The following is a 57,671-nucleotide window of genomic DNA, read 5'->3' as shown; positions in this document are numbered from 1 at the left end:
GGTATCGGATCAATGGGGAAATCCCACATCCGCGCTTGATATCGCCGACGCGATCCTGCATGCGGCGGCGATGCTGCATCGCAACAAGGATTTCGCCGCCTTCGGTACATATCACCTGGCCGGCACGGGCGACACCAACTGGAGCGGCTTTGCCCGTCATATCCTCGACACAAGCCTGAAGTTTGGTGGTTCCTGGGCGCGGGTACGGGATATCGAGACGATGGACTACCCAACCAAGGCGCGCCGCCCCGCCAACTCACAGCTATCGAGCGCGAAATTCGCCGATGTGTTCGCATGGAATGCGCCGGACTGGCGAGAGTCGGCGCAGGCGGTGGTGCGGCGACTGGTGATAGGCGAGACCCAACAGGCGCGAACCGCATGAACAAGCACCCTTCAGGGGAAAATCTGCAGGATGCGGTCCCTGCGCCCGAAAACGCCCAAAAGCGGCCCGCGAAGGCGCGGGCAGAGACGACGCCGGCTGACGCTAAGAAATCGACCGCTAGGCGCACCTGCATCATGGTGCTTGGCATGCACCGCTCGGGCACCAGCGCGCTGACAAGGGCGATCAGCCTGCTTGGCGCGGAACTGCCAAAGAATATGTTGGGCGCCAATCCGACGAATCCGGCAGGGCATTGGGAGCCGGTTAGGCTCATGGAGCTTCATGACCGGATGCTGGGCGAGGCTGGTAGCAGTTGGGACGATTGGCGGTCATTCGACCCGAATGACCTTGGTGCCGCACGCTTGCGCTTCTACAAAGCTGAAATCGCACGGCTGATTGACGAGGAATACGGCAGCGCTCCCCTGTTTGTGATGAAGGAGCCGCGCATCTCGCGGTTTGTGCCTCTGTATGCGGAGATTCTGGAAAGCATGCGGGTCGACGTTCGATACGTCTTGACTGAGCGCAATCCGCTTGCGGTGATCGCGTCGCTCGAAAAGCGAGGTAGCTTTACCTATGCGTTTAGCGCGCTTCTGTGGTTGCGTCATGAGTTGGAGGCTGAGTGCGCGACACGCGGCAAGCCGCGCGTCTTCTTGTCATACGAGAATATGATCGATGGTTGGCGGTCGGGAGTGGAAAGAATGACCGAGACGCTTCAAATAGAATGGCCCCGGCCGATCAACGATGCGCAGACGGCACTTTCAACGCATTTTTCTGCCGCGCATCAGCATCATGTGGCCAGCAGAGCACGGCTAGAAGCTGATCAGCGCATGACCAAATGGGTCAAGGATACCTATAGCGCCTTGATGGCACTGGAGAGAAATCCCAACGACGCTACCGCAACGGCGCAACTCGATGCAGTGAGAGATGCCTTCGATTGCGCCAGCCCGGTCTTCGGCGAGGCGTTTTTTCCTGAGATGCGCGTTCGCTCGGTCATGGATGCAGAAAAGCGCGCTCAACTTCAGCACCTTGTAGCGATACAGGCCCCAGAAATTGATAGACAAACCGCGGAACTCGAGCGTCTTCGACGGGAAATCGAGAACAGAGATGCCGACATCGCGAAGTTGCGGGACTCGCGCCTGACCGAAGCCGAGGCGCTGAACGCGGATTGGGATAGGAAGGAGAGGGCTACGAAGGCTCGTGAGGCGGAGTTGATCGCGGAAGCTGGTCGATCAACGCGGTTAGCCAGCGAAGCAGAAAGCCAAGCTCAATTGCTGAAGAAGGAATTAGAGGCACTCACCGCGGATCAAAGAAGGCTGATACTGGAGCGGGATCAGGCTCTGAGTGAAAAGCAGAGAGCACTGGAGGATCTGAACGTCGTCCATAGAAGTTATATGTGGCGGCTGACGTCGCTGTTCCGCACGAAGACGAAGGTGTGAGAGATTAGAATACATGCGCATTGCCAGCTTTACCATGTTTAAGAACGAAGAGGCCATTCTTGGGCCTTTTTGTGATCAACTTGACGAATTTTTCGACGTTTCTTTCTTCGTGGATCACGCATCTGTTGATGGTTCCGCTCTTTTTGTAGAAGACAGACTGAAAGGGGCTCAGGTATTCAAGTTAGTTGCGGATGGATATCCTCAAGCCGAGTTGGCAAATATATTTTCTAAGTTGGCGTTCGAAATATTTGAAGTTGATTTTCTATTTTTCTTGGATTGTGACGAATATCTCCCGTTTGCAAGTAGGAGTGAATTCGAGAAGGAGATCGTGAAAGGCAAAGGCTATTTGAATATGAATTGGAGGAATGTCGTTCCTATTAATCTGGACGGGGTTGACAGTTTTACAGAGGGTTTTGTTACGCTTCCGAAGCCATCAAAGTACACAAAGGTCGGGATCTCTAGAAAATTTTATCGCTCATATCCTGAGATGACCATCACGCAGGGGTATCATACAGTAATTGGTATTCCAAGCAACGTGCACCCCTACAACATATCCTCTATCGGGTTGCTTCATATGCCAATTCCGTTCCGAGAGAAATACCTAAATAAGATGGGGGCTTCTGCAAAAGTTGTCCGAGACAGCAAATTTCTTCACGAGAACCGTCTCGGTGTTCACTGGGTAGAGCATGATGATCTTATAAAGCGGCGGAACCTGACGGATGGCGATCTCAATAATATCGGGCTCCTATATCCAGAGATAGATCTTAAAGCGAAAACAAAACCGACTCGACTCGACTTCAATTTCCCGTACGTTCGAAGTCGATTTGACCCAGGAAAATTGATAGAGATTTCGTCGGAGATTGCGGATAGTAAGTCTGTGTCCGGCAGAAATAGAAGAGAGTTAACTTTGCTCGACAGATCTGGGAATGCAGTTCTGGTTTCGGACGGTGGTGTTATTTCTAAGATATCTGTAGAAAATCTAGGAAAGAACGTAATGGGACGTGAGAGTAAATCTGAACAAGCCGCGGTGAATCGAACCAAAGTTGATTCTTTCGACCCTGATGAGATTCAGGATAGATATATTGCCCCTCTTTTCTCCTTGCCGCGAAAACTACCGCTTACGGCGTGGGGAGGGCATATCCCTTTTCTGTTTGTGCTGTTTCGAAATTTGAAACCTGCATGTTATGTCGATCTCGGCGTTCATTTTGGCGCCAGCCTGATTGCTGCCGCAACGGCAGCCCAGAGTTATGATTTGAAAGCCGATTTATGGGGGGTGGATACTTGGGAAGGGGATGATCATGCTGGGCGCTACGAGGGCGATAAGATTCATGATGACCTCCAGGCGTTCTTAGATCGCAGTTTCTCTGGTGTGCATTTGATCCGGTCGACCTTTGACGAAGCAAGAGCTCAGTTTGAAGGGCGCCCTGTGGATTTGCTCCATATCGATGGATTGCACACATACGAGGCCGTAAAGCATGACTACGAACATTGGCTGCCCGTTTTGAGTGACAAGGGCGTGGTCATGTTTCATGACATCAGTGTTCGTGAACGTGACTTTGGCGTATGGCGGCTTTGGGACGAACTCAAGCAAAAGTTTCCGTCGCTGGAGTTTACGCATTCGCACGGCCTGGGTGTGCTCTTTGTCGGATCTAACAGCCTGAGCGATCCGTATCTCAGGTTGATGGTAGAGGATGCGCGCTTGTTCAGTGCGTATCGTGCGACTGTGTCTCAGATTGCTGAGTTACTGCCTCTTCGCTCTGCCTATCTTGCCACCGAAGTGCCGGTTGAGCAGGACGTCGCTAGCCCGGTTGGGCGAACGGGCGAAGGAGATGCCCAGGATGTCAGAAGGCAGTTGACCGACGCCCAGTGGGCGTTGCAGCACTACAAGAATCAGCTTCAAACAATCCGGCAGCACTATGAGGGTTCGACGAGCTGGAGGGTTTCCGCGCCGCTTCGGTATCTCAAGAGGCTGATGGGTAAATAGGTGTGCCGAAATGCGGATAGGATTTGTTGGGCCGTTTACCTATTTCGAGAATCATTTCCCCGAGAAATGGAGGACTAGGAGTAATATTCTTTGCCTGGATGTGGATGAATGGGACTATTCGTTTCTGACTAGGATGATTAATTTCAGACCTGATTTGACGGTATTTTATAGGCCGGAACTTTACCCGAAGAAATATTTGAAATCGATACCGGGAAAGAGGGTGGCATTTCTCAGTGAGCCGGTACAGTTAGTAGGGCATTCCGAGACTCTGGAAAGCTCACTTCGCAGTAGTGTTTATGAAAGAATGAGCTGGGATAGCTATCATCATAGTATATACTATGATGGGACCAAAAGATCGTCGATAGAGAGGCGAGGTTGGCCGATCAATGCTTATCGACCCTTGCCAATTGATACGTCTGCCTTCCGCTCAAGCGCCGGACGCCGGCCGATTGACGTAGCTTTCATTGGAAAGCCGACGCCTCATAGAGTGGCGGAAATGGATTTTCTGCGTTCGACGGATTTGAAATTTGCGTGGGTGGCCCATGGTTTGTCGGGGCGAGCTTTGGCTGCCCTGTTTAGAAGGTCGAAGGTTGTCCTTAATATTCACGCCGATGAGATGCCCTCGTTTGAGCCCAGAATTTATCTCGGGGCCGCGTGTGGCTGTGTGGTTCTGTCTGAGCCAATGGGGCAGCGGCCAGAGGTTATGAGGGAATCCATAATCGAATATTCGGGCTCGCTGGACTACGCGGGTGTCAAGAGCGCGTTGAGGTTATTCAATACAGGTGAGCCGCAGAGGGCCTCCGAGTTGGAGTCTTCTAAGCTGGGTGTGGATCGATTTTTACTGGATCTGGAAAGCGCGATTTTGGATCAGATATGACAACTATTTCGATAATTACGTGTACAAATAATGTAAAAAAGTATGACTCCATGAAGGAGAGTTTTTCTCTGATATCGGAGCGTGGGTACGATTTGGAATTCATTCCAATTTTTGACGCGAGGTCTATGACATCGGGATACAATCTCGGTATTGATCGATCCGGCGGTGAATGGTTGTTTTTCTGCCATGACGACATAAAGGTACTCAAGCTTTACGAACGTTTTTTCTCTGTGGCTTTCGAGGAATTCGACGTCTTTGGTGTATGTGGGACGCGGCGCTGCCAATCATCAAATTGGTATTACTCCGATCCGGGTGAACTGCTTGGAAGGGTTGTGATTCCCGGTGGCCGTTCTCAGCAAGCAGATAAGATGGAGGTTTTCTCTCGCGCTGAGGGCAATTGGAGAGCTCAGGCTCTAGATGGAGTATTTATTGCTTCAAAAGCCAGCATAGCAAGAGAGCTACGCTTCTCGGAAGAGATACAAGGATTTACATGCTACGATATAGACTATTCTTATAGATGTCACATACACGGATATAACGTTGGTGTCACTGATGGGATGCTATTAAAGCATGATAGTAAGGTGGAGAATTTTGATGAAAGAAAAATGCGAGACTGGCGGTCAAATCAGAAGATGATTTCAACAAAGTTTAACTTCTATCGTAAATTTGAAGACGGTGTTCGACACTTTACAGTGCCGTTTGTTGAAGGGTGCTGAGTATTTGACGATGGAAGAGAGTAGGCACGAATTGTTTTTTCTTTCCTCCGGTGACGATTCGCGACAGGATAAGATTGTAGGTGACGTTCGCGGCTACGTTCGAAATCTTGTTGGAAAGCGGTCCTCAGTTTTGGAAATTGGTCCGAGCTACATGCCGCTTTTCCCCAAGCGGGATGGCTTCAATGTGTCAATCGTTGACCATCTCGATCAATCGGGGCTCATCGAGAAGTATCAGGCTCTGAATGTCGACTCATCATTGATCGAACCTGTAGACTATGTCTGGCGCGGGGGGCCAATTTCGGCATTGTTGAATGAACGCCAATTCGATTTCATCTATGCTTCGCACGTCATCGAGCATACGACTGATCTCGTGCGTTTTATAGCCGACTGTGAGAAAATGCTTACCGAGCGTGGGCGTGTGGTCCTCGTCGTTCCAGACAAGAGATACTGTTTCGACATTTTTCAACCAGCTACAGACACTGCAAAAGTACTTGGAGATTACATACGCGGTTCGAAATCTCACGGCTTCGAGGCCTTATACCGAGAGGAATCTCAGGTGTCGGTTGAATATGATGGCAGAAACGTTCTGGCCTGGTGGCAAGGGCGCGTCTCGGCACTACATCTTATGCGCCGAGATCCGAGAGGGCGGATGAACAGCGCGTTAGCTGGGCACCGGAGTAAAGACTACGTCGACGCCCATGAGTACTTTTTTACACCGTCGGTTTTCCTGCTCATTTTGGAAGAGTTATACTTTCACGAATTGGTGAACGTCCGAGTCCGACTTTTAACTCGATCGCGGGGGTGTGAATTTTTGGCAATTCTCGACCGCCCCACTGTCTCGGAACGGCTCCCGACCGAGAGGTTCTGTGCGTTGAAGCGCGAGTTATCATTGAATTCTATCCGCGAGCAGGTTGAAGCATGGAGCAAGCTTTCACCTTTGGACGATCCACTGGACGTGAGTGGTCTGCTTTCAGATTGAATGAATTTGTTGGCCCTGTGATGAAGAGTTTCTGTTCGCCGCCACTTCTAGGTCGACAGTCCAGGGCTTGCTACGCGCCGACGAACGCGGGTCGGGAACTAGCCCGGTTTAGCTGATCTGTCGAGGCTCGACCTCAATATCAAAGATCGCTGGCTTTTAAGTCAGCGATTCTACCCGGCCGGCTCGAAGTGTGAGTTTCTTGGTGCAAACGCGGCGGATAAGCGCGTCATCATGGCTGGCCAGCACGATGATGCCGGCCTTTTCCGCCAGCTCGTCCATCCGTTGTTTGGCTTTTTCCTGGAATGACGCGTCGCCGGCGCCAATCCATTCATCCATCAGCAGGATTTCAGGTTCGAGCGCGGTCGCGATTGCGAATGCCAGACGTGCCGCCATGCCTTGACTGTACGCCTTGAACGGCAGGTCGATGAAGTCGCCCAGTTCGCTGAAATCGATTATTTCTTCCATCTTCTCTTCGATCTCGGCCATAGTCCAGCCGCTGATCAACCCCCTCAGCACGATGTTCCTGCGCCCGGTGGCCTCAGGGCGAAACCCTATGCTGATGTTGAACAGGGCATCGACCTTGCCCGTGATCGATACCCTTCCGCCCGATGGCTGGTAGATGCCGTACAGGACCTTGAGCAGGGTGGTCTTGCCAGCGCCATTCGGACCGACAAGACCCAACCGGTCGCCTGCCTTGAGTTCGAAGCTGACATCGTCGAGCGCCTGCACGACCTGTTTGGTGCCGGACTTTGCTATGTTTCCACCAAGATTGCTACGGCGTCGACCGGGCGCCGAAAGCGTCAACTTTTCAAACAGCCGATAGACGAGGCTGACATTGTTCAGTTCGATGGAGGTCATGAGGCTCAGATCAGGAAAACGATGCGCTTGCGATAACGGCCCAGCAGAAGCAGCGCAAGCACCCAGGTGCCGAGACAGATATACCCTGTCACCACCAGGGCATGGGTCGGGAATATACCCGCAGTGATCGGCTCGCGCACGCCCTCCAGGAAATAGGTGAACGGGTTCCAATGATAGGCATATTTTTGAATGCCTTCTTGCCCGCTATAGACCCAGAAGACCGGTGTCAGGAACATGCCCACCCGCATCAAGTTCCCCACAATGAACTCGCTATCGGGAAAGAAAGCGCCCAGGAATGCGAAGACCATGATAAATGCAGGGGTTGCCAAGACGATGAGCAACAGACCCAGCAATGATCGCAGCCAGTTCGTGTCGATGCCCTGACCGCTCAGCAGCAGGATAAGAACGCAACCCGCCAGCGAATAGCCAGCCCGGATGATGCTTTGCATCGTCAAGCGCATCACATAGACAAACAATGGCAGGGTCGTGCCTTGAATGAAGCTCGCTTCGCGCTGGAAGAGTGACACGCTCATGGTAATGATTTCGCTGAGATAGAACCATACCAGCATGCCGATGGCCACATAGGCTGGATAGCTTGGGTTGCTGGCGTCCTTGGTTACGAAAACAAACACGAATGTGCTGACGAAGGCAAAATAATTGACCAGCATCCAGAGTGGGCCGAGCGTCGTACGCCTATGCTGGTCGCCGATGTCCTCATGGGCAAGCGCAATCCAGACCCGGTACAACCTCACGGCCTTGGAGATATCGTCAAAAGCGCCGTTTAGTACTGCAATCATAGTTGGTAGTATCGCAATCCGTTGTTCCGACGCGTTATCCTTCGCTATTCGTAGCGAACCACCAAGCCCATCTCTAATAGACATTTCGACGGGCATATGGCAACGCATTGCGTCGTAACGAGGTCCAGCGCGGAGTCAACTGCGGCAAAACTGGGCACACATCGTGATGGGCTGCGGCTGTTTATGAGCAATTTCTAATTCTGACTCGCGACAATTTTCCGCGAACCGGGCTTCGTGTTCCTGTTGACCGCCGTTCTTCCCAAAAAAACATCTGGCTATGCCTCGCACCCCGCAGTATGCGATACAGCACGGCGGGGGCCGGAAATGCTACTTGGAATTGTGACGGCCACGGATGATTTCGTGTTCGCATTTTGCTGGTGGCCATGCCGAAAAGCCTGGAGTCTAGTCCCGTCCAATGAATTCCTATCTGGAAGCCGTCTTCGGATTGAGGCCGCAGGTGCGGCGCGCCGTCATCATGGTCCAGGACGTGGCCATGGTCCTGGTCGCCGTGGCGCTCAGCCTTGTCCTGTCGCGGTCGGATCTGTCGTTCGAGGCGCTCTCCAGGCAGGGCCTTGTCACCTGGGCCAGCATCGTGCTCATCAGCCATCTGCTGTTCCGGTATTGCGGCCTCTACACCACGGTCTGGCGCTTCGCCTCGACGCCTGATTTCTTCAACATCTTGAAGAGCTGCGCGATCCTGACATTTGTGCTCTACGCGGTTTCGATGGTCGTGCGTTCCTTCCAGCCGGTCGCGGGCCTCAACGAGCGCCAGTTCATCGTCTTCTTCCTCGTCTCCTTCACCATCATCTCGGCGCCCCGGCTGTTCTACCGCTTCCTGCGTGACGGCGCGAGCTGGGGTGTGCTGAACGGCAGGGATGACAGGGCGCGGGCCAAGCAGGCACTGTTCGTCGGGCGGCTCGGCGAGGCCGACCTGATCATCCGTTTCACGCGCACGGCGCAACCCGCCGACTATACCATCGCCGGCATCATGGCGACCGAGCGTGGCGCGCCGCTTGGCACGCGCATTCAGGGCGTTCCGGTGGTGGCGACCCGGCCGCGACTGGTCGATGTCCTGGAGGACTATGCGACCGGCACCAAGAGCCTCGACCTGCTGATCTTCGGCAGCGGCGCCGAGCATGAGATCGAAGAGTATTCCGAACTTGTTCGCGTCGCGCGTCACGGCGACATCGCGGTCGTGCAATTCTCGGGGCTTTCGCAGCTCGGCCAGGAGGGAAAGCTCGTTCTCGATGCCGTCGAGATGGAAACGATCCTGCGCCGCCCGACCGTGCCGTCAGACATCGAGCGTATCGGTGCCTTCGTCGGCGGCAAGCGCGTCCTGGTCACCGGAGGCGCCGGCTCCATCGGGCGAACGCTGGTCAAGCGGTCGGTGGAGCTTGGCGCCGAGGCTGTGCTGGTCGCCGACAATTCCGAATTCGGCATCTTCCAGTTGAGCCAGTATGTCAACGAGAAGGACCATGACCGCCTCAAGGTCCGCATCGTCGATGTCGCGGACCGCCGCCAGATGACGCGCGTCGTCACGGAATTCAAACCCGACATCATCTTCCATGCCGCGGCGCTGAAGCATGTTCCGCTGCTGGAGGAGAACTGGGAATCGGCCATCCAGACCAATGTCTTCGGCACGCTCGTTTGCGCCGAGGTCGCCGCCAGGTGCGGCGTGGCGCAGTTCGTCATGGTCTCGAGCGACAAGGCCGTCGATCCGACGTCGGTCCTCGGCATGACCAAACGCGCCGCCGAACAGATCGTCAGCGCCTTGCATGGCACGCCGGCCGGCGAGCCGGGCGGACGCCGCCCGGCCACCAAGTTCATCGCGGTCCGCTTCGGCAATGTCTTCGGCAGCAATGGCTCAGTGGCGACCATATTCCAGGCCCAGATCGAGGCCGGCGGGCCAGTCACCATAACGGACCGGCGCATGACGCGCTATTTCATGACTGTCGCCGAAGCGGTCGATCTCGTCATCATGTCGGCGGCCGATGCCGCGTCGCGGCCGGCCGACCAGGACTACGCGGTCTATATGCTCGACATGGGCAAGCCCGTGCCGATCCTCGAAGTGGCCGAAACGATGATCCGCATGTCGGGAAAAAGCCCCTATACGGACATTCCAATCCGCTTCACGGGCATCAGGCCGGGTGAGAAGCTCCACGAGACCCTTCACGGCGAAGACGAGGAGCTGGTCGAACTCAGCATTGAGAAGATTTTTGGCCTGAGCACCGATGTCGCGCAGTGGTCGGACGTCCAGGCAGCACTGGCGGCGCTGCAGCAATCGATGAAGAGTCAGGACAAGGCTGCCTCTCTCGCCATCCTGGCCGATCTCGACCGCGCAACCAAGACAAGAGCGAACGCGCGGCAGGATGCGGTCCCGAAGACGGTAGGGCAGGCGAGCTAGAGCAATTCCAGGAAAAGTGCGCAGCGGTTTTCCGTCCGGAACTGCGTGAAAACAAGAGACAGGCAATTCCAGGAAAAGTGTGCAGCGGTTTTCCGTCCGGAATTGCATGAAAGCAAGAGACAGGCAATTCCAGGAAAAGTGCGCAGCGGTTTTCCGTCCGGAATTGCGTGAAAGCAAGAGACAGGCAATTCCAGGAAAAGTGCGGTTCGTGGCTCGCAAAAACCTCGTGCGACAAGGCGTTTGACATCAGTGGGTAAGACGGATCTGCGCATTGCGGTGCTGATGGGTACGAAGGACGGCGCCGCCTTCATCGACGAGCAGATGCAATCGTTGCTCGCGCAATCCCATCCCCTGGTCGATCTCTGGATATCCGACGACGGCTCCGCCGATGGCACGACTGCAATCGTCGAAGCCTGGAAGCCCCGCTGGACGAAAGGCCGGATCACATTGGTGGAGGGACCGCGGCAAGGCTTTGCCGCCAACTTCCGGTCGATGATCCTCGATCCGCGCATCGAAGCGGATTGCTACGCCTTCAGCGACCAGGACGACGTCTGGGAGCCGGACAGGCTCGCAAGCGCCCTTGGCTGGATGCAGGCATTTGACGCTGACATTCCGCTGATGGCCTGCTCGCGAACCGCGACTATGACCGAAACCGGAAGCCTGGTCGGCCATTCGCCGCTGTTTGGCCGTCCGCCATCCTTCCGCAACGCGCTGGTGCAGAGCATTGCCGGCGGCAACACCATGCTGCTCAACCGCGCCGCGCGCGACCTGTTGGCCAGGGCCTGCGCGCGCACCGGCTTCGTCAGTCACGATTGGTGGACTTATCTGGTCGTTACCGGCGCCGGTGGAGTCGTCCGCTACGATCCGCGGCCATTGGTGCGTTACCGCCAGCATGCGGCAAACCTGGTCGGCGCCAATGCTTCGTGGCCGGCGCGGCTCTCGCGGCTCGGCCGCCTGTTCAAGGGCCAGTTCGCGGACTGGACCGATCTCAATCTTGCCGGTCTTGCCGTCAATCGCGATCTCCTGACCCTGGATGCGTTGGCATGCCTCGACCTGTTCGCCAACGGTCGGCAAGGTACCCTTTTCCAACGTTTGGGCGCCTTGCGCCAAAGCGGGGTTTACCGGCAGACCCTTGCCGGCACCCTTGGGCTCTATCTCGCCTTTGTGCTCGGTCGGATCTGAATATCGGGCAACCGCGCGGTGCGCTTGGTCAGGAGGCGGCCGCATGCTACGCCGGCCGATGGACGGGCTTCGCTCGCGATGCCGCGTGAAGTCCTGGCAGGGAGCCCGATCGGCCACTTCATGAACATAGCCAAGAAAATCTTCGATCGTGCCGGTGCGGCCGTGCTGCTGGTGGCAACCTCTCCCATCCTGTTGCTGTCCGTCCTTGCCGTGCGGGCATCGTCGCCAGGTCCGGTGATTTTTTCACAAACGCGGATTGGCCGTGAAGGCGCGCTTTTCCGCTGCCATAAATTGAGGACGATGTACCAGGGAACGCCGTCCTTACCTTCGCATGAGACCCCGGTGAGTGCCGTGACATCGGCTGGAAAGACCTTGCGGAAATTCAAGCTCGACGAACTGCCGCAACTCTGGAATGTCCTGCGCGGCGAAATGAGCCTGGTCGGGCCGCGTCCCTGCCTGCCGACCCAGACCGAACTGATCGAATGCCGCAGGCGTCTGGGGGTTTTACAGGCGCTGCCGGGGATGACGGGTCTCGCCCAGATCAGGGGTATCGACATGTCGGACCCGCAGCGTCTGGCCGAAACCGATGCCGTCTATCTCAGGACGGCGTCGTTCTGGCTCGACCTCCGGATTCTGGTTGGCACACTCTATCGCGGCTGAGCATCCGAAGGCGGAAGCCGGTCTTTGGGCCGCTCAAACGGGAGGTCGGGTCCCAGAGAGCCGCGCTATCTCGGTCAGCCGCTGCAGCGTGCCGGTTTCCGGTCGCCAGCCTTCTGAGGCAAGCAGGGAAGGGTCGCATATCTGTGTCGCGGTCAGACTCTCCCAGAACGTCCGCTTGCCAATCAGCATCGCAGCCGCCCGCATCGGCCCGGCCGGCATGGCCATCAGGCGCGCCGGCCTCCCGAGACCGCTGCGGAAGGCCGCGATGATGGCGGCGACCGAAACCGGCGGTACGTCGCTCGCGGTATAGATTGGGTGCAGCGGCTCGGGATGGCAAAGCAGGTGCCAGACCGCCTGTGCCGCCGATTGCGACGACAGCAGCGAGCGGCTGGCCGTCAGTGCGCCCGTCGGGATCGGCAGGGCCGTATCGGCAAGCCGCATCAGCGTCGCCAGGTTTCCTTTCATGCCGATCCCGTAGACCGGAGGCAGCCGCAATATGGCGGCGTCGGACCGGCCGTGGGAGGCATAGGCATCCAGAACGGCGATTTCCGCTTCACGTTTGGAGCGCCCGTAGGCGTCCTGCGGGGCAGGGACCGTGTCTTCGTCGACCTTGGCGCTGGCTCGTGCGCCGATCACGGCCCGGATCGAGGATAACAGGATGAACCGTCCGCTCGCCTGCGCGGCGGCGGCATGCGCCAGCTTCGCGCTCAATTGCACGTTGGCTGCGCGGAAATCGGCTTCGGTGGCATTTCCCTGATCATTGTTCAAAGCCGCGCAATGGACGACCGCGGTAACATCCCTGGTCAGTGCCAGGAAGGCCGAAGCCGGCGCATCGAAATCCGGCATCGGCACAATGTCGGACTCCGGCCCAAGTCTATCCGGCTCAAGTCTCTGCGGCGCAAGTCTCTCCGGCCGGCGGGAGGCGAGGCGAAGCTCGACACCGGCCTCACGAAGCCTATGGACCACCTGGCGGCCGATTAAGCCCGTCGCGCCCGTCACCAGAACTTTCATGCCTCGCCCGGACCGGCTATCGGGTGGTGGCCGGCGGAGGTGTCAAAGCCTCCGTCTTTGATGGGGCCTCCGTCATTGATGGGACGGCTTGGCCGTTTGCCGGCAATGTGGTCTCGGCTTCCACCAAGGCGGCCTGGCGCCCGCTGGCGAGATATGTTCCCGACACCAGGAAGACCATGAAGACCGAATCCAGAATGTCATGGCCGATCAGGATGCCCGTCATTCCGGCGGTCAGATAGGTGATCACGAGGACGACAATCATCGTGGCGCCGAAGCGCTCGATCGGATCGGCGCTGTCGCGAAGGACCAGGGCGGCATTCCTGGCGGCAACCACAAAGATCGCCGCCAGCGTCAGCGCCCCCAGGATCCCCGCTTGCACCAGGGTGGTCAGGAAGCCGTTGTGGAAATGGCTGAAGCCCTCGTCCATCCCGAACTGCTCCTGAAAGCCCTGCTTGATCAAGGAACTGGTGGCGCCCACCCCATGGCCGAACAAGGGCCTCTCCCGAAATGCCTTCAGGCCGATATCCCAAAGGGCGACGCGCGAGCCCAAAGCCGTCGTGTGGTCGCCATGGGCCGCCAGCGCATCCCAGTCGGAATGTAGAAATTCGATACGCCCCGCTATCGTCTGGAAGCCTAAGATGGCGATCGCGACCGCAATCGCGGCCAGCAGCAAAAGGATGCGAGCGGCATTTCTGCCTTTCAGCCTCTGCTGGTTGATCAGCAGAATGGCGATGCCGGCAATCAACAGTGCCAGCCACACGATACGCGTACCGGAATAGATGATGGCGATCGTTCCGCCGAGCGCGGCGCAGATGAGGGCGATCCTGTATTTCTCCAGTCCGGAGACGGCACCCGCACCGCACATCAGCACCGCAAGGCAGAGCACCTCCGCGAACACGATCGCGTTGCCGGCTCCGCCCTCGGCGCGCATGTCAAACCGGTATTGCTGGTAGACCGCCAGCAGCAGGGCGCCGAAACAGGCTGCCATGCTGGCCAGCACGATGATGCGCACGAGCATTGTCTTTTGCGAAATGCTCCAGGTCGAATAGGAGATGGGGAAAAACAGGAAGGTGACCAGCGGGACAAGATGCCGGGCGTCGTTGACGATCGCGCCGTTGGCGATGGATGCCAGGACATTGCTTGCGCAGTAGGCATAGATCGCGATCGTCAGTGCCATCATCGCCCGGTCGACATTGAAGCGTCTTTTCCCGGAGGCGATCAACAGCACGGACCACAAGCCGCCGCCATTGAACACGAAGCTGACCACCGATCCCAACACCGGCGGAGAAAAGAAGCAGGCAACCGAAAAGTAGATATTGATCCGCGAAGGCGTGAATTGTTGCCTTATGGACGAAAGCCGGTTCAATTTTCGGACCCGCTGTTCTCGAGAGATTTGGTGCGGCACACCCTGGTCAGGGAAACCGAATGTGCCCGCCTCGAAATTGCCTCTGCTTCTTCGCCTGCCTTGCCCGCTCTGAAAAAGCGTATAGCGGCTGGGCTGCCGTTTCGATAGTGCGCCTGGATCGACTGCCGCCGAAAACCCGGGGGCGGGAGCAGTTGACCTGCCGCGGTGCTCTCTCAGGCAATATTTTTCCCGCCTTTTCCGGGCTGAAAGCTCTGTAAGCAGAAATTTCCGGGTTTTGCCACAGTCGTGGAAAATTCATTCTCGAACCGACCGTTGCCGGGCTCGTCTTGCATTGTTCTGGGCTGCGACGATCTGCTAGAACGCCCGCACGAAACAAGTTTGTCCAGAAGCGAAGCGTGAACCGGGCGTGGAAATGCTCGACGATTTGACGCAGGGTCTTCTGTTGCAAGACACGAGAGAACACTCACGGTCCATGACATCAGCGCTTACGCATCTGCAGCGGCTTGAAGCCGAGTCCATCCACATATTCCGCGAGGTCGCGGCAGCCTTCACCAAGCCGGTCATGCTTTATTCCGTCGGCAAGGATTCATCGGTGCTGATGCATCTGGCGATGAAGGCATTCTATCCGGCCAAGCCGCCATTCCCCTTTCTTCACGTCGACACCACCTGGAAATTTCGTGAGATGATCGCATTTCGCGATCAGATGGCGCAGAAGCTCGGCTTTGACCTTCTGGTTCACGTCAACGAAGACGGCGTGCGCGACAACATCAATCCGTTCGACCATGGTTCAAACACGCATACCCACGTCATGAAGACCGTGGCACTGCGCCAGGCGCTCGACAAATACGGCTTCGATGCCGCCTTTGGCGGTGCCCGTCGCGACGAGGAAAAGTCACGCGCCAAGGAGCGCATCTTCTCCTTCCGCAATGCCCAGCATGTGTGGGACCCCAAGAATCAGCGACCGGAAATGTGGAAGATTTTCAACACGCGCATCGCGCAAGGTGAATCGATCCGCGTCTTTCCCCTGTCGAACTGGACCGAACTCGACATCTGGCAGTACATTCTGCAGGAAAACATTCCGATCGTGCCGCTCTATTTCGCCAAGCGGCGGCCGGTGGTCGAGCGCGACGGCATGTTGATCCTCAAGGATGATGATCGCATGAAGCTGCGCCCCGGCGAAGTTGTGGAGGATCGGCTGGTGCGGTTCCGCACGCTTGGCTGCTATCCGCTGACCGGGGCCATCGAATCCGATGCCGACACGCTCGAAGCCATTGTCGGCGAGATGCTGACGGCGCGCACTTCCGAACGGCAGGGCCGCCTGATCGACCGCGATGAAGCCGGTTCGATGGAAAAGAAGAAGCGCGAGGGGTATTTCTGACCATGCGCCACATCATGGCAAAGAGCCTCGCTCCCACGGACGGCGTCCGCGATTATCTGGCCGCGCAGGAGAAGAAGTCGCTGCTGCGCTTCCTGACCTGCGGATCGGTGGACGACGGCAAGTCGACATTGATCGGACGCCTGCTGTCCGACACCAAGCAGATTTTCGAGGACCAGCTCGCCGCGCTGGAGCGCGACTCGCGCAAGCACGGCACGACGGGCGACGATATCGATTTCGCCTTGCTGGTTGACGGCCTCGAGGCCGAGCGCGAGCAAGGCATCACCATCGATGTCGCCTACCGCTTCTTCGCCACGCCCAAGCGTAAATTCATCGTCGCCGACACGCCCGGCCACGAGCAGTACACCCGCAACATGGCAACCGGCGCCTCGACCGCGGATCTGGCGATCGTGCTGATCGATGCGCGTCAGGGCGTGCTGCGCCAGACCCGGCGGCATTCGATCATCGCCTCGCTGCTCGGCATCCGCCACATCGTGCTGGCGGTCAACAAGATCGATCTCGTCGATTTCGACCAGGCGGTCTTCGACAGGATCGTCGAGGAGTACCGGCAGTTCTCACGCGATCTCGGCTTCCAGACCATCGCGCCGATCCCGATGTCTGCCCGCTACGGCGACAACGTCAGCAGCCGCTCCGAAAAGACGCAATGGTACGCCGGCCCGACTCTGATCGAGCATCTCGAAACCGTTTCGGTCGACGAAGCCATGGCCGAGCTGCCGTTTCGCTTTCCGGTGCAGTACGTCAATCGGCCCAATCTCGATTTTCGCGGTTTTGCCGGTACAATCGCCTCCGGTACCATCGCGCAAGGCGACGAGGTGGTCGTCGCCAAGTCGGGCAAGTCCTCGCATGTGAAGCGCATCGTGGCTCATGGCGGCGATCTCGCGCAGGCGGTCGCCGGCCAGGCCATAACGCTCGTCCTTGACGACGAGGTCGAGGTTTCCAGGGGCAATATGCTGGTTTCTCCGGCCGCGCGGCCGCAGGTCGCCGACCAGTTCGCCGCCAACATCGTCTGGTTCGACGAGCATGCGCTCCTGCCGGGCCGCTCCTACATCCTGCGCACCGAGACGGATCAGACCAGTGCCACCGTCACCGACTTGAAATACCGCATCAATGTCAACGACTTTGCCCATGAAGCGGCCAAGTCGCTTGAGATGAATGAAGTTGGCATCTGCAACATCTCGACGCGTGCGCCGATCGCCTTCGATCCGTTTGGCGAGAACCGCACCACCGGCGCCTTTATCCTGGTCGACCGCATCAGCAATGCCACGGTTGGCGCCGGCATGATCGTGCACTCGCTGCGCCGGGCCGAGAACATCCATTGGCAATCGCTCGACGTTGGCAAGCGCGTGCGCGCCGACATGAAGAACCAGCGGCCCGCCGTGTTCTGGTTCACCGGACTTTCCGGTTCGGGCAAGTCGACCATCGCCAACCTGTTCGAGAAGAAGCTGTTCGCCACCGGCCGGCACACCTATATCCTGGACGGTGACAATGTCCGCCATGGTCTCAACCGCGACCTCGGATTCACCGACGCCGATCGCGTCGAGAACATTCGCCGCGTCGCCGAAGTCGCCAAGCTGATGGCCGATGCCGGGCTGATCGTGATCGTCTCTTTCATTTCGCCGTTCAGCGCGGAACGGCGCATGGCCAGGGAGTTGATGGCCGATGGCGAGTTCATCGAGGTGTTTGTCGACACGCCTTTCGAGGAATGCGCCAGGCGCGATCCCAAGGGCCTCTATGCCCGTGCCCTGAATGGCGAGATCAAGAATTTCACCGGTGTCGATTCCCCTTACGAAGCGCCCGAAAAACCCGAAATCCATCTGAAGACCCTCGGCAGATCGGCCGAAGAGATGGTAGACGCCCTGGAACACTGGCTGAACGAGCGCGACATTGCCGAGGACCAATACGACGATGGCGGCGGTATCTGACGATCAGGCGATGCTTGGCGTCTTCGAAGGGCTCGCCCTTGCGGCGGGCCGCGAGGTCATGCGCGTGTTCCACACCGGCTGCGCGGTCGACAGCAAGGCGGATGCATCGCCGGTCACCGAAGCCGATCGTGAGAGCGAGAAGATCATTCTCGAAGGGTTGCGTTCGGCCTATCCCGACATTCCCTGCGTGGCCGAGGAAGAGGCGGCGGCCGGCGTCATGCCGTCCGATCTCGGCAATGCCTTCTTCCTGATCGATCCGCTCGACGGGACTAAGGAATTCGTCAACCGGCGGACCGATTTCACCGTCAACATAGCCCTTGTCCGCCATGGTGTGCCGGAAGTCGGCGTCGTGTTCGCGCCGTGCACGGGCCGGTTCTTCTCCGGCCGGCCGGGCAGGGCGGAATCGATCGAGGTCGACAGTGATTACCGCATTGTCGCTCGCCGGCCGATTTCGGCGCGAGCGGCCACGACGCCGCTCGCGGTCGTCGCCAGTCGCTCGCACAACACGCCGGAAACGGATGCCTTCATCCGCGATCTCGGTGCCGCCGAAATCGTCTCGGTCGGCTCGTCGCTGAAATTCTGCCTCCTCGCCGCGGCCGAGGCTGACGTCTATCCGCGCTTCGGCCGCACCATGGAATGGGACACGGCGGCCGGCGATGCGGTTCTGCGTGCCGCCGGTGGCGTGACGCGTACGCTGGACGGCAAGCCGTTGACCTATGGCAAGCGCGACCAGGCCGATGACGAGGATTTCGCCAATCCGCATTTCATTGCCAGCGGCAGGGCTGCAACCGGGGGACGTATCGAGCGTTGAGGTGAAAACCTTTCGTCGATGACCTATCCTGTATCGACGTTCCCTGAGTCGGTAAGTGAATGCCTTTTTTTCAGAAATGCCATGCAGTCGTTTCGGGCGGACTTCCGTTATGGACCAGCGATCTCGATGAACTGATCCTCAGGGTGTGGATGGGCCTCTATGTGCTTGCTCCAGCCCTTTTCATCTTTGTCGAAATGTCGCCGACCGTCCTGGCGCTTGTCGCGGGGCTCATAGGCGCTCTCACGATTTTGACGACGCGTCAGCGCTTCGGCAGAGGGACGATGGGCGTCGCCGTCGCGCTTGCCCTCCTGTCCGCTTTTGTCCTTTCGAGCGCGCTCTGGTCTGTCGACGCGGGCCGCTCAATAGGCACCGCGAAGGACGTGTTTGGCTACTCGATCGCCGCCCTCCTGCTGTTTCAGGGCATCCTCGCGCTTTCGAATGCGCGACGCGACCGGCTCGCATGGGTTTCATTGGTCGGCTTGTTGATCGGCCTGGTGTCGGTGATGGGGCGGGAACTGTATTTCGCGTTCTTGACCGAGGATCCGCGATTTGTGGAAAATGTCTTCACCCTCCATAAGATCACCGTCTACGGGGCGTTCTTTTCCGTCATCCTTGTTGCCCAGCCGGGGCTGGCCTGGAAGGGCCTTGCGGGGCTCTTTGCCGTGCTGACTTTGCTCTATGGTCAATCGACCGGCGTCAATCTGGCAATTGTCTTTGTGGCGGTCATGTTTGTCGTTCCCGAGAAATACCGGCAACAGGTCTTGGTCGGTTTCTTCGCCGTCTATCTGTCCTTGGCAATAATCGGCCCCTTCGTCGTTTCGCCGCTGTTCGCCTTTCTCAAGACGACGGGATCGCTGGCTTTCTATCCAGGAACCTTCGCCGCACGGCTTGATCTTTGGCAGATGATCTCGCCCCATATCTCGGACCGGCCGGTTCTCGGCCACGGCGTCAATACGATGCGAAACGCGGTCGGGGTTGTCGTCAGTCCTACATATTATGCGCAGACGGATCTCCCGAGCGCGCACAATATCGTATTCGATCTCTGGTACGAGCTGGGAGCGGTGGGCATCATCGTATACGGGATGCTTTTGGCGGCGATCATAAGAATGATCCGCAGGTTGACCGGCTCCTGCCACTTCATAGCCAGCAACTGCCTGATCATAGCCGTCATCGAACTTTCCGTCGACCACCGGGTCTGGTTGTCATGGGTGCTGGGAACTTTGGTCTTCATCGCCGGCATTTGCCTGCTGCACTGCCGTTCCACGGCGCGGCCCGAATAGACGGCTGGACCGTAAACGGCGCGGCGGCGTCGCCGGAATAACGGGCACGCGCAGCACCACGCCGGCGCAATATCACCGGCGACGGTGCATCGATCGTTATGGCGGTTGCCTCCGGCCCCTATTCGGCCGCGGCCTGCGCCGAGTTCGAGCCGATATAGTTGCGGATCGTTTCGATGATCCGGTCCTGGTCGGCCTCGCTGAGATAGGGATGCATCGGCAGGCACAGGATGCGTTTGGGCAGGTCTTCCGAAACAGCAAGACCTGTCGGCGTGCGCGGGTAGTCGCGATAGGCGACCTGCTCGTGCAGCGGCTTGACGTAATAGATGACGGAAGGGATGCCCTTTTCGCTCAGATGCGCCCTGAGGCCGTCGCGTTTCGGCGTCTCGATCGCGTATTGCGCCCAGGCCGAACGGCTTCCGTCAAGGTTGCGGGCAGCGGTGACGATGTCGCCGAGGCCCTCGGCGTAGCGCTGGGCCACCACCTGCCGCGCTACCATTTCTTCCTCGAGGATGGCGAGCTTCTCGATCAGGATCGCCGCCTGTAGCGTGTCGAGCCGTGAATTGATGCCGACGCGGATGTTGTCGTACTGCGTCTCGCCCTTGCCGTGGAAGGCGAAGGATCTGAGCTGGTCGGCCAGTGCGTCGTCGTTGGTGAACATCGCGCCGCCATCGCCATAGCAACCGAGCGGCTTGGCCGGATAGAAGCTGGTCGAGCCGACATGGCCGAAGGCGCCGCACATCTTGCCTTCGAGCGACCCGCCCATCGACTGGGCGGCGTCCTCGATCACCAACAACCCCTCGCGATTGGCGATAGCCATGATCGCCTCATAGTCCGCGGCGAGCCCGAACAGGTCGACGGGGATGATCGCTTTCGGCTTCAGCCGGCCTTCCTTCTTGATGGCCGCAATCGCTGCCTCGAGGCTGGCAATGTCGATGTTGTAGGTCTTTGGATCGACATCGACAAAAACCGGCTCGGCCTTGGCCAGCGCCACCACTTCCGCCGTGGCAGCGAAGGTGAAGCTCGGCACGAACACCGCGTCACCCGGGCCGATGCCGGCGGCAAACAGTGGCAAGAGCAGCGCATCGGTGCCGTTGGCGCAGGCAACCACATGTTTGACGCCGACATAGGCGGCGAGCTTTTTCTCGAATTCGGCGACCTGCGGGCCAAGGATATAGCGGCCATCCTCGACGACGTGGTCGATCGCGGCTTTCAGCCGGTCGCGGATTCGTTCGCGCTGCGCGCCAAGATCGATGAATTGCATGTCGGCCTCGATACTGCCAGTAAACCGGCCCGCTGGTAACAGACTTGGCACGGCTGAAAAAGCCGGCGGGAGGCAGGGCGATTTGCGCTGATGTCGCAGCCCGTTACCGTCTTTTGCCGGCATAAGGCCTTGAAAAGCCGGAAAACCGGCCTTCAAGGCACATCTCTCGCCTTATCTATCGCGCTTTACCGGCGGATGGAAACATAAAGTGATCGCGCTGGAGGGCCGCTCAGCCGATCTCGTGCCGCCAGGGAGGATTGGCGCCGGCTCGTGACACCGTCACCGCCGCCGCCTTGGCGCCGAGCGCCAGCGCTTTGTGGATAGCGTCTTCGGACAGGCTGGAAATCGCCGTCTTCGTCAGCAGGCCCTGCTCGTGCAGGGAGGCAAGGATGCCGGCATTGAACGTGTCGCCGGCGCCGACGGTGTCCACCACCTTCACTTTCTCCGGCATGACGGTGACACGGTGCTGCTTGCTGTAGCCGACGGCTCCTTCGCTGCCATGCGTGACGACGATCAGCTTCGGGCCGCGGTCGAGCCAATTGCGCACGACATCCTCATGCGAGCCGGCCTCGCCGAACCAGTCGAGGTCTTCGTCCGACAGCTTGACGATGTCGGCCATGGCCATCATGGCGCGGATGCGCCTGAGGTGCTTGGCCTTGTCGGGGATGAAATTCGGCCGGATGTTGGGGTCGAGCATCATGACGCGGGACTGATGCTCGCGCCGCATGAATTCCTCATAGGCCGAGCCCGCCGGCTCCGAGATCAGGCTGATGGCGCCGAACAGCATCGCCTCGATCTCGCCGCCGAGTTGCGGCAGGTCCTCGACGGTCAGCAGGCGCCCGGCCGTGTTCTCGTCATAGAAGGTGTAGGTCGCCTGGCCGTTGTTCAGCCGCACGAAGGCCAGCGTCGTCGGCCGGGGCGAGGTGTGCGCGTAGGTTGAGCTGACCTTGCTTGCGCCAAGCGCATCGCGGAACTGTCCGCCGAAAAGGTCCGACGACAAACCAGAGAAGAAGCCGGCCGGCGCACCGAGGCGGCCAAGCGCGATCGCGCTGTTGAAGACAGCGCCGCCGACATAGGGAGCAAAGGCGGACTCTCCCTGCGTGGTGGTGCGCGGCAGCATGTCGATGAGGGCTTCGCCGCAGCAAAGGATCATTTGTTTGTACTCTCCGGCGGATGGACCACGCCCTTGCGGATGATGATATTGGCGTAGAGTCTAGGCTCACTGGTCGCCACGATTGCATACGCGGCCTTGGCGCGTGCATAGAAGTCGGTGCCGGCCAGCGCAACCACCTTGCGGCTGGGCGCGCGCTTTGCGCACAGCGCTTCAATCTCGCGGTGTACGGGGTCGGCAAGCGAAGGATCGCCTTTGACCGAGGCGCGAAACAGTGCCTCCGGCACGACATCGTCGACCGGGAGCAGCGTCAGTATGGCATCAAGCACCGGCATCAGGTGGTGGCCGTCGGCTCGCACCAGCCGCCTGGCGTGCTCCTGCGCCGGATAATTTCCGTCGACCAGGGCAATCTCGTCACCATGGCCCATGGCGCGCAATGTCGCCAGAAGCTCCGGACCAAGCAGCGCCGGAATCCCGATCAGCATTCAGGCGCTCCTGGAGATCGTCGTCGAGCCGATGAGGAAGCGTTCGGAAAGCGGCAGGCTGGCGCCTCCGAGCGCGCGGGCATGGATGCCGACGCTTCCCTCGCGGACGGCCGGAAGTTTCAGGCCTTCGCCGTCGATCGCGCCTATTGCCGTCACGACCGCCTCGACCAACCTGTGGCGCACGGCCTTCGGCATCCAGCCGTCGATCACCGCGGCCTCGAAGTCGATGACCGAGGACGCTGCCACGATGGCATAGGCGAGTGCCCGCGAGGCGCTGGCGATCCATTCGTCGAGTTCGGTGCCGATCTCCCCCCAATCCTCGGGCGAGGTCCACAGATACGAGGCCTCGACGCCGCGTGCGTTGAGCGCTTTTTCGAGCATGGCGATCGAAGCGACGTCGATGAGCTGGGTCGGTTTTCCATCCGGCCCCGGCACGGGCATGGAGCCGAGCGCACCGGCATTGCCGGTCGGACCGCCGAACAACCGGCCGTTGAGCACGATGCCGCCGCCGGCAAAGGCGCCGATGTAGAAATACACGAAGTCCCGCGCCGCGCCCGTCTGCCCGAAGACCAGTTCGGCGCCGCAGGCGGAGGTGGCATCGTTCTGCAGATAGACCGGAAAATCGCACTGCGACTGGATGTCGGCCCTGATGTCGCGATGGCGCCATTCGTCCATGACATGGCGCGGCGCGCCGGCGGTGTCGGCCCAGTTCCAGAGCTCGAACGGCATGGCGATGCCAAGGCCGGCAATGCGCTTGTCCTGTGCCGGTGTCAGTTCGCCGCGCATCGTCTTCATGCCTGCCGTGACGAACTCGACCGTCTCGCGTGGGGCAGGGTAGCGATAGGAATGTTGCAGCATCGCGCGCACGTTCCCGAGGAAATCGATCAATACGAGTTCGGCGCTGCGGCGGCCGATCTTGAGGCCTATGAAGAAGGCGCCTTCGGGGTTGAGTGCCATGGGAATGGAGGGTTGGCCGATTTTGCCGCGCAACGGCGCCTGGCGCACGAGCAGGCTTTCCTCCTCCAGTTCGCGCATGATGACGGAAACCGTCTGCGCCGAAAGTCCGGTCATGCGGGCGATGTCGGACTTGGCCAGACTGCCATGCTGGCGCACCAGCGAAAGCACCAGGCGCTCATTGTGGTCGCGCATGCCGCTCTGATTGGTGCCGCGGTGAATAAGGCTCTCATTCGCTTCGGGCGAACCATGCCTCGCAGTGGCGGTCTCCACCCTTTTCCTCCCGTTGTTTCCCCTCAATGCTTTTGGGCCAGAATGAGTGAACGGCGCAAGGCTGTCAATAATAAATAAGAGTGATTTAATTATTGACAGACGCGTTGGTCTGGTGTTTTTTGATCGGGCATCCGCGCTGGGAGAAGTCGCCTGGATGCCATGCGGGTGCCGGTTGGCCGGCATTCGGAAAATGTTCCACTGGGAGGATATCGTGACCAATACGAAACTGCTGAAGTCCACCGTTTTCGCGGCGGCCGCGCTGGGCCTGATGGCGTTCGCTTCATCCGCGTCCGCCGCCGGCGTCGGCGCCTGCCTGATCACCAAGACCGACACCAATCCGTTCTTCGTCAAGATGAAGGAGGGCGCGACCGCCAAGGCCAAGGAGCTCGGCGTCGATCTCAAGACCTATGCGGGCAAGATCGACGGTGACAGCGAGAGCCAGGTGGCCGCGATCGAGAGCTGCATTGCCGACGGCGCCAAGGGCATTCTGATCACCGCGTCCGATACCAAGGGCATCGTGCCGACGGTGAAGAAGGCGCGCGACGCGGGCCTGCTGGTGATTGCGCTCGACACGCCGCTCGATCCGATCGACGCCGCCGACGCGACCTTCGCCACCGACAATCTTGAAGCCGGCAAGCTGATCGGCGCCTGGGCCGCCGCCACGCTCGGCGACAAGGCCAAGGACGCCAAGATCGGCTTCCTCGACCTGACCCCGTCGCAGCCGACGGTCGACGTTCTGCGCGACCAGGGCTTCATGATGGGCTACGGCATCGACGTGAAGGACCCCAACAAGATCGGCGACGAGACCGATCCCCGCATCGTCGGCCATGACGTGACGAACGGCAACGAGGAAGGCGGCCGCAAGGCGATGGAAAACCTTCTGCAGAAGGACAACACCATCAACGTCATCCACACCATCAACGAGCCGGCAGCGGTCGGTGCCTATCAGGCGCTCAAGGCCGTCGGCCTTGAAAAGCAGGTGCTGATCGTTTCGGTCGACGGCGGTTGCCCCGGCGTCAAGTCGGTCGCCGAAGGCGTCATCGGCGCCACCTCGCAGCAATACCCGCTGCAGATGGCCGCTCTCGGCATCGAGGCGATCGCGGCTTTCGCCAAGGACGGCACCAAGCCGAAGCCGACCGAAGGCAAGAACTTCTTCGATACCGGCGTCAACCTCGTGACCGACAAGCCGGCCAACGGCGTCAAGTCCATCGACACCAAGGAAGGCCTCGCCAAGTGCTGGGGCTGATGCCGGCCTGACCGGCAAGGACGAAACCTGGGCGGTCGGGGCTTGATCCCCGACCGCTTCGGGTGGACGATGGGTCGCGTGACCGCGAACAATCCCGGCGACAGACCGGAAAGGCGTGGACGGGCGTCGGCGACTGGCTGACACCCTACGGGGAGGAAACATGTCTCAGGCTCAGGAATTCGAGAAGGTTCTCTCGAGCAGCGACACAAGCGTTGCCGCTTTCGACGAGCACAAATCGGCAGTCAGGCGCATCCAGCATTTCCTGCATTCGACGCCGGCGGCGGTGCCGCTGATCGTCCTGCTTCTGTCCATCGTCATTTTTGGCGTCACCATCGGCGGGCGGTTCTTCTCGTCCTACACGCTGACGCTGATCCTGCAGCAGATCGCCATTGTCGGTATTCTGGGGGCCGCGCAGACGCTGGTCATCCTGACCGCCGGCATCGACCTGTCGATCGGGGTCATCATGGTGATCTCGGCCGTGATCATGGGCAATTGCGCCGTCAGCTACGGCCTGCCGAGCGTGCTTGCCGTGGCGATCGGGCTCGCGGCCGGCGCCGCCTGCGGGCTGCTCAACGGGGTGCTGGTCGCCTACATGAAGCTGCCGCCCTTCATTGTGACGCTGGGCACCTGGAATATCGTCATGGCCACGAATTTCATCTATTCGGCCAATGAGACGATCCGCGACACCGATGTCGACGTGCAGGCGCCTTTGCTGCATCTGTTCGCCTTGAGCTTCAAGGTCGGCACCGCGGTTCTGACGGCGGGCGTGATCGCCATGGTCGCGCTGGTTCTGCTCCTCTGGTACGTGCTCAATCACACGGCATGGGGCCGCCATGTCTACGCCGTCGGCGATGACCAGGAAGCGGCCAAACTGTCCGGCATCCAGACCAAGAAGGTGCTGGTGACGGTCTACACTCTTGCCGGGCTGATTGCTGCCTTCGCGGCCTGGGTCTCCATCGGCCGCAACGGTTCGATCTCGCCGTCGGCCGCCGTCACCGACTATAATCTGCAGGCGATCACAGCGACGGTGATCGGCGGTATTTCTCTCTTCGGCGGGCGTGGCTCGATCCTGGGCACGCTGTTTGGCGCCATGATCGTCGGCGTCGTCTCTATGGGCCTCAACATGCTGGGTGCCGATCCGCAATGGAAAGTGCTGCTCACCGGGGTGCTGATCATCGGCGCCGTGGCGGTCGATCAATGGATCAGAAAGGTTTCGGCTTAGTCATGACCCAGGAGCCCATCCTCACCGCGCGTGGCCTGGTCAAGCGTTACGGTCGCGTCACCGCCCTCGACAATGCCGACTTCGACCTTTACCCCGGCGAAATCCTTGCCGTCATCGGCGACAACGGTGCCGGCAAGTCGTCGCTCATCAAGGCGATTTCAGGCGCCGTGGTGCCAGACGAGGGCGAAATCCGGCTCGAAGGCAAGACCGTCGCCTTCAAGTCGCCGATGGAAGCCCGCGAAGCCGGCATCGAAACCGTCTACCAGAACCTGGCGCTGTCGCCGGCACTGTCGATCGCCGACAACATGTTCCTTGGCCGCGAGATCCGCAAACCGGGCTTCCTCGGCCAATGGCTGCGCATGCTCGACCGCCCGGCGATGGAAAAGCGTGCCCGCGACAAACTCACCGAGCTTGGCCTGATGACCATCCAGAACATCGGCCAGGCCGTGGAGACGCTCTCGGGCGGCCAGCGCCAGGGCGTGGCGGTGGCGCGCGCCGCCGCCTTCGGCAGTCGCGTGGTGATCATGGACGAGCCGACGGCAGCACTTGGTGTCAAGGAAAGCCGCCGCGTGCTCGAACTGATCCTCGACGTCAAGAAGCGCGGCCTGCCGATCGTGCTCATCTCGCACAACATGCCGCATGTCTTCGAGGTGGCCGACCGCGTCCACATCCACCGTCTCGGCCGTCGCCTCGCCGTCATCGATCCCAAGCAATATACGATGTCCGACGCCGTTGCCTTCATGACCGGGGCAAAAGCGCCGCCGGAGGCAGCATTGGCGGCTTGAACCGCGAGCTTGCCGCAGGGGTAGCTGGCAGGGATCTTCTCTAAATCGATTGAAAACATGCTGCAATGCACTAGGATAGGCTGGGCGAAACGGTGAAAGCCGGTATGATCAGGCAAAACGAACGAGAGGCGATATGACATCCGCCATGACGATCGAAGCCCCCGCTCTCGACAATCCCGACCCCAAGACGCTCGCCGAAGAGGTCTTGATGTCGCTCAAATACCGGGTCGGCAAGGACACCACCGTTGCCACGCCCCACGACTGGCTGACCGCCTCGATCAAGGTGGTGCGCGACCGCGTCGTCGACCATTGGATGCAGGCGACGAAAGAGGCCTACGACCAGCAGGAAAAGCGCGTCTATTACCTGTCGCTCGAGTTCCTGATCGGCCGCCTGATGCGCGACGCCTTTTCCAATCTCGGCCTGATGGACAATATGCGCGAGGCGCTGTCGTCGCTCGGCGTCGATCTCGACATCATCGCGGCGCTTGAACCGGATGCGGCCCTTGGCAATGGCGGCCTTGGCCGGCTTGCCGCCTGCTTCATGGAAAGCATGGCCACCGTCGACATTCCCGCGCATGGCTACGGCATACGCTATGCCAACGGCATGTTCCGCCAGGAAATCCATGACGGCTGGCAGGTCGAACTGCCCGAAACCTGGCTGGACCACGGCAACCCCTGGGAGTTCGAGCGGCGCGAACGCTCCTTCGACGTCGGCTTCGGCGGTTCGGTGGAATCGGTGACGTCCAGGGACGGTCGCCTCGAACGGCATGTCTGGAAACCGACCGAGCATGTGCTTGCCGTCGCCTATGACACGCCTGTGGCCGGCTGGCGCGCCAAGCGCGTCAACACGCTGCGGCTGTGGTCCGGCATGCCTGTCGATCCGATCCTGCTCGACAAGTTCAACGCCGGCGACCACATCGGGGCGCTGGCCGAAAGCAACAAGGCCGATGCGCTGTCGCGCGTGCTCTATCCCGCCGATTCCCATATGGCCGGGCAGGAGCTCAGGCTCAGGCAGGAGTATTTTTTCTCCACCGCTTCGCTGCAGGACATCCTCCAGCGGCATCTGAGCCAGTACGGTGATCTCAAGTCGCTGCCAGACAAGGCTGCGATCCATCTCAACGACACTCATCCGGCGATCGCCGTGCCCGAACTGATGCGGCTCCTGATGGACGTCCACGGCATGGATTTCGATCTCGCCTGGGACATCACCAAGCGCACTTTCGGCTACACCAACCACACGCTGCTGCCCGAAGCCCTGGAGAGCTGGCCGGTGCCGCTGTTCGAGCGGCTGCTGCCGCGTCACATGCAGATCGTCTACGCCATCAACGCCCAGGTGCTTCTGGAGGCACGCGCCACCAACCAGTTTTCGGGTGAGCAGATCAGCCGCATCTCGCTGATCCAGGAAAATGGCGACCGCCGGGTCCGCATGGGCAATCTGGCCTTTGTCGGGTCGCATTCGATCAACGGCGTGTCGGCGCTGCACACCGAGCTGATGAAAGAGACGGTCTTTGCCGACCTGCACAGGCTCTATCCCGATCGCATCAACAACAAGACCAACGGCATCACGCCGCGCCGCTGGCTCATCCAGTGCAATCCGGGGCTCACCGCGCTTGCCCGGGAGGCGATCGGCGAACGCTTCATGGACGACATCGAGGCGATCAAGGGGCTCGATCCCCTGGCCGATGACGCCGCCTTCCGCGAAAAATTCGCCGCTGTGAAGCGCCAGAACAAGGCGAGGCTCGCCAATCTGGTCGCCGACCGTCTCGGCATCAAGCTCGACCCTTCGGCGCTCTTCGACATCCAGGTCAAGCGTATCCACGAATACAAGCGCCAGCTGCTCAACATCCTCGAGGCGGTCGCGCTCTATGACCAGATCCGCTCGCATCCCGAGCGCGACTGGATGCCGCGCGTGAAATTCTTCGGCGGCAAGGCCGCGCCCAGCTACCACAATGCCAAGCTGATCATCAAACTCGCCAATGACGTCGCCAGGGTCATCAATGGCGATCCATCGGTGCGCGGCCTGCTGAAGGTGGTGTTCGTGCCGAACTACAATGTCAGCCTGGCCGAGGTGCTGATGCCGGCCGCCGATCTCTCCGAGCAGATATCGACCGCCGGCATGGAGGCGTCGGGCACCGGCAACATGAAGTTCGCGCTGAACGGCGCGGTCACCATAGGCACGCTCGACGGTGCCAATGTCGAGATCAAGGAACATGTCGGAGACGACAACATCTTCATCTTCGGCCTCACCACCGAACAGGTCGCCCAACGTCGCCAGAACGGCTACAATCCGCGTGGTGTCATCGAGGCATCTCCTGAACTGGCGCAGGCCGTGGCGGCGGTTTCGTCTGGCGTCTTCTCGCCGGATGATCCCAATCGCTACCGCGACCTCATCAATGGTCTCTACAACAGCGACTGGTTCATGGTCGCGGCGGATTTCGATGCCTATGCCGCCTGCCAGCGCGATGTCGACGCCGTCTGGCGCAACAGCCCGGACTGGTACGCGCGCGCCATCCGCAACGTCGCGCGCGTCGGCTGGTTCTCCTCCGATCGCACGATCCGCCAATACGCGAAAGAAATCTGGAACGTGCCCGCCTGATATGATTGCATGAGCCATGAGCAATATGGCTCAAACCAAAAGACTTAGGGCATGATCCTGGTTTTCGGAAAAGATCATGCTCAAACAAGGAGATAGCCCGGGGAGGGCGACCGCCTGATGAGGAAGCCGCGCGCGACCGCTGCGACAAGCGGGCCTGACGGACTGGCGCCAGCCAGCGATGTCGAGGCGATTGTCGCCGGTACGCACGGCAATCCCTTTGCGGTTCTGGGTGTCCAGGAGGCCGGCAAGAGCCTGTTCGCGCGCTGCTTTGTTCCGCACGCGCAGTCCGTCACCGCTTATACGTTGACCGGCGTCGAGACAGGCGAATTGACCAGGCGCGACGACGCCGGTTTCTTCGAGGGTAAGCTGTCGATCAAGAAGCGGCAGCCGCTACGCTACCACGCGCGCAATGCCGGCGGCGACTGGTGGCTGACAGATCCCTATTCGTTCGGTCCGGTGCTAGGGCCGATGGACGACTATTATATCGCTCAGGGGTCTCACCTCAGGCTGTTCGACAAGCTTGGCGCGCATGTCATCGAGCATGAGGGTGCCACCGGCGTGCATTTCGCCGTCTGGGCTCCCAATGCAAGGCGTGTCTCGGTGGTCGGCGATTTCAACGACTGGGACGGCCGCCGGCATCCGATGCGCGACCGTCGCGACACCGGCATCTGGGAACTGTTCATTCCCGACATTGGCGCCGGCCGGCCTTACAAATACGAGATCATCGGCCCTGATGGCGTCAGGTTGCCGCTGAAGGCCGATCCGTTCGCCTTCAAGTCGGAGCTGCGCCCGGCCACGGCCTCGGTCACCGCTGAGCCGCCAGCGCATGCATGGGGTGACGAAGCGCATCGCACCTTCTGGCGCAATGCCGATCCCCGGCGCGAAGCCATTTCGATCTACGAGGTTCACGCCGGCTCCTGGCAGCTTCGTGACGACGGCACCTTCCTGTCATGGGACGAGCTTGCCGACAGGTTGATCCCCTATGTGGTCGAGACCGGCTTCACCCACATCGAGTTCCTGCCGATCTCCGAGCATCCCTACGATCCGTCCTGGGGCTACCAGACCACCGGCCTCTACGCGCCGTCGGCGCGCTTTGGCGACCCGGACGGCTTTGCCCGCTTCGTCGACGGCGCCCACCGCGCCGGCATCGGCGTCATCCTCGACTGGGTGCCGGCGCATTTCCCGGTCGACGAGCATGGCCTGGTCCATTTCGACGGCACCGCGCTCTACGAGCATGCCGATCCGCGCCAGGGTTTCCATCCCGACTGGAACACGGCGATCTACAATTTCGGCCGTAGCGAGGTGGTGTCGTTCCTGGTCAACAACGCACTGTTTTGGGCCGAGAAATATCATGTCGACGGTCTTCGCGTCGATGCGGTCGCCTCGATGCTCTACCTCGACTATTCGCGCAAGCAGGGCGAATGGATTCCCAACAAGAAGGGCGGGCGCGAAAACCTCGAGGCTGTCAGCTTCCTGCAGAAGATGAACAAGGAGCTTTACGGGCACCATCCCGGCGTCATGACCATCGCCGAGGAATCGACCTCATGGCCGAAGGTCTCGGCACCAGTCCATGAAGGCGGGCTCGGCTTCGGCTTCAAGTGGAACATGGGCTTCATGCACGACACGCTGGAGTATTTTTCCAAGGAGCCGATATTCCGCAAGCACCATCACAACGAGCTGACCTTCGGCCTGACCTACGCCTTCTCGGAGAATTTCGTACTGCCGCTCTCGCATGACGAGGTCGTGCACGGCAAAGGCACCTTGCTCGGCAAGATGGCCGGTGACGACTGGCAGAAATTCGCGACCTTGCGCGCCTACTACGGCTTCATGTGGGGCTATCCCGGCAAGAAGCTGCTGTTCATGGGCCAGGAATTCGCCCAGCGCCGCGAATGGAGCGAGGCGCGCGCGCTCGACTGGAACCTGCTCGATTTCCGCCCGCATCGCGGTGTCTGGCAGACGGTGCGCGACCTCAATTACCTCTACCGCTCGCGCCCGGCGCTGCATGGCCGCGACTGCGAACCGGAAGGGTTCTCCTGGCTGATCGTCGACGACAGTCAAAATTCGGTTTTTGCCTGGGTGCGCAACGCTCCCGGCGGCAATCCGGTCGCCGTCATCTCGAATTTCACGCCGGTGCCGCGCGACAATTATCGTGTGCCGCTGCCGAAAGCCGGCACGTGGCGCGAGATCATCAACACCGACGCTTCCGAATATGGCGGCTCCGGCATGGGCAATGGCGGTACGGTCGAGGCGAGGTCGCAGGGCAAGAGCATCTCGGCAACGATGCTTCTGCCGCCGCTATCGACGATCATGCTCGAGTGCGTCGCCGATTGAGCCGCGCAATGGACATGGCGAGACAGAGTAACTTGGGAGGGTATACATGGCAGACTTGAAAAGAACCCAGCCGCTGGCCCGCGACGCCATGGCCTATGTGCTGGCCGGCGGGCGCGGCAGCCGCCTCAAGGAATTGACGGACCGGCGCGCCAAGCCGGCGGTCTATTTCGGCGGCAAGACGCGCATCATCGACTTCGCGCTCTCCAACGCTTTGAACTCCGGCATTCGCCGCCTCGGCGTCGCCACCCAGTACAAGGCGCACTCGCTGATCCGCCACCTGCAGCGCGGCTGGAACTTCCTGCGTCCCGAGCGAAACGAGAGCTTCGACATCCTGCCGGCCAGCCAGCGCGTCTCGGAAACGCAATGGTATGAAGGCACGGCGGACGCCGTCTACCAGAACATCGACATCATCGAGGCCTATGGCCCGGAATACATGGTGATCCTGGCCGGCGACCACATCTACAAGATGGATTACGAGCTGATGCTGCGCCAGCATGTCGATGCCGGCGCCGACGTCACGGTCGGCTGCCTCGAAGTGCCGCGCATGGAAGCGACCGGCTTCGGCGTCATGCATGTCGATGCCAAGGACAACATCATCGCCTTCGTCGAAAAGCCCGCCGATCCGCCCGGCATTCCGGGCAACCCGGAATTCGCCCTGGCCTCGATGGGCATCTACGTCTTCAGGACCAAGTTCCTGATGGAGCAGTTGCGCCGCGATGCCGCCGATCCGAACTCCAGCCGCGACTTCGGCAAGGACATCATCCCCTATATCGTCACGCACGGTAAGGCGATCGCGCACCGCTTCACCAAATCCTGCGTGCGTTCCACCGCCGAGAACGAGGCCTACTGGCGTGACGTCGGCACGGTCGATGCGTATTGGGAGGCCAATATCGACCTGACGGACGTGACCCCGGAGCTCGACCTCTACGACCGCGACTGGCCGATCTGGACCTATGCCGAACTGAAGCCGCCGGCAAAATTCGTCCATGACGAGGATGGCAGGCGCGGTTCGGCCGTGTCCTCACTGGTCTCGGGCGATTGCATCGTCTCGGGCGCGACCTTGAAGAAGAGCCTGATCTTCACCGGCGCGCGCATCAATTCCTATTCGACGCTGGAAGAGGTCGTCATGCTGCCCGACGTTCATGTCGGCCGGAATGCAAAGTTGAAGCGCGTCGTCATCGACCACGGCGTCAGGATACCGGAAGGGTTGGTGGTCGGCGAGGATGCCGCTCTCGACGCCAAGCGCTTCCGCGTTTCTGAAAAGGGTATCTGCCTGATCACGCAGGACATGATCAACAAGTTGTCAACCTGACCGGCTTGGTCGACAAGCTGTCACTTTAGGGTGTTTTGTGCATGTCCTGTCCCTGAACCGTTATACGGTTGGGGCGACATGGACCAGAAGCGGATCGTCAAGCGCATGCAGGTTCTATCGATCACGCCCGAAATCTTCCCGCTGGTCAAGACCGGCGGGCTGGCCGACGTAACCGGCGCACTGCCCATTGCGCTGTCGGCCAAGGGCGTAACCATGCGTACGCTCATTCCGGGTTTTCCGGTGGTGATGGACGCCTTCAAGAAAAAGAAGGCGGTCTATCAGTACCCCTTGTTGCAGGGCGGCAAGGCCTCGATCCATGCTGTCGAACTGGCCGGGCTCGACCTGTTCGTGCTTGACGCGCCGCATCTGTTCGACCGTCCCGGCGGCCCCTATGGCAACGCCTCGGGCGCGGACTGGCCTGACAATTGGCGGCGCTTCGCGGCGCTGAGCCAGGCTGGCGCCGATATCGCCGGCGGCGCCATTTCGGGTTACCTGCCCGATATCGTGCACGCCCATGACTGGCAGTCGGCGATGACGCTGGCCTATATGCGCTACGGCAAGGCGGTCGGCACGCCGTCGATGATGACCGTCCACAACCTCGCCTTCCAGGGCCAGTTCGGCGCCGGCATCTTCGGCGAGCTCGGCCTGCCGGCCGCGGCGATGGCGCTTGACGGCGTTGAATATTATGGCGGTGTCGGCTTCCTCAAGGCCGGCCTGCAGGCCGCCTGGGCGATCACCACGGTGAGCCCGACCTATGCGCAGGAGATCCGCTCGCCCGAATTCGGCATGGGCCTCGACGGCCTCATCAACATGCGTTCAAGCGATCTCCATGGCATCGTCAACGGCATCGACACCGCCATCTGGGATCCGCAAGCCGACAAGCATCTGGTATCGACCTATACGGCCGAAACGTTGAAGGCGCGCGCGCCCAACAGGTCCGCGGTCGAGGACCGTTTCGGCCTCGACCGCGACGACAGCCCGATCGTCTGCGTCATCAGCCGGCTGACCTGGCAGAAGGGCATGGACATATTGGCGACGGTGGTCGACGGCATCGTCGCGACAGGCGCGCGGCTGGCCATACTGGGCTCCGGCGACGCCGGCCTCGAAGGCGCGCTGCTGGCCGCTGCCGCGCGCCATCGTGGCCGCATCGGCGTGGTCGTGGGCTATGATGAGGGGCTATCGCACATCATGCAGGGCGGCTGCGACGCGATCGTCATTCCCTCGCGCTTCGAACCCTGCGGGCTGACGCAGCTTTACGGCCTGCGCTATGGCTGCGTGCCGGTGGTCGCCCGCACCGGCGGCCTCGCCGACACCATCATCGATGCCAATGAGGCGGCTATGGCCGCCGGTGTGGCGACCGGGTTCCAGTTCGCGCCCAACAATGGCGGCGCGATGCTTCACGCCATCCGCCGCCTGGCCGACGCCCATGCCAGTCCCGCCACCTTCGAAACCATTCAACGCCAGGGCATGAAGACCGATGTGTCGTGGGATCGAAGCGCCGAAAAATACGTTGACCTCTATCGCCTTCTGCTTTCGAAAAGGGTTGCCTGAAGCATGATACGCACCGTCCCCACCAAGCCCTATCCCGACCAGAAGCCCGGCACCTCGGGGCTACGCAAGAAGGTGCCGGTTTTCCAGCAGGAGCACTATGCCGAGAATTTCATCCAGTCGATCTTCGACGCGCTCGACGGATTTGCCGGCAAGACACTGGTGATCGGCGGCGACGGCCGTTACTACAACCGCGAGGTCATCCAGAAGGCCATCGCCATGGCCGCCGCCAACGGTTTCGGCAAGGTGATGGTCGGGCAGGGCGGCATATTGTCGACGCCGGCCGCCTCGCACGTCATCCGCAAATACAAGACCTTCGGCGGCATCATCCTGTCGGCCAGCCACAATCCTGGCGGCCCGCACGAGGATTTCGGCATCAAGTACAATGCCGGCAATGGCGGCCCGGCCCCGGAAAAGCTGACCGACGCCATCTTTGCCAAGACCAAGGCGATTTCGAGCTTCAAGATCGCCGACATCGATCCGATCGACATCGATACGGTCGGTACCGTCAAGGCCGGCGGCATGACCGTCGAGATCATCGATCCGGTCGCCGACTACGCCGAGCTGATGGAGAGCCTGTTCGATTTCGATGCGCTGCGCAAACTGTTCAAGTCGGGATTCCGCATGCGCTTCGACGCCATGCATGCGGTGACCGGGCCTTACGCCAAGGAGATCCTCGAACACCGCCTCGGCGCGCCCAACGGCACCTGCCGCAATTTCAAGCCGTTGCCGGATTTCGGCGGCCATCACCCCGACCCTAACCTCGTCCACGCCAAGCACCTCTATGACGAGATGATGGGACCGGACGCGCCGGATTTCGGCGCTGCATCCGATGGCGACGGCGACCGCAATCTGATCATCGGCAAGGGCATTTTCGTCACCCCGTCGGATTCGGTCGCGATGCTCGCCGCCAACGCCCGCCTGGCGCCGGGCTACAAGGAAGGGCTGAAGGGCATTGCCCGCTCGATGCCGACCAGCGGTGCCGCCGACCGCGTCGCCCACAAGCTCGGCATCGGCATTTACGAAACGCCGACCGGCTGGAAATTCTTCGGCAATCTGCTCGATGCCGGCATGGCGACGATCTGCGGCGAGGAAAGTGCCGGTACCGGCTCCAACCATGTCCGCGAAAAGGACGGCCTGTGGGCCGTACTTTTGTGGCTCAACATCCTTGCCGCGCGCGGTGAGAGCTGCAAGCAGATCGTCACCGAGCACTGGGCGACCTACGGACGCAATTACTATTCGCGCCATGACTACGAGGAAGTCGAGAGCGAGCGCGCCAATGCTCTGGTCGACGAACTCAGGGCCAAGCTCGGCTCGCTGCCCGGCACCAGCGTGCGCGGCCTGAAGATCGCCAATGCCGACGATTTTGCCTATCACGACCCGGTCGACGGCTCGACCAGCGAGCACCAGGGCATCAGGATCCTGTTCGAAGGCGGCTCGCGCGTCGTCTTCCGCCTCTCCGGCACGGGCACGTCAGGCGCGACCCTGCGTGTCTATATCGAGCGCTATGAGCCCGACAAGGCGAGGCACGATCTCGACACGCAGGAGGCGCTCGCCGACCTGATTTCGGCCGCCGATGACATAGCCGGGATCAAGAGCCACACCGGGCGTAACAAGCCGAGCGTGATCACTTGAGGGTGGCGGAGCGCCCATGACGCAGCTCGGCGCCACCATCACCCAAGAAGGCATCCGTTTCGCAGCATGGTCCTCGTCGGCCCGACGTGTCTGGGTCTCGATTTTCGACGACCAGGGAAACCGCGAACGCGACCGGCTGGAACTCCAGCCAGAAGGTGAGGGCTTGCATGCGCTCTTGGTCGCGGGATTGGCGCCAGGCACGCGCTACGGCCTGCGCGCCGATGGCGACTATGCGCCCGAGCGTGGGCTATGGTTCGACCCCGACAAGCTGCTCGTCGATCCCTACGCCGTGGAAATCGACCGGCCCTATGCCTATCACTGGCGGCTTGCCGCGCGGCGCAACGAGGGCGCCGACACCGCGTCGCTGATGCCCAAGACGGTGGCCAAGGGCCTGCCCACGGCCCTTGCCATCCCGCCGCCGTTGTTTCGTCCGGGTGGCCTGATCTACGAACTGAACGTGCGCGCCTTCACCAGGCTGCATCCGGATGTCCCGGAAGAACAGCGCGGTACCATCGCCGCGCTCGCCCATCCGGCGATCATCGAGCATCTGAGAAAACTCGGCGTCTCCGCTGTCGAATTGATGCCCGTGACGGCGTCGATCGATGAGCGGCATCTGCCGCCGCTCGGCCTGAGCAATGCCTGGGGATACAATCCCGTCACGTTCATGGCGCTCGATCCGCGCCTGGCGCCTGGGGGCCTGGCGGAGTTGCGGGCCACGGTCGCCGCGCTGCGCGAGGCCGGTATCGGAACGATCCTCGACCTCGTCTTCAACCACACCGGCGAAAGCGACAGGCTCGGGCCGACGCTCTCGCTGCGCGGGCTCGACAACCAGACCTACTATCGGCAGCGGCCGGATGGCGGGCTGGTCAATGACACCGGCACCGGCAATACGATCGCCTGCGACCATCCGGCGGTGCGCGAAATGGTGCTCGACACGCTCCGTCATTTCGTGCGCCAGGTCGGCGTCGATGGTTTCCGCTTCGATCTGGCGCCGGTGCTGGGCCGCGTCGATGGTGCGTTCGATCCGCAGGCGCCGCTGCTCCAGGCCATCACCCATGACCCTGTGCTTGCCGACCGCGTGCTGATCGCCGAGCCTTGGGACATCGGAGCAAACGGCTATCAGCTGGGAAATTTCCAGCCGCCATATCTGGAATGGAACGACCGCTACCGCGACGATGTCAGGCGGTTCTGGCGCGGCGATGCCGGCATGGTCGGCTCCCTTGCCACGCGCCTTGCCGGTTCGTCCGACGTGTTCAACAGGGTAGCGGAGCCCGCAAGCCGCAGCGTGAATTTCATCGCCGCTCATGACGGCATGACGCTGGCCGACATCGTCGCCTATGAGCGTAAGCACAATGCGGCCAATGGCGAGCAGAACCGCGACGGCCACAACGACAATCTGTCCTGGAACAATGGCGTCGAGGGCGAGGTGGACGATGCAGCGATCGCCAAGGCGCGGTTCGAGGATCAGCGGTCGCTGCTCGCCACGCTGTTCGCCTCGCGCGGCACCATCATGCTGACTGCAGGCGACGAGTTCGGCAGGACACAGCAAGGCAACAACAACGCCTATGCGCAGGACAATGCTCTGACGTGGCTCGACTGGGCAGGCCGCGATCAGGCTTTGGAGCGTTACGCATCGGCGCTGGCGGCGCTTCGCCGGGCCGTGCCGGCGCTGTCGGAGACGCGTTTCCTGACGGGCCAGCCGGTTGATGGGGCCGGCATCCCCGATGTCTCATGGCTGACCGAGACCGGCGCGCTGCTTGGCGAGGCTGACTGGAACGATCCGGCGCGGCATCGCCTGGTCATGCTGCTTGGCAACGCGGGCAGCCGTCTGGCCGTCATGTTCAACGGCGACAGGCGCCATTGCCTCTTCACCTTGCCGGCGCGGGAAGGTTCTGCCTGGCATGCCGCGATCGGGATACAGGCCGTTGACCTCATGCGTCCTTTGCCTGGCCGCAGCGTCAATTTCATGATCGAGCGCAAGGCCGCAAAGGCTCGTGCCGGGAAGGGGGCGTGATGACCGAGGACAATGCGGCGCGAGACTGGTGGCGCGGCTGCGTCATCTATCAAGTCTACCCCCGGTCCTACCAGGACACGACAGGCGACGGCAGCGGCGACCTCAAGGGCATCACGTCAAGGCTGGCTCATATCGCCTCCCTCGGCGTCGACGCCGTCTGGCTGTCGCCCTTCTTCAAGTCGCCGATGGCCGACATGGGCTACGACGTATCGGACTATCGCGATGTCGACCCGATGTTCGGCACATTGGCGGACTTCGATGCACTGGTCGCGCAGGCGCACAGGCTCGGCCTGAAAATCATCATCGATCAGGTGCTGTCGCATTCGTCGGACAAGCACGAATGGTTCATCGAAAGCCGCGCCAGCCGCGACAATGCCAAGGCCGATTGGTACGTCTGGGCCGATGCCAGGCCCGATGGCGGCGCACCCAACAATTGGCTGTCGGTTTTCGGGGGGCCTTCCTGGGAATGGGACGCGACCCGCCGGCAATATTACATGCACAATTTCCTCGCCTTGCAGCCGGATCTGAATTTCCACAATCTTGAGGTCCAGGACGCTTTGCTGGATACGGTGCGGTTCTGGCTTGAGCGCGGTGTCGACGGTTTTCGGCTGGATACGGTCAACTATTACGTCCACGACCGTTGGCTGCGCAGCAATCCGCCCTTGGCGTCGAGCGTCGCCGGCACCAACACGGAGACCAACACCTACCTTTACCAGGAACACCTGTTCGACAAGACGCAGCCTGAGAACCTGGCCTTTCTCAGGCGATTCCGGGCGCTGCTCGATGAATATGGCGACCGCGCCGCCGTCGGCGAGATCGGCGATGAAGGCCGCTCCTTGCAGACGCTTGCCGCCTATACGTCCGGCGGCGAGAAGCTTCAGATGAGCTACACCTTCGATTTGCTCGGCTCGCAATTCTCGGCCGCGCATGTGCGTGGCTGCGTCGAGGCTTTCGAAAGCGCGGTTGCCGACGGCTGGGTCTGCTGGGCGTTTTCCAACCATGACGTCGTGCGCCATGTCAGCCGCTGGACGCGGCCGGACGGCGATCACGACCTTGTCGCCAAATTCTCGATCCTGTTGCTGTCTTGCCTGCGCGGTTCGATCTGCCTCTATCAGGGCGAGGAACTCGGCCTCGAGGAGGCGGAGCTTGCCTATGAGGATCTGCGCGATCCGGTCGGCATCCGCTTCTGGCCGGGCGTGAAGGGCAGGGATGGTTGCCGCACGCCGATGGCATGGGAGGCGGGGAGCGACAATGCGGGCTTCTCGACGGCCAGGCCCTGGCTGCCCGTTCCGGCAAGCCATCGCGCCCGCGCGGTCGACGTGCAGAACGGCCAAGAACACTCTGTATTGTCCGCCTACCGCTCGGCACTCGCCTTGCGCAAGCAACATCCGGCGCTGGTCGGCGGCTCGATCCGTTTTCTCGATGCCGAAGGCGATGTGCTCGCCTTCATCCGCGAAGGCAGCGGCGAGCGGCTGCTTTGCGTCTTCAATTTCGCCGGGGAGCCGGCGCGTTGGCGCGTGCCGGTGGAGATCGGAAGCGTCACCACAGCCATCGCCGGCGCCGCAGTCGAGGACAAGGAGATATCGCTGACGGCGCTCGGCTGCTTCCTTGGTCAGGTCGGCTGACGGCTTCAACAGCTTCTATTGGACGAGTACCGCCCGGCCGCAGGTCGCACCGGTGACGCGCACATCGGCCTGGCCAACGCCGACACCCAGAGCCGAAAGCACGTTGTAGAGTAAATCGTCGAGAGGTGCCGTTACGCCATTGAGCAATGCCACGACCGCCGGCTTGACCGTTCCAAGCAGGGCAGTCACATCGATGCCCAAGCCAAGCAGATTGGCCGAAAGCGACAGGTTGCTCACCAGCGACGTGGTGAGCGACTGCGAGATATTTCGCGTCGAAACGGTCTTCACCGTCTTGTTGGCGATGTCGGTCGCGTTGAAGGTCAGGGTCTGCGCACTGTTGTTGGTGATCGCGGTCGCCGCCGAACCCATCACCTGGATCAGCGGGATTCTGAGCAGCAGCAACTGCAGGCTGACATCGGCGATATCCGCATCCGTGAAGGTTTGCGGCTGGCTGAAATCGGCGAAGCCTGAAGGATTGTTGCTGTTGGCCAGGTTCAACTGGGCAACACCCGGACGCGCGGCGATGGAAACGCTGATGCTGGAGGGTCCCGTCGGACAGGTGATGTCGGTCAATCTGGCCTCGGCATAGGCGACTTCCACATTGAGTGGCAGATTGACGGCCAGCAGGCTTATGCCGCCGGAGAGGCCGGGTGTGCCGACCGTGACGGATGCCGTTAGCTTGATGCGCGTCTGCGCGGTGCGCACCACGGTGCCGATGCCATCGATCGCGAGCCATGGCGACGATTGCGCCGGTTCGCCGATGGCAACATTGAGCTTGGCGGAGACGAGCCCGGGAATGGTGGTTCCGAGATCGATGGCGGCCTGGTTGGTCCCGTTCGCCAGAACCGCGGCCGCGGTCAGCATCCCCATGGCGCTGGCGTCGACGCCAAGGCCGGTGGGCTGCTGTCCGAGGCCCAGGCTGCCGACCGAACCAAGATCGACAAGACTGCTGAGCGGGATTTTGACGGTGCTGGTCGACTTGGAGGCGATGGTCTGCAGGGCAAGCTTTGCCGTGTTGCCGAGGCCCGGAACATTGGCCATTGCGGTGGCAATCTGGCCGACCGTCGCCTTCGAGGCCAGAACGTCGGAATAGGTGCCGGCCGTGATGTTCAATTGTGTGCCAAGGGCACTGATGAAGGACAGCACGCTGACATCGGCCGATACCAGCCCGTTATAGTCCATGACGCTGAGCGAGATATTGCCGCCCAGTAGCCCGCTCAGGAGAGCGTTGAGGATGCCGCCATTGACGCTGAGCAGCCTCGATCCGACCGAGAAGGTCGCCTGCGGCGTCATGCTGGCCGTGGCCTGGGTGCCGATGACGGGAGTGGGGATCAAGGAACTCGCGAAATAGCGGTTCGGGATCTTGGCCAGCGTCACCCGGACCGCATTGTAAGGGGTAACACCCGCCTGGAAGCGCTGGCTGACATTGGCGGTCGATGCGGCATATCGGCCCTGAGTGACCGTTACCACCGTTTTCCCGACGGCCGGGGCGATGGTCTGGCCGGAAGCCTGAACGACGACGCCCGGCATGCCGTTGTCGGTAAGCGTGGTGACGACCGCGGTGTCGACGTTGTTGATGTTCGAGGCGGCGGTGATCGCCGCCAGGTCGACCATCGCCTGGGCCTCCCGGCGCTCGGTGTAGATGGAGGCCTCGTCTATGGCCACCGCTGCCAGCGCCAGTGCCACCGGGGCGCTGAGCGCGGTCATGACAGCGAAGTTCGCTCTCCTGTCTCCCATCATGGACCGGGCAAGCCGGCCGATGCGTCCGCGCGGCAGCATTCAGATACCCCCGACCCTGATCGTGGACTGACGTGTGATCGTCGTCCCCGGCATGGCTATGCCCGGAAATAGGTTCCAGATCGGCAGGTTGCGCGCATCGTACTGGATCGCTACCACGAATTGGCTGCCGTCGGCGGTGCTGTCATTGGCCCGGTAGGTCAGCTTGCTGGCATCGACGAAGGGATAGCCGCCCGCATTGTTGGCGATATAGCTGGCCACCAGCGTCTGGCGCTCGGTCTGGTTGACCCCGGCAATGGCCGTCCGGGCGGCGTCTGCCGCAATTTGCTGGATCGAGTTGGCGGCCCCGAAATAGATGCCGTATGCAACCATTCCGAGCAGAAGGAGAATGAAGAGCGGCGACAACAGGGCGAATTCGACCGCCGACGTTCCCGAATTGTCTGTTCGGAACGCACGCCTTCGTACCATGAAAATGAGGTTTTGAACCATGGTGCCGAGCATGCCAAATTTCGCATGCAAAAGGGAAAACTCTGGGTGCAACCTTAAGGTGTGTCCAATTGAAAAAGCCGCTCTAAATTAGCCGTTGCTTCTTCGATTGCGACGATTGACTTAGGGTCAATCAGTACTCGGTTGAAAAGAGCTTACCGCCTGTCTAGTCTCCTGCCACCAGCCCCCGGAGGGAACCGGCGGCGCGCTCAAAGGAGCCAGATAATCGGCTTCGGGGCGTCAACACGAAAAGGCGCGCCAACCGGCAGCGCCGACAGGGAGAACTTCATGCTGAAAAACATGCTGAAGGCGACGGTATTCGCCACCACCATGGCCGTAGCCGCCGGCGCATTCTACACGCCGGCTTTCGCGGAGAGTGTCTACAACCGGGGCACCGCCGCTGAATCGGAGTCGGTCGATCCGCACAAGACCTCGACGGTCTATGAGGCCAATGTGCTGCGTGATCTGTTCCAGGGACTGGTCATGCAGGACGAGAAGGCGAACCTCATTCCGGGCGCCGCCGAAAGCTGGACGGTATCGGATGACGGCACCGTCTACACCTTCAAGCTGCGCAAGGACGGCATGTGGTCTGACGGCAGCCCGGTGACGGCGGACGACTTCGTCTATGCCTTCCACCGGCTGGAAGATCCGGCGACCGGCGCCGAATATGCCTCGATGCTCTATCCGGTGAAGGGCGCGGAGGACGTCAACACCAAGAAGGGCAAGCCCGAGGACATGGGTGTCAAGGCGATAGACGCCGGCACCCTGGAGGTGACGCTGAAGGCGCCGACACCTTACTTCCTGGAGATGCTAACGCACCAGGCGACCTATCCGGTCAGCAAGGCTTCCATCGAGAAGCTCGGCGCCGACTGGATCAAGCCCGGCAATCTTGTCTCGAACGGCGCCTATACGCTGGCCGAATGGGTTCCCAACGACCACATGAAACTGGTCAAGAATCCAAAATTCTGGGACGCAGCGACGGTCAAGTTCGACGTCGTCAACTACATCCCGACCGAAGACCGCTCATCGGCGATGAAACGCTTCGAGGCTGGTGAACTCGACAGCTATGACGACCTGCCGACCGAACAGCTCGCCGACCTCAAGACCAAGTTTGGCGACCAGATCCATGTCGGGCCATATCTGGGCACCTATTACTATGCGATCAAGACGGACAAGGCGCCGTGGAACAATCCCGAGCTGCGCAACGCCATTTCCATGGCGATTGACCGCGACTTCATCGCCGAGAAGGTCTGGCAGAATTCGATGCTGCCCGGCTATTCGATGGTGCCTCCGGGCATCGAGGGCTACACGCCCGCAATGGCCAAATACGCCGACATGCCGCAGATCGACCGTGAGGATGCGGCCAAGAAGATCCTGGAGAAGCTTGGCTACACGCCCGAACATCCGCTGAAGATGGAAATCCGCTACAACACGTCGGAGAACCACAAGAACACCGCGGTCGCCATCCAGGAACAGCTGAAGCCGCTGGGCGTCGACGTCACGCTGCTCAACACCGACACCAAGACGCACTACTCCTTCCTCGAGCAGAAGGGCGACTATGACGTGGCGCGTGCCGCCTGGATCGCCGACTACAAGGATCCGGAGACCTTCCTCGGCATCACCCGCAAGGCCAGCGGCAACAACTATTCGAACTACGACAGCGCCGCCTACGAAGCGGCAATGGACAAGGCCGCGGCCGCCGGCGGCAAGCCCGAAGAGCGCATGAAGGACCTCGCAGCGGCCGAACGCATCCTCATCGACGACGTCGGCCAGATCCCGCTTCTCTACTACAGCTACCACGACATCGTGTCCTCGAAGCTGCATGGCTTCGTCGACAATGTGATGGACGTGCATCCGTCGCGTTTCGTCAGCAAGGACTGATCCCTGGCCAAGCCGCCGCGCTCCTGAAAGGCGCGGCGGCGCTGGTTTGCCGTCGCATCGGCCCGGGAAGCGAAACTCGATTTTCGAAACATCCGGTGCGAAGATTGAAGGCTGGAGTGCAATCGTCCAACGGGACGGGCGTGCTCCGGATCAAGCGGGGCACCGATGCTGCGATATGTATTCCGGCGGCTTTTGACCGCCATCCCGACGCTGTTCGTCATCGTGACGATGGCGTTCTTCCTGATGCGCGTCGCGCCAGGCGGTCCATTCAACCAGGAGCGCGGGCTCAGCCCCGAGATCAAGGCCAACCTCGAGGCCCAGTTCGGCCTCAACGATCCGCTCTGGCTGCAATATGTCCACTATCTCGGCAATCTCCTGCGCGGCAATTTCGGCCCGAGCTACAACATGCCGGATTTCACCGTCACTGAACTGTTCGCCAAGGGCCTGCCCATATCAGTCCAGCTCGGCGCCTCGGCGCTGATCCTGGCGCTGCTGCTCGGCAGCGTGCTCGGCACCATTGCCGCGCTCAACCAGAACAAGCTTGGCGACTATACGGTGATCGCCTTGGCGACGGCCGGCAGCACCATCCCGACCTTCGTCATCGCGCCAGTGATCCAGCTCCTGTTCGGGCTCACCTGGAAGCTGCTGCCGATCGGCGGCTGGGGCGACGGCGCCTTCATCAACAAGGTCGGTCCGGTGCTGACGCTTGCCTTGCCGCAGATCGCCATCGTTGCCCGTCTGATGCGCGGCTCGATGATCGAATCGCTGCGCTCCCATCATATCCGCACCGCCCGCGCGCTCGGCCTCTCCGACTGGTCGGTGGTGGTCAAGCACGCCTTGCGCGGCGCCATCCTGCCGATCGTCTCTTTCACCGGTCCGGCAGCGGCGGCCCTGCTGACGGGCTCGGTCATCGTCGAGACAATCTTCTCCATTCCCGGCGTCGGCCGCTATTTCGTCGATGCCGCGCTCAACCGGGACTACACGCTGGTGATGGGTACGGTGGTGGTGATCGCCATCTTCACCATCGTCTTCAACCTGATCGTCGACGTCATGTATGCGGTCGTCGATCCGAGGGTGCGCTATGACTGACATCGCCGCCACAGCTCCGGTAATCGTCGGTCGTTCGCTCTGGGGTGACGCATGGGCGCGCCTCAAGGCCAACCGCGCCGCCATGCTCAGCCTTTACTATCTCGTCTTTATCGCGCTCATCAGCGTCTTTGGCCCCTGGTTCGTGCCGCATCAATACACGACCATCTATGCCGACTATGTGCGCATGCCGCCAAGCCTCTCGGCCTACCCGAAGCCGGACATGATCCAAGGTGCCCTCACGGACGCTATCAAGCGTATGCGGGTCGACCTCAAGGAGTGGCATCAGGAAGGCAGTCGCGTCACGGTCACGGTCACCTCGACCAAACCGATCGATGATCGCAACGTTCGCTATCTCGACCGCTCGGACGCCTTTGACGACACCAAGATCGAGAGCAAGTCTCCCGACGGGCTAGAAGTGACGATGAGCACCTCGGTCAAGCAGCAATATTTCCTGTTCGGCACCGACAATACCGGCCGCGATCTGCTCTCGCGCACGCTGATGGCCGGGCGCATCTCGCTTGCCATCGGCCTGCTCGCCGGTGTCGTGGCGGTGGTGATCGGCGTCATCTATGGCGCCGCCGCCGGCTTCTCCGGAGGCAAGGTCGACGAGGTGATGATGCGCATCGTCGACGTGCTCTACTCCTTGCCGTTCATCTTCTTCGTCATCATGCTGGTGGTGTTCTTCGGCCGTAATTTCGTGCTGATGTTCCTGGCGGTCGGGGCGGTGCTATGGCTCGACATGGCCCGCATCGTGCGCGGCCAGGCGCTCTCGATCCGCCGCCAGGAATATGTTCAGGCAGCCGAAGCGATGGGCGTCGGCCAGCGCGGGATCCTGTTGCGTCACGTCATCCCCAACCTGCTCGGCCCGGTGGTGATCTACATGACGCTGCTGGTGCCGCAGGTCATCATCCTGGAGAGTTTTCTGTCGTTCCTCGGTCTCGGCGTGCAGGAACCGATGACCAGCTGGGGCGTGCTGATCTCGGTCGGCGCCAAGAACATCGGTACCGCCAACTGGCTGCTCTTGTTTCCTGCTTTCTTCCTCGTCTCGACGCTGTTTGCCCTGAATTTCGTCGGCGACGGCCTGCGCGACGCACTCGACCCGAGAGACCGATAAGATGGGGATCGCTGACATGGCCACTCCCGAAACGATCCTCAGCGTCAAGGACCTGCGTGTGCGCTTCCGCACTCTCGACGGGGCGGTCGAGGCGGTGAAGGGCATCAACATCCATGTCAACGCGGGCGAGACCGTTGCCGTGGTTGGCGAATCCGGCTCCGGCAAGAGCCAGACGATGATGGCGGCGATGAGCCTGCTGGCCTCCAATGGTGAAGCGTCGGGACACGTCGACTATCGTGGCCGCAACCTGCTCACATTGAGCAAATCCGAGCTCAACAAGGTGCGCGGCCGCAAGATCAGCATGATCTTCCAGGAGCCGATGACTTCGCTCGATCCGCTCTATTCGATCGGCAACCAGCTGATCGAGCCGATCCGCCGCCATCGAGGCTTGAGCGCTGCCGCGGCGCATGAGGAAGCGCTAAAACTGCTGCGGCTCGTCCATATTCCGGATCCCGAACGGCGGATGAAATCCTATCCGCACGAGATGTCCGGCGGCCAGCGCCAGCGCGTGATGATAGCCATGGCGCTCGCCAACGATCCCGACATCCTGATCGCCGACGAACCGACAACGGCGCTCGACGTGACCATCCAGGCGCAGATCCTGATGCTGCTGGCCGAGCTGCAGCGCAAGCTCGGCATGGCGATCGTCTTCATCACCCATGATCTCGGCATCGTCCGGCGCTTCGCCGACCGCGTCTATGTCATGCGACGGGGCGAGGTCGTCGAGGAAGGTGAAGCCGAGGCAATCTTCGCCAACCCACAGCACGCCTATACAAAGATGCTGCTGGCGGCCGAGCCGACGGGAACCAAGGCGCCTCCGCCCGCCAATGCGCCCGTCGTGCTCGAGGGCAGGGATGTCGAAGTCACGTTCAGGATCGGCGGCGGGTTCTTGGCCGGCGAACCGCTGATGCTGCGGGCCGTCGACCACATCTCGATCCGGTTGCAGCGCAACCAGACCATCGGCATCGTCGGCGAATCCGGCTCCGGCAAATCGACGCTCGGCCGGGCCTTGCTGCGGCTATTGCCGAGCGACGGGCTCATTCGTTTCGGCGATCGCGATATCTCGACCGCCGACCGGCAGGAGATGCGGCCGCTGCGGCGCCAGATACAGCTTGTCTTCCAGGATCCGTTCGGCTCGCTGTCGCCACGCATGACCGTCGGCCAGGTCATCACCGAGGGGCTGCTGGTGCATGAGCCGAACCTCTCCGGCAAGCAACGCGACCAGCGCGCGGTGGAGGCCCTGAACGAAGTCGGTCTCGACCCAAACGCGCGCAACCGCTACCCGCATGAATTCTCGGGTGGACAACGGCAGCGCATCGCCATTGCCCGCGCCATGATCCTGAAGCCCAAGATGGTCGTTCTGGACGAGCCGACCTCGGCGCTCGACCGCTCGGTGCAGAAACAGATCGTCGAACTCCTGCGCAAGCTCCAGGCCGACCACGAACTGTCCTACCTGTTCATCAGCCACGACCTTGCGGTGGTGCGCGCCATGGCCGACTACATCATCGTCATGAAACAGGGCAAGATCGTCGAGGAGGGGCCGACCGAGGCGATCTTCAGCAACCCGCAGGCGCCCTACACGCAGACGCTGATGAATGCCGCGATCGACGTCACCCGGTTCCGGTTGAGCGCGTGACAGGCCGCCACGGGTGCGGCAAATGCCGCTCTAACTCTTTGTCTTTGCGCAATTCCGGAAGGAAAACCGTTACACACTTTTCCTGGAATTGCTCTATCCCGCTGAAGCCGGGCACTTGCGCGCGCGCACGGCGACAAGTGCATCCTGTTGTTGCTTCAACCGGTCGATCCTGGCCGTTTCACGGTTGGCGACCGCGGTCTTCACGCGCGATCCGCCAAGCAGCCAGCGCGGCACGCTGGTGTTGGCGACCTTGCCGCGGGTGATCGCAGTTCGCGAGATGTCGCTGGCACTGCTTCCCAACGCACTGTTGAGCTCGGTGCAGCTCATGCTCTCGTATTTGGCCGGGTCGGCCGCCCCGCCGATCGACGAACATCCGGCAGCGAGAAACATCGCGGCCAGAAGAATCGATGCCGACCCTGTGGTTGAGATCAAGTTCATGTTCGCGTCCGGTCTCCCGTTGCCGGCCCCTCCCATCCATCGACCAACCTAGCGCTGATGCCCGTATCGTCAAAGTATGAGTGACCGCCGATGTTCGGCGGATCGGCCTGTCTCACTATCGTCGAGGGTTTATGCTGCCTCGGCAGCCAGTCCGGGCATGGAGGCATAGCCGCCGATCACCGTTCGGGCAATGTCGGTCGCGTTTTCATCGACATGCGCCGTCACCAGCACAATCCCCTCGCCAATATTTCGACGCTCGGGCCTGTTGGCGACCGCGACCAAGGCGCCGAGCAGCCCGCCGAGGAGACAGCCGCAGAACGCGCCGACCAGGGCTGTTGCCCACGGTCCGGCGGAGAAAGGATTGATGCCGTAAGTCGCAAAAACGCCCACCGACGCCAACAGCCCGGCGAAAGCGCCAGACATGGCGGCCGGAGACGTCAGGACGCCTATCTCGTCCTGGTAGGGTCCGATAATCGCGATCTGGACGCGAGGAACGCCGGCCGCCAAAAGGTCGCCGGCGATCCGGGCCGCCTCGGCATGGGATTCAAAAAGCCTGCTGATGGTTGGCATGGTCATTCGGGACGTGTCGGGTCCGTCAGCGCGTCGGTAACAAAGGATGCGGCAATCAGATCGTCGCCATCAATCCGGCCTTGACCGTCTTCCATCACGGCCGCGACTTTCTGGAAGGTCTTGATTTCGCCGTCGGTGATGCGCGCCTCGCGCATCCTGCTCCTGAGGTGAGCCACGCGCAGCCGCAAGGCATGGGACACTGCATCGTCACGATTCGAGATTGTGATGCTCATTATTTCCGCTTTGTTCGGTGATCTCAGCCCCAATCAACTGAACCTGGAGCGCGGACAAACGTTCCAGGGCTGGGCTTCGGTCGGGTGAGATGCAGGACCTAAGTCTGACAGGGAACCGCAATGGTCCTGCCTTGCACGGAGCCCGGAACAGCGGCTGTTCGGTATGGTTTGCCCGCTACGAGATCGCGGAAGGAAGCCGATGGAGAAGAGTGTTGGCCAGGCGCGCTGGTTGCTCGCACCGATCTTCGCCATCGCCATCACCTTCATGGTGGCCGGCATAGTCCTCGGTTGATCTCCAGCCTTGCAGATTGGCGCAGCCCAGTCCCTTCCTGCGCCGATAGGGTTCGCCCGCCGCTTCCAGGTGGCGGGCGAACCCTGAATCTGTTTTTGGCACGAACTTGTCCCCGGCCTTGGCCAAGACAAACTCATGAGCCGGGGAATGCTCGCGCCAACTTTCTTCCAATTGTGATGGTACGAATGGCACCCCTTTGCCTCGCCGGGCATATGTCCGCCTCGAGAACGCCAAGGCATTCGCATGAACTGAAAAACTACCTGGCGGCCAGGCACGATGGACAGCCCAGCCACCAGATGGCAATCAGTAGCCGCCGTTTTCGATTACGACCGGGTGATGATGGTGACGATGGGTGGAAACCGTGCCGGTGACGACCACGGCATCCCGATGATGCCAATGATGGTGCCGGCGCCCATGATCATAGAAGACGACCGTTCCATGGTGACGGCGATGGAGGCGCTGACCGTCCTCATTGATGACCTTGACGTAGTTGTGATGACGATGATGGGTCCGGATGACAACGTCCGCCTCGGCGGCTGAAGCCAACGCAGGCAATCCCATCGAAAGCGCCAATGCGCACATGATCATTGTTTTCACTGCAATATCTCCATTGCCTTTATTAGCCCTTCGTTGGGTACAACTGTCGCTGTTCTCTTTGGTTCCGGCCCTTTCGCGGACAGCAAAGGTCGAAGGTTGACTGTGGCGTGGCGTCGGGGGGCGGAAAGAAAACCCCACCATTTGGCCACTGCCTCTTGCGGTTCCTCTCGCCAGGGATGGTCGCGCTCACATGGCGGAACATTAGGAATGCCTAATAGTTCTACCTCTGCGGCAGGCACACAATGGACGTCTGCCGAACATCGGCCGGAAAAGGCCTATCGGCCCAGTGTTCTCTGTCGAGAGTGCGGGTTCGCAGGCAATAGGAGAGAGATCATGAACAATATTATTTGGCTCGTGGGCGCGGTGGTCATCGTCATAGCGATATTGAGCTTCTTCGGCCTCCGATAGGGCAAGATGCGCCTTGAGAGCCCGCAGAGCAGATAGGTAAGGATCTGACAGCTGCCTGACGTCGCGCTCGACTTCCTGCCGCGCGGCGGAACTCGCGGCCGGTCATTGACTGTCATCGCCAGCATGCACCCTTGGCGGTAGACCGCTCGACCTCTAGCCGGGTCGCTCTCATGCACCAGAATCGGCGTGCCCTCCAGCAACTCGGCCATCCGTCGTTTGGCCACGCGGGCTTCCCTGTCATCCCAGGGAACGCGGCCACAATCGCGCGGTTTTAAGTTCGGATAACCCAGCAACGCCGGCCGCAGAGGGGACACGGCGAAGCCACGCCTTTGGAGACAAGGAAAATGGAAGACCAGGACCAGAACACCAACGCCATCGAGCTCTATCTCTGCGGAACCGAAGACGTCATCGATCTGCTGATCTTCATTCACCAGGAGGGCGAGCCGGCCGAGCGCGCCAGGCTCAACAGTGCGATTCTCACCTTGCTTCACGCGGCGACGCACCGCCTGAAGACGATCGACCAAAGGCTGCATGGAACGGCGGCCTGAACATCGCGGGAACAGCAAAAGCCCCACATGAGGCGTGAGGCGCGCCTCACGTTCCGCAATTGTTCCGCTGGCCAAAACGGCGCAAAGCCTTGCGGCACAAGGGATAGAAGCGGATTTGCGGGAAGCTTTAGGCTGGTCGGAGTGGCAGGATTTGAACCTGCGACCCCCTCGTCCCGAACGAGGTGCGCTACCAGGCTGCGCTACACTCCGTGACCAGACGGCGGGCTTATAGCCGCCACACCTCATTCCTGCAAGCGGCAATGGCAGCACTTCTGTCGCATTTCGTCCGCTTTCGTCGGGCATTCCCGCAAAGCTTGGATTTCCAACCTGGATAAACGCGGCCTAAAGCCTTGTGTGCTAAGCCGCTGCCTCCATTGATCGTCTTCGTGCCGCCTGGAGCTCTCACGTCTTGCCCCCAAAAATCGTTGGCGAAGCCTTGCCCAACAGCTTCGAATTTGAGACCGCTGCGCTGATCAAGGCCTCCGGTTTTCGTGAATATGATGCGCGCTGGTGGTTCGGTCATCCCGGATCGGCTGTTCCGCCGGAACTCAATCTGATCGGCGTCCAGGCGCTTGGCATGGGCCTCGGCACGCTGATCCGCCGCCTCGGCGCCGGCCCCGACATCGTCACCGGGCATGATTTCCGGTCCTATTCGCTTGGCATCAAGCTGGCGCTGGTCTCCGGACTGATGGCGGCCGGCGCACGGGTGAAGGACATCGGCCTGGCGCTGTCGCCGATGGCCTACTTCGCCCAGTTCGCGCTGGACACGCAGTCGGTCGCCATGGTCACCGCTTCCCACAACGAGAACGGCTGGACCGGCGTCAAGATGGGAGCGGCGCGACCGCTGACCTTTGGGCCGGAGGAAATGAGCGCGCTGAAGGCGATCGTACTCGCCGGCGATTTCGACCTTGCCGGCGGTGGCTCCTATGATCTTGTCAGCGATTTTCGCGCCATCTATCTCGACGACCTGACCGCGGACAAGCGCATCACGCGAAAGCTGAAAGTGGTTGCCGCCTGCGGCAACGGCACGGCTGGTGCCTTTGCTCCGCAAGCCTTGCAGCGCATAGGCTGCGAGGTGGTCCCGCTCGATGTCAAACTCGATCATACCTTTCCGCGCTACAACCCGAACCCGGAGGACATGCAGATGCTGCATGCCATCCGGGACAAGGTGCTGGAGACCGGGGCCGATGTCGGTCTCGGCTTCGATGGCGACGGCGACCGCTGCGGTGTCGTCGACAATGAAGGCAACGAAATCTTTGCCGACAAGGTCGGTGTGATGCTCGCGCGCGACATCTCCGGCCAATATCCAGGTTCGACCTTCGTGGTCGACGTCAAGTCGACCGGACTGTTCCACACCGACGCGGTGCTGCGCGCCAACGGCGCCGCCACCGACTATTGGAAGACCGGCCATTCCTATATCAAGCGCCGCGTTGCCGAACTCGGTGCCGTGGCCGGCTTCGAAAAGTCGGGTCATTTCTTCTTCAACCCGCCGATCGGGCGCGGCTATGACGACGGCCTGGTCACGGCAATCGCCATCTGCCGGATGCTGGACCGCAACCCGGCCAGTTCGATGGCCGATCTCTATCGCGCGCTGCCGCTGACGTTCGGAACGCCGACCATGTCGCCGCATTGCGCCGACGATGTGAAATACGGCGTGGTCGAGCGTGTGGTTTCCGATTTCCAGGCCATGCAGCGCGAAGGTGCCAGCTTCGCGGGCCAGAAGATTGTCGACCTCATCACCGTCAATGGCGTGCGCGTCGTCGCCGAGGACGGTACCTGGGGGCTAGTGCGTGCCTCGTCGAACAAGCCTGAGCTTGTCGTTGTCGTCGAAAGCCCGGTATCGTCCGACCGTCGCCGGCAGATGTTCGAGGCCGTCGACGCGGTGCTGCGCCGCAGTCCCGAAGTCGGCGCCTACAACCAGACTTTTTGATGGGATATCCATGACCGAGCGGATCGTCAGTTTTGTCATGAGCGGCGGCGTCGGCTCCCGGCTATGGCCGCTGTCACGCGAAGACAATCCCAAACAGTTCCACGATCTGTCGGGCGACGGCTCGATGCTCGCCAAGACCTTGCGCCGCCTGACGGCGAGGCCGGCCGGCGAGGCGCCGATCTTCCTGATCGCTTCGGAGCGTCACGCCGAGCGCGTCCATGCCGACTTGGCCGGTCTCGATCTTGCCGGCGGCGGCCCATTGTTCGAGCCCGCCGGACGCAACACCGCGGCCGCCGTCGCACTGGCGACGCTGCGCACCCTGTCTGAATTCGGCGACAGCCTGGTGCTGGTGGTGCCCTCGGACCATGAAATATCGACGGCAGGGCAATTCTGGCAAAGTATCGAAGCGGGATCGCAGGCGGCGCGCGCCGGCCGCCTGGTGGTGTTCGGCATCAAGCCGACCCAGCCCGAAACCGGCTATGGCTATATCGAGGTCTCGGTTGAGAAGGGCGGGGTATCGGACGTTTCGCGCTTCGTCGAAAAACCCGACCTCGAGACCGCCAATGATTATCTCAAGGCGGGAAATTTCTATTGGAACACCGGCATCTTCCTGTTTCGGGCCGGTGTCATGCGCGACGCTTTCGAAGCATTCCAGCCCGACATCTGGCACGCCACCGAAGCGGCCTACAAGGCGGCGACATTGGACCTTTCCGGCCTCTATATGCCGCTGGAGCTCTATGCGGCCATCCCGTCGAACTCGATCGACTACGCCATCATGGAGCGGGCAAAAGACATAGCCATGGTGCCGGCCGGTTTCCGCTGGAACGATCTCGGCTCTTGGCAGTCGCTGCTCGATGTCGGTCCTGCCGATGCCCAGGGCAATGTCGTGGTCGGCGATGTCGTCGCGATCGATTGCGAGAATTCCTATATCCGCAGCGACGGTCGCCTGCTGTCGGCGATCGGCATGAAGGACGTCGCCATCGTCTCGACCTCCGATGCCACTTTCGTCGCTCCGGTCAGCCACAGCCAGCACGTCAAGAAGATCGTCGAACAGCTCGAAAAATCGGGACGGCTGGAAACCAGGTTCACGCCGGCGCACGACCGCGTCATCGAAAGCGGCGCCTGGCGGCGGCGCGTGCATCACTGGCTGTTTCAGGAAACCTTGCCGCTGTGGTCGACGTCAGGTGTCGACGAGCGCCATGGCGGGTTCCATGAGGCGCTGGGTTTCGACGCCAAGCCGCTCATCAAGCCCAAGCGCATGCGCACTCAGGCGCGGCAGGTCTATGCTTTCGCGGTTGCCAAGGAACGCGGCTGGACCGGCCCGGCCGACCGGCTGATCGCGCACGGCATCGACTTCATGGCCGGGCAGGGCCGTACCCAACGGGGCGGCTGGGTGCGCACGCTGAATGTCGACGGCTCCGTCGCCGATCCGGTCGAGGATGCCTACGATCATTCCTGCATTCTGCTGGCGTTGGCGCATGCGCATATGTCGGGCAATGCCGATGCCTTGCGGCTCGGCGAGGAGACCTTCGCCTTCCTCGACGCGCATCTGGAGGACAGCCGCATGACCGGCTTTCTCGAGACGTCGGACGGTGCCGGCGAGCGGCGTTCCAACCCGCATATGCACCTGCTCGAAGCTTTTCTGGCCTGGCATCAGGCGACCGGCGAGCGGGCGCATCTGCGTCGCGCGTCGCGCATCATCGACCTCTTCCGCAGCCATTTCTTCGATCCCGAAAGCTGGACGCTGGGTGAGTATTTCGACGCCGAATGGAAACCGGTCTCCGGAGAAAAGGGAAGCTGGACCGAGCCCGGCCATCATTTCGAGTGGGCCTCCCTGCTGGTCGACTTCGCCGGGCGCAGTGGCCAGGCCGAGCTCAGTGCCTTTGCCCGAAAGCTGTATGCGTCGGCCATCGCCAATGGCCTCAACCGTGCCACTGGCCTGGCCTATGGCGCAGTTTCACGGCAAGGCCTGCCGCTGGACCTGATATCGCGCAGCTGGCCGCAGGCCGAGGCGCTCAAGGCGGCGATCGCGCTCGACGGCTCGGGCGGCCCCGACCTCAAGCCCGAGATCGAGGCCCGCGTCGGCCGGCTGTTCCGCTGGCACATCGACCCGGCGCCGCTGGGTCTCTGGATCGACCGCATCGACGAACGCGGCCGCTCGCTGGCATCGGACGTGCCGGCGAGTATCTTCTACCATCTGGTCTGTGCGCTCACGCAGTACCTGGATGGGACGGTGGACAAGTAGGCGGGATCAGTAAGGGCTCGCCACGTCCCCGGTCTCGACATAGATCGATTTCAGCTGCGAATAGAGCGCCAGCGCGGCCAGCGAATTCTCGCGTCCTATGCCGGATTGCTTGACGCCGCCAAAGGGGATTTCCACCGGCGTCAGATTGTAGGCGTTAATCCAGCAGGTGCCGGCCTGCAGTTCGGCGATGACGCGGTGGGCGCGCGGCAGGTCGCGGGTGAACACGCCCGCGGCCAGGCCGAATTCGGTGTCGTTGGCGCGGTCGATGACCTCGTCCTCGCCGTCGAATCTCAGCACGCTCATGACCGGGCCGAAAATCTCTTCGCGGGCGATGCGCATCGTGTCGGTGACGCCGGTGAACACCGTCGGCTCGACGAAGAAGCCGCCCTGGAAGCCTTGCAGCGACGGCACGTTGCCGCCACAGGCGAGCGTGGCCCCATCCTGCTTGCCGGCCTCGATATAGCCGACCACCTTGTCCTGCTGCGCTTTGTTGACCAACGGGCCCATCTGCGTTTCCGGGTCGAGCGGATCGCCGATGCGGATCTTCTTGGTTCGCTCGACCAGCCGCTCGACAAAGCGGTCGTGAATGCCGCTCTGGACGAAGACGCGCGTGCCGTTGGAGCAGATCTGGCCGGTCGAGTAGAAATTGCCGAGCATGGCGCCGCCAATGGCATTTTCGAGATCGGCATCGTCAAAGACGATCAGTGGCGACTTGCCGCCGAGTTCCATCGTCGCGTGCTTCATCTTGAAGCCGGCGAGCGACAGCACCTTGCGACCGGTCGGCACCGAGCCGGTCACCGAGACCTTGGCGACGACATCATGGCCGACAAGGCCGGCGCCGACATCGCCATAGCCCTGCACGACATTGAAAAGCCCATCGGGCAGGCCTGCCTCCGAATAGATTTCGGCCAGTGCCAGCGCCGACAATGGAGTGTTTTCCGATGGTTTGAACACCATGGCGTTGCCCATGGCCAACGCCGGCGCCGATTTCCAGCCGGCGATCTGGATCGGATAGTTCCAGGCGCCGATGCCGACGCACACGCCAAGCGCCTCGCGCCGTGTATAGGCAAAGGGCCCGCCGAGGTCGACGGCCTCGCCGTTGAAGCTTGCCACCGCGCCGCCGAAATATTCGAGACAGTCGGCCGCCGAAGGCGCGTCCGCCACCAGTGTCTCCTGGATCGCCTTGCCGGTATCCAGCGTTTCGATGCGGGCGAGATCGGCATTGCGAGCGCGCAAGATGTCGGCTGCGCGGCGCAGAATGCGGCCGCGTTCCACCGGCTTCATTCGCGCCCACGCCGGTTGTGCGGCGCGTGCGGCCTCGATCGCCAGCTCCAGCACGTTCGGTGTTGCCGAATGCAGCGTGGCGATCACCTCGCCGGTTGCCGGATAGATCACCGGCAATGGCGCGCCGCCCTCGTCCTCGATGTAGCGGCCGTTGACATAGTGTGAGGCCGTAGGCTGGGCGCGCATGGCTTTCTCCAAAAAAATTCGTCGCTCGTTCGGAAGCGTTTCGCCGGACAATGCCCTATCGATCCGCGACCTGCCAGCGCGGATTGATCCAAGGTTCCTGGTTGGACGGCGCCAGCGGCGTACGGCCAAGGATGTGGTCCGATGCCTTCTCGCCGGTCATGATCGACGGCGCGTTGAGGTTGCCGTTGGTCACACGCGGGAAGATCGAGGAATCGGCGACGCGCAGGCCGTCGACGCCGATGACCCGGCATTCCGGATCAACCACGCTGGCCAGATCATCGGCGCGACCCATCTTGCAGGTGCCGCAAGGATGGTAGGCGCTTTCGGCATGGTCGCGAATGAAGACATCGAGATCGTCGTCCGACTGCACGTGGCTGCCCGGCGAAAGTTCCTCTCCTCGATAGGCATCGAAGGCCGACTGGCCGAAGATTTCGCGGGTCAGGCGGATGCAGTGGCGGAATTCCGCCCAATCGTCGGGATGCGACATGTAGTTGAAGCGGATGACCGGCTTTGCCTTCGGATCCGGCGAGCGCAGCGTCAC

Annotated in this window: 46 protein-coding genes and 1 tRNA gene (2 of these 47 cut by a window edge); 31 read left to right on the top strand and 16 right to left on the bottom strand. The window is 61.2% G+C overall.

The genetic code is table 11. The features are described from left to right. The 6 genes from rfbD to FJ967_RS16185 form a co-directional block, all read left to right on the top strand. On the top strand, positions 1 to 382 hold the 3' portion of the coding sequence (rfbD, locus tag FJ967_RS16210) for a dTDP-4-dehydrorhamnose reductase (protein ID WP_140732818.1). The gene continues 527 nt to the left of window position 1, outside the view; only the last 382 of its 909 coding nucleotides appear in the window; its start codon lies off the left edge, out of view; it ends in the stop codon at positions 380 to 382. Then, positions 379 to 1,815 carry a hypothetical protein gene (locus FJ967_RS16205; protein ID WP_140732817.1) on the top strand — a complete coding sequence of 479 codons (1,437 nt, stop codon included), beginning with the start codon at positions 379 to 381 and terminating at the stop codon, positions 1,813 to 1,815. Before rfbD ends, FJ967_RS16205 begins: the two co-directional genes overlap by 4 nt. A gap of 13 nt (positions 1,816 to 1,828) precedes the next feature. After that, positions 1,829 to 3,799 (top strand): class I SAM-dependent methyltransferase, encoded by a 1,971-nt coding sequence (locus tag FJ967_RS16200; RefSeq protein ID WP_140732816.1) that lies wholly within the window; start codon positions 1,829 to 1,831, stop codon positions 3,797 to 3,799. A gap of 496 nt (positions 3,800 to 4,295) precedes the next feature. Beyond that, a complete protein-coding gene (locus FJ967_RS16195; RefSeq protein WP_140732815.1) occupies positions 4,296 to 4,676 on the top strand; it encodes a hypothetical protein in 381 nt (126 codons plus the stop codon). Further along, positions 4,673 to 5,392, top strand: coding sequence for a glycosyltransferase (locus tag FJ967_RS16190; protein WP_140732814.1), 720 nt, complete (start codon positions 4,673 to 4,675; stop codon positions 5,390 to 5,392). Before FJ967_RS16195 ends, FJ967_RS16190 begins: the two co-directional genes overlap by 4 nt. After that, complete coding sequence (locus tag FJ967_RS16185; RefSeq protein WP_181175907.1) at positions 5,352 to 6,371, top strand: methyltransferase domain-containing protein; 1,020 nt, start codon at positions 5,352 to 5,354, stop codon at positions 6,369 to 6,371. Before FJ967_RS16190 ends, FJ967_RS16185 begins: the two co-directional genes overlap by 41 nt. Positions 6,372 to 6,527: 156 nt before the next feature. Here the strand turns inward: FJ967_RS16185 and FJ967_RS16180 are convergent, their stop codons facing one another. Together FJ967_RS16180 and FJ967_RS16175 are read right to left on the bottom strand one after the other, a co-directional pair. Then, positions 6,528 to 7,229: an ABC transporter ATP-binding protein gene (locus FJ967_RS16180; RefSeq protein WP_140732812.1), complete on the bottom strand. Its 702-nt coding sequence runs from the start codon at positions 7,227 to 7,229 to the stop codon at positions 6,528 to 6,530. A 5-nt stretch (positions 7,230 to 7,234) separates the two neighbouring features. Then, positions 7,235 to 8,026, bottom strand: a complete 792-nt coding sequence (locus FJ967_RS16175; protein ID WP_140732811.1) for an ABC transporter permease — start codon at positions 8,024 to 8,026, stop codon at positions 7,235 to 7,237. A 415-nt stretch (positions 8,027 to 8,441) separates the two neighbouring features. Between FJ967_RS16175 and FJ967_RS16170 the strand changes: the two genes are divergently transcribed. The 3 genes from FJ967_RS16170 to FJ967_RS16155 all read left to right on the top strand — a co-directional run bounded on the left by FJ967_RS16170 (position 8,442) and on the right by FJ967_RS16155 (position 12,272). Beyond that, entirely contained in the window at positions 8,442 to 10,430 is a 1,989-nt protein-coding gene (locus FJ967_RS16170; RefSeq protein ID WP_181175905.1) for a nucleoside-diphosphate sugar epimerase/dehydratase, read from the top strand. Positions 10,431 to 10,679: 249 nt separating this feature from the next. Further along, complete coding sequence (locus FJ967_RS16160) at positions 10,680 to 11,612, top strand: glycosyltransferase family 2 protein (RefSeq protein WP_140732809.1); 933 nt, start codon at positions 10,680 to 10,682, stop codon at positions 11,610 to 11,612. A 120-nt stretch (positions 11,613 to 11,732) separates the two neighbouring features. Then, the gene (locus tag FJ967_RS16155) at positions 11,733 to 12,272 is read left to right on the top strand and encodes a sugar transferase (protein WP_140732866.1); all 540 of its coding nucleotides are present in this window, start codon (positions 11,733 to 11,735) and stop codon (positions 12,270 to 12,272) included. Positions 12,273 to 12,305: 33 nt separating this feature from the next. Here the strand turns inward: FJ967_RS16155 and FJ967_RS16150 are convergent, their stop codons facing one another. Further along, entirely contained in the window at positions 12,306 to 13,283 is a 978-nt protein-coding gene (locus tag FJ967_RS16150) for an NAD-dependent epimerase/dehydratase family protein (RefSeq protein WP_140732808.1), read from the bottom strand. 16 nt (positions 13,284 to 13,299) lie between these two features. Continuing rightward, entirely contained in the window at positions 13,300 to 14,649 is a 1,350-nt protein-coding gene (locus FJ967_RS16145; RefSeq protein WP_140732807.1) for an O-antigen ligase, read from the bottom strand. Between the two features lie 472 nt (positions 14,650 to 15,121). On the opposite strand from FJ967_RS16145, the gene cysD reads away from it, so the two are divergent. Genes cysD through FJ967_RS16125 form a run of 4 tightly spaced genes read left to right on the top strand, consistent with a single transcriptional unit; the run spans position 15,122 to position 20,058 of the window. Then, positions 15,122 to 16,027: a sulfate adenylyltransferase subunit CysD gene (cysD, locus tag FJ967_RS16140; RefSeq protein ID WP_140732806.1), complete on the top strand. Its 906-nt coding sequence runs from the start codon at positions 15,122 to 15,124 to the stop codon at positions 16,025 to 16,027. Positions 16,028 to 16,029: 2 nt separating this feature from the next. Beyond that, positions 16,030 to 17,967: a sulfate adenylyltransferase subunit CysN gene (cysN, locus tag FJ967_RS16135; protein WP_181175902.1), complete on the top strand. Its 1,938-nt coding sequence runs from the start codon at positions 16,030 to 16,032 to the stop codon at positions 17,965 to 17,967. Between the two features lie 10 nt (positions 17,968 to 17,977). Then, positions 17,978 to 18,778, top strand: a complete 801-nt coding sequence (cysQ, locus tag FJ967_RS16130) for a 3'(2'),5'-bisphosphate nucleotidase CysQ (RefSeq protein WP_181175925.1) — start codon at positions 17,978 to 17,980, stop codon at positions 18,776 to 18,778. 59 nt (positions 18,779 to 18,837) lie between these two features. Next, on the top strand, positions 18,838 to 20,058 hold the full coding sequence (locus FJ967_RS16125) for an O-antigen ligase family protein (RefSeq protein ID WP_140732803.1): 1,221 nt from the start codon (positions 18,838 to 18,840) through the stop codon (positions 20,056 to 20,058). Between the two features lie 118 nt (positions 20,059 to 20,176). On the opposite strand, the gene FJ967_RS16120 is transcribed toward FJ967_RS16125, so the two are convergent. The 4 genes from FJ967_RS16120 to FJ967_RS16105 form a co-directional block, all read right to left on the bottom strand. Then, positions 20,177 to 21,319, bottom strand: coding sequence for a DegT/DnrJ/EryC1/StrS aminotransferase family protein (locus FJ967_RS16120; protein ID WP_140732802.1), 1,143 nt, complete (start codon positions 21,317 to 21,319; stop codon positions 20,177 to 20,179). Positions 21,320 to 21,548: 229 nt separating this feature from the next. Then, positions 21,549 to 22,472, bottom strand: a complete 924-nt coding sequence (locus FJ967_RS16115) for a carbohydrate kinase (RefSeq protein WP_140732801.1) — start codon at positions 22,470 to 22,472, stop codon at positions 21,549 to 21,551. Next, positions 22,469 to 22,915 (bottom strand): RbsD/FucU domain-containing protein, encoded by a 447-nt coding sequence (locus FJ967_RS16110; protein ID WP_140732800.1) that lies wholly within the window; start codon positions 22,913 to 22,915, stop codon positions 22,469 to 22,471. The genes FJ967_RS16115 and FJ967_RS16110 overlap by 4 nt, the downstream gene beginning before the upstream one ends. Next, positions 22,916 to 24,142, bottom strand: coding sequence for an ROK family transcriptional regulator (locus FJ967_RS16105; protein WP_140732799.1), 1,227 nt, complete (start codon positions 24,140 to 24,142; stop codon positions 22,916 to 22,918). Between the two features lie 229 nt (positions 24,143 to 24,371). Here FJ967_RS16105 and FJ967_RS16100 point away from each other — a divergent pair, with 229 nt between their 5' ends. The 10 genes from FJ967_RS16100 (at position 24,372) to FJ967_RS16055 (ending at position 40,456) form a co-directional block, all read left to right on the top strand. Further along, positions 24,372 to 25,388 (top strand): sugar ABC transporter substrate-binding protein, encoded by a 1,017-nt coding sequence (locus tag FJ967_RS16100; protein ID WP_181175923.1) that lies wholly within the window; start codon positions 24,372 to 24,374, stop codon positions 25,386 to 25,388. 160 nt (positions 25,389 to 25,548) lie between these two features. Continuing rightward, positions 25,549 to 26,610: an ABC transporter permease gene (locus tag FJ967_RS16095; RefSeq protein WP_140732798.1), complete on the top strand. Its 1,062-nt coding sequence runs from the start codon at positions 25,549 to 25,551 to the stop codon at positions 26,608 to 26,610. 2 nt (positions 26,611 to 26,612) lie between these two features. Continuing rightward, on the top strand, positions 26,613 to 27,395 hold the full coding sequence (locus FJ967_RS16090; protein ID WP_056563740.1) for an ATP-binding cassette domain-containing protein: 783 nt from the start codon (positions 26,613 to 26,615) through the stop codon (positions 27,393 to 27,395). Between the two features lie 133 nt (positions 27,396 to 27,528). Next, complete coding sequence (locus FJ967_RS16085) at positions 27,529 to 29,991, top strand: glycogen/starch/alpha-glucan phosphorylase (protein ID WP_140732797.1); 2,463 nt, start codon at positions 27,529 to 27,531, stop codon at positions 29,989 to 29,991. Between the two features lie 117 nt (positions 29,992 to 30,108). Further along, complete coding sequence (gene glgB / locus FJ967_RS16080; RefSeq protein WP_140732796.1) at positions 30,109 to 32,322, top strand: 1,4-alpha-glucan branching protein GlgB; 2,214 nt, start codon at positions 30,109 to 30,111, stop codon at positions 32,320 to 32,322. Between the two features lie 46 nt (positions 32,323 to 32,368). After that, positions 32,369 to 33,634, top strand: coding sequence for a glucose-1-phosphate adenylyltransferase (gene glgC, locus FJ967_RS16075; protein ID WP_140732795.1), 1,266 nt, complete (start codon positions 32,369 to 32,371; stop codon positions 33,632 to 33,634). A gap of 105 nt (positions 33,635 to 33,739) precedes the next feature. Then, positions 33,740 to 35,185, top strand: a complete 1,446-nt coding sequence (gene glgA, locus FJ967_RS16070; protein WP_140732865.1) for a glycogen synthase GlgA — start codon at positions 33,740 to 33,742, stop codon at positions 35,183 to 35,185. A 3-nt stretch (positions 35,186 to 35,188) separates the two neighbouring features. Further along, the gene (locus FJ967_RS16065) at positions 35,189 to 36,817 is read left to right on the top strand and encodes an alpha-D-glucose phosphate-specific phosphoglucomutase (protein ID WP_140732794.1); all 1,629 of its coding nucleotides are present in this window, start codon (positions 35,189 to 35,191) and stop codon (positions 36,815 to 36,817) included. 16 nt (positions 36,818 to 36,833) lie between these two features. After that, positions 36,834 to 38,831, top strand: coding sequence for a glycogen debranching protein GlgX (gene glgX, locus FJ967_RS16060; protein WP_140732793.1), 1,998 nt, complete (start codon positions 36,834 to 36,836; stop codon positions 38,829 to 38,831). Next, positions 38,831 to 40,456 carry an alpha-glucosidase family protein gene (locus FJ967_RS16055; RefSeq protein ID WP_140732792.1) on the top strand — a complete coding sequence of 542 codons (1,626 nt, stop codon included), beginning with the start codon at positions 38,831 to 38,833 and terminating at the stop codon, positions 40,454 to 40,456. Before glgX ends, FJ967_RS16055 begins: the two co-directional genes overlap by 1 nt. 15 nt (positions 40,457 to 40,471) lie before the next feature. On the opposite strand, the gene FJ967_RS16050 is transcribed toward FJ967_RS16055, so the two are convergent. Both FJ967_RS16050 and FJ967_RS16045 read right to left on the bottom strand, forming a co-directional pair. Then, a complete protein-coding gene (locus FJ967_RS16050; RefSeq protein WP_246675279.1) occupies positions 40,472 to 42,163 on the bottom strand; it encodes a TadG family pilus assembly protein in 1,692 nt (563 codons plus the stop codon). Between the two features lie 72 nt (positions 42,164 to 42,235). Then, the gene (locus FJ967_RS16045) at positions 42,236 to 42,682 is read right to left on the bottom strand and encodes a TadE/TadG family type IV pilus assembly protein (RefSeq protein WP_181175919.1); all 447 of its coding nucleotides are present in this window, start codon (positions 42,680 to 42,682) and stop codon (positions 42,236 to 42,238) included. A gap of 285 nt (positions 42,683 to 42,967) precedes the next feature. Here FJ967_RS16045 and FJ967_RS16040 point away from each other — a divergent pair, with 285 nt between their 5' ends. The 4 genes from FJ967_RS16040 (at position 42,968) to FJ967_RS16025 (ending at position 48,399) form a co-directional block, all read left to right on the top strand. Continuing rightward, positions 42,968 to 44,560 (top strand): peptide ABC transporter substrate-binding protein, encoded by a 1,593-nt coding sequence (locus FJ967_RS16040; RefSeq protein ID WP_140732790.1) that lies wholly within the window; start codon positions 42,968 to 42,970, stop codon positions 44,558 to 44,560. A 165-nt stretch (positions 44,561 to 44,725) separates the two neighbouring features. Continuing rightward, positions 44,726 to 45,649, top strand: a complete 924-nt coding sequence (locus FJ967_RS16035; RefSeq protein WP_019857069.1) for an ABC transporter permease subunit — start codon at positions 44,726 to 44,728, stop codon at positions 45,647 to 45,649. Continuing rightward, positions 45,642 to 46,763: an ABC transporter permease subunit gene (locus FJ967_RS16030; RefSeq protein WP_140732789.1), complete on the top strand. Its 1,122-nt coding sequence runs from the start codon at positions 45,642 to 45,644 to the stop codon at positions 46,761 to 46,763. Before FJ967_RS16035 ends, FJ967_RS16030 begins: the two co-directional genes overlap by 8 nt. Before the next feature lie 16 nt (positions 46,764 to 46,779). Further along, positions 46,780 to 48,399, top strand: a complete 1,620-nt coding sequence (locus tag FJ967_RS16025; protein WP_140732788.1) for an ABC transporter ATP-binding protein — start codon at positions 46,780 to 46,782, stop codon at positions 48,397 to 48,399. 93 nt (positions 48,400 to 48,492) lie between these two features. Here FJ967_RS16025 and FJ967_RS16020 read toward each other — a convergent pair whose 3' ends face one another. The 3 genes from FJ967_RS16020 to FJ967_RS16010 all read right to left on the bottom strand — a co-directional run bounded on the left by FJ967_RS16020 (position 48,493) and on the right by FJ967_RS16010 (position 49,562). Beyond that, positions 48,493 to 48,837 carry a hypothetical protein gene (locus FJ967_RS16020; RefSeq protein WP_140732787.1) on the bottom strand — a complete coding sequence of 115 codons (345 nt, stop codon included), beginning with the start codon at positions 48,835 to 48,837 and terminating at the stop codon, positions 48,493 to 48,495. A gap of 129 nt (positions 48,838 to 48,966) precedes the next feature. Further along, positions 48,967 to 49,407, bottom strand: a complete 441-nt coding sequence (locus FJ967_RS16015) for a hypothetical protein (RefSeq protein ID WP_140732786.1) — start codon at positions 49,405 to 49,407, stop codon at positions 48,967 to 48,969. Positions 49,408 to 49,409: 2 nt separating this feature from the next. Then, positions 49,410 to 49,562 carry a hypothetical protein gene (locus FJ967_RS16010; RefSeq protein WP_348643103.1) on the bottom strand — a complete coding sequence of 51 codons (153 nt, stop codon included), beginning with the start codon at positions 49,560 to 49,562 and terminating at the stop codon, positions 49,410 to 49,412. A 646-nt stretch (positions 49,563 to 50,208) separates the two neighbouring features. On the opposite strand from FJ967_RS16010, the gene FJ967_RS33410 reads away from it, so the two are divergent. After that, on the top strand, positions 50,209 to 50,472 hold the full coding sequence (locus FJ967_RS33410) for a hypothetical protein (RefSeq protein ID WP_181175900.1): 264 nt from the start codon (positions 50,209 to 50,211) through the stop codon (positions 50,470 to 50,472). An 809-nt stretch (positions 50,473 to 51,281) separates the two neighbouring features. Beyond that, a complete protein-coding gene (locus FJ967_RS15995; RefSeq protein WP_140732783.1) occupies positions 51,282 to 51,485 on the top strand; it encodes a hypothetical protein in 204 nt (67 codons plus the stop codon). Between the two features lie 133 nt (positions 51,486 to 51,618). On the opposite strand, the gene FJ967_RS15990 is transcribed toward FJ967_RS15995, so the two are convergent. After that, positions 51,619 to 51,695 (bottom strand) — tRNA-Pro (locus FJ967_RS15990). A gap of 199 nt (positions 51,696 to 51,894) precedes the next feature. Here FJ967_RS15990 and FJ967_RS15985 point away from each other — a divergent pair. Next, the gene (locus FJ967_RS15985; protein ID WP_140732782.1) at positions 51,895 to 53,415 is read left to right on the top strand and encodes a phosphomannomutase/phosphoglucomutase; all 1,521 of its coding nucleotides are present in this window, start codon (positions 51,895 to 51,897) and stop codon (positions 53,413 to 53,415) included. Positions 53,416 to 53,425: 10 nt separating this feature from the next. Next, positions 53,426 to 55,660: a mannose-1-phosphate guanylyltransferase/mannose-6-phosphate isomerase gene (locus FJ967_RS15980; protein ID WP_140732781.1), complete on the top strand. Its 2,235-nt coding sequence runs from the start codon at positions 53,426 to 53,428 to the stop codon at positions 55,658 to 55,660. A 6-nt stretch (positions 55,661 to 55,666) separates the two neighbouring features. Here the strand turns inward: FJ967_RS15980 and betB are convergent, their stop codons facing one another. After that, positions 55,667 to 57,130: a betaine-aldehyde dehydrogenase gene (gene betB / locus FJ967_RS15975; RefSeq protein WP_140732780.1), complete on the bottom strand. Its 1,464-nt coding sequence runs from the start codon at positions 57,128 to 57,130 to the stop codon at positions 55,667 to 55,669. A 55-nt stretch (positions 57,131 to 57,185) separates the two neighbouring features. Further along, positions 57,186 to 57,671 carry the end of a choline dehydrogenase gene (betA, locus tag FJ967_RS15970; protein ID WP_140732779.1) on the bottom strand. It continues 1,167 nt past the right edge of the window, so 486 of the gene's 1,653 nt are visible here — the last part of the coding sequence; its start codon lies beyond the right edge, outside the window — the gene reads right to left on this strand; it ends in the stop codon at positions 57,186 to 57,188.

This window comes from Mesorhizobium sp. B2-3-4 (assembly GCF_006442315.1).
Lineage (GTDB): Bacteria > Pseudomonadota > Alphaproteobacteria > Rhizobiales > Rhizobiaceae > Mesorhizobium.
The sequence above is the reverse complement of the archived record's forward strand: the minus strand, read 5'-3'. Positions and strand labels throughout refer to the sequence as shown.

Coding starts and splice junctions, on each gene's coding strand:
- FJ967_RS16010 (WP_348643103.1), bottom strand. CDS start 49,562: ATGCGCGAGGCGCGCATCACCGACGGCGAAATCAAGACCTTCCAGAAA.
- FJ967_RS16120 (WP_140732802.1), bottom strand. CDS start 21,319: ATGCAATTCATCGATCTTGGCGCGCAGCGCGAACGAATCCGCGACCGG.
- FJ967_RS16085 (WP_140732797.1), top strand. CDS start 27,529: ATGACATCCGCCATGACGATCGAAGCCCCCGCTCTCGACAATCCCGAC.
- FJ967_RS16175 (WP_140732811.1), bottom strand. CDS start 8,026: ATGATTGCAGTACTAAACGGCGCTTTTGACGATATCTCCAAGGCCGTG.
- FJ967_RS16090 (WP_056563740.1), top strand. CDS start 26,613: ATGACCCAGGAGCCCATCCTCACCGCGCGTGGCCTGGTCAAGCGTTAC.
- FJ967_RS16190 (WP_140732814.1), top strand. CDS start 4,673: ATGACAACTATTTCGATAATTACGTGTACAAATAATGTAAAAAAGTAT.
- FJ967_RS16050 (WP_246675279.1), bottom strand. CDS start 42,163: ATGACCGCGCTCAGCGCCCCGGTGGCACTGGCGCTGGCAGCGGTGGCC.
- FJ967_RS15980 (WP_140732781.1), top strand. CDS start 53,426: ATGACCGAGCGGATCGTCAGTTTTGTCATGAGCGGCGGCGTCGGCTCC.
- FJ967_RS16125 (WP_140732803.1), top strand. CDS start 18,838: ATGCCTTTTTTTCAGAAATGCCATGCAGTCGTTTCGGGCGGACTTCCG.
- FJ967_RS16150 (WP_140732808.1), bottom strand. CDS start 13,283: ATGAAAGTTCTGGTGACGGGCGCGACGGGCTTAATCGGCCGCCAGGTG.
- FJ967_RS16110 (WP_140732800.1), bottom strand. CDS start 22,915: ATGCTGATCGGGATTCCGGCGCTGCTTGGTCCGGAGCTTCTGGCGACA.
- FJ967_RS16020 (WP_140732787.1), bottom strand. CDS start 48,837: ATGAACTTGATCTCAACCACAGGGTCGGCATCGATTCTTCTGGCCGCG.
- FJ967_RS16030 (WP_140732789.1), top strand. CDS start 45,642: ATGACTGACATCGCCGCCACAGCTCCGGTAATCGTCGGTCGTTCGCTC.
- FJ967_RS16025 (WP_140732788.1), top strand. CDS start 46,780: ATGGCCACTCCCGAAACGATCCTCAGCGTCAAGGACCTGCGTGTGCGC.
- glgB (WP_140732796.1), top strand. CDS start 30,109: ATGAGGAAGCCGCGCGCGACCGCTGCGACAAGCGGGCCTGACGGACTG.
- glgA (WP_140732865.1), top strand. CDS start 33,740: ATGCAGGTTCTATCGATCACGCCCGAAATCTTCCCGCTGGTCAAGACC.
- FJ967_RS33410 (WP_181175900.1), top strand. CDS start 50,209: ATGGACAGCCCAGCCACCAGATGGCAATCAGTAGCCGCCGTTTTCGAT.
- betB (WP_140732780.1), bottom strand. CDS start 57,130: ATGCGCGCCCAGCCTACGGCCTCACACTATGTCAACGGCCGCTACATC.
- FJ967_RS16115 (WP_140732801.1), bottom strand. CDS start 22,472: ATGATCCTTTGCTGCGGCGAAGCCCTCATCGACATGCTGCCGCGCACC.
- FJ967_RS16180 (WP_140732812.1), bottom strand. CDS start 7,229: ATGACCTCCATCGAACTGAACAATGTCAGCCTCGTCTATCGGCTGTTT.
- FJ967_RS16170 (WP_181175905.1), top strand. CDS start 8,442: ATGAATTCCTATCTGGAAGCCGTCTTCGGATTGAGGCCGCAGGTGCGG.
- FJ967_RS16195 (WP_140732815.1), top strand. CDS start 4,296: ATGGATTTTCTGCGTTCGACGGATTTGAAATTTGCGTGGGTGGCCCAT.
- cysD (WP_140732806.1), top strand. CDS start 15,122: ATGACATCAGCGCTTACGCATCTGCAGCGGCTTGAAGCCGAGTCCATC.
- glgX (WP_140732793.1), top strand. CDS start 36,834: ATGACGCAGCTCGGCGCCACCATCACCCAAGAAGGCATCCGTTTCGCA.
- FJ967_RS16065 (WP_140732794.1), top strand. CDS start 35,189: ATGATACGCACCGTCCCCACCAAGCCCTATCCCGACCAGAAGCCCGGC.
- FJ967_RS16045 (WP_181175919.1), bottom strand. CDS start 42,682: ATGGTTCAAAACCTCATTTTCATGGTACGAAGGCGTGCGTTCCGAACA.
- FJ967_RS16015 (WP_140732786.1), bottom strand. CDS start 49,407: ATGCCAACCATCAGCAGGCTTTTTGAATCCCATGCCGAGGCGGCCCGG.
- FJ967_RS16200 (WP_140732816.1), top strand. CDS start 1,829: ATGCGCATTGCCAGCTTTACCATGTTTAAGAACGAAGAGGCCATTCTT.
- FJ967_RS16155 (WP_140732866.1), top strand. CDS start 11,733: ATGAACATAGCCAAGAAAATCTTCGATCGTGCCGGTGCGGCCGTGCTG.
- glgC (WP_140732795.1), top strand. CDS start 32,369: ATGGCAGACTTGAAAAGAACCCAGCCGCTGGCCCGCGACGCCATGGCC.
- FJ967_RS16095 (WP_140732798.1), top strand. CDS start 25,549: ATGTCTCAGGCTCAGGAATTCGAGAAGGTTCTCTCGAGCAGCGACACA.
- FJ967_RS16055 (WP_140732792.1), top strand. CDS start 38,831: ATGACCGAGGACAATGCGGCGCGAGACTGGTGGCGCGGCTGCGTCATC.
- FJ967_RS16040 (WP_140732790.1), top strand. CDS start 42,968: ATGCTGAAAAACATGCTGAAGGCGACGGTATTCGCCACCACCATGGCC.
- FJ967_RS16205 (WP_140732817.1), top strand. CDS start 379: ATGAACAAGCACCCTTCAGGGGAAAATCTGCAGGATGCGGTCCCTGCG.
- FJ967_RS15995 (WP_140732783.1), top strand. CDS start 51,282: ATGGAAGACCAGGACCAGAACACCAACGCCATCGAGCTCTATCTCTGC.
- FJ967_RS16035 (WP_019857069.1), top strand. CDS start 44,726: ATGCTGCGATATGTATTCCGGCGGCTTTTGACCGCCATCCCGACGCTG.
- cysN (WP_181175902.1), top strand. CDS start 16,030: ATGCGCCACATCATGGCAAAGAGCCTCGCTCCCACGGACGGCGTCCGC.
- cysQ (WP_181175925.1), top strand. CDS start 17,978: ATGCTTGGCGTCTTCGAAGGGCTCGCCCTTGCGGCGGGCCGCGAGGTC.